This window comes from Undibacterium sp. TC4M20W (assembly GCF_049340245.1).
In the GTDB taxonomy this organism is placed as follows: Bacteria; Pseudomonadota; Gammaproteobacteria; order Burkholderiales; family Burkholderiaceae_D; genus Undibacterium.
The window spans coordinates 1-57,671 of record NZ_JBMPPI010000003.1 but is presented as its reverse complement, the minus strand read 5'-3'; the positions used below and the strand labels follow the sequence as shown (position 1 = coordinate 57,671).

The 57,671-nt window shown below is 50.0% G+C and carries 54 protein-coding genes (1 of these 54 running past the window's edge); 15 read left to right on the top strand and 39 right to left on the bottom strand.

The window, feature by feature from the left end:
* Both ACO0LL_RS04735 and ACO0LL_RS04730 read left to right on the top strand, forming a co-directional pair.
* Positions 1 to 112 carry the 3' end of a carboxymuconolactone decarboxylase family protein gene (locus ACO0LL_RS04735; protein ID WP_422949740.1) on the top strand. 440 nt of this gene lie to the left of the window's left edge, so 112 of the gene's 552 nt are visible here — the last part of the coding sequence; its start codon lies beyond the left edge, outside the window; it ends in the stop codon at positions 110 to 112.
* Between the two features lie 74 nt (positions 113 to 186).
* A complete protein-coding gene (locus tag ACO0LL_RS04730) occupies positions 187 to 738 on the top strand; it encodes a redoxin domain-containing protein (RefSeq protein WP_422949739.1) in 552 nt (183 codons plus the stop codon).
* Between the two features lie 31 nt (positions 739 to 769).
* On the opposite strand, the gene ACO0LL_RS04725 is transcribed toward ACO0LL_RS04730, so the two are convergent.
* The 5 genes from ACO0LL_RS04725 to ACO0LL_RS04705 all read right to left on the bottom strand — a co-directional run bounded on the left by ACO0LL_RS04725 (position 770) and on the right by ACO0LL_RS04705 (position 7,025).
* Positions 770 to 1,117, bottom strand: a complete 348-nt coding sequence (locus ACO0LL_RS04725; protein WP_422949738.1) for a hypothetical protein — start codon at positions 1,115 to 1,117, stop codon at positions 770 to 772.
* A 15-nt stretch (positions 1,118 to 1,132) separates the two neighbouring features.
* Entirely contained in the window at positions 1,133 to 1,648 is a 516-nt protein-coding gene (locus tag ACO0LL_RS04720) for a hypothetical protein (protein ID WP_422949737.1), read from the bottom strand.
* Between the two features lie 124 nt (positions 1,649 to 1,772).
* Complete coding sequence (locus ACO0LL_RS04715; protein ID WP_422949736.1) at positions 1,773 to 2,249, bottom strand: hypothetical protein; 477 nt, start codon at positions 2,247 to 2,249, stop codon at positions 1,773 to 1,775.
* 59 nt (positions 2,250 to 2,308) lie between these two features.
* Positions 2,309 to 3,502, bottom strand: coding sequence for an aromatic amino acid transaminase (locus ACO0LL_RS04710; RefSeq protein WP_422949735.1), 1,194 nt, complete (start codon positions 3,500 to 3,502; stop codon positions 2,309 to 2,311).
* 250 nt (positions 3,503 to 3,752) lie between these two features.
* Positions 3,753 to 7,025: an amidohydrolase family protein gene (locus tag ACO0LL_RS04705; protein ID WP_422949734.1), complete on the bottom strand. Its 3,273-nt coding sequence runs from the start codon at positions 7,023 to 7,025 to the stop codon at positions 3,753 to 3,755.
* Between the two features lie 286 nt (positions 7,026 to 7,311).
* Here ACO0LL_RS04705 and ACO0LL_RS04700 point away from each other — a divergent pair, with 286 nt between their 5' ends.
* Positions 7,312 to 11,208 (top strand): ATP-binding protein, encoded by a 3,897-nt coding sequence (locus tag ACO0LL_RS04700; protein WP_422949733.1) that lies wholly within the window; start codon positions 7,312 to 7,314, stop codon positions 11,206 to 11,208.
* Positions 11,209 to 11,213: 5 nt separating this feature from the next.
* Here ACO0LL_RS04700 and ACO0LL_RS04695 read toward each other — a convergent pair whose 3' ends face one another.
* Together ACO0LL_RS04695 and ACO0LL_RS04690 are read right to left on the bottom strand one after the other, a co-directional pair.
* Positions 11,214 to 12,365 carry a CaiB/BaiF CoA transferase family protein gene (locus ACO0LL_RS04695; protein WP_422949732.1) on the bottom strand — a complete coding sequence of 384 codons (1,152 nt, stop codon included), beginning with the start codon at positions 12,363 to 12,365 and terminating at the stop codon, positions 11,214 to 11,216.
* Between the two features lie 24 nt (positions 12,366 to 12,389).
* Positions 12,390 to 13,532 (bottom strand): acyl-CoA dehydrogenase family protein, encoded by a 1,143-nt coding sequence (locus tag ACO0LL_RS04690; protein WP_422949731.1) that lies wholly within the window; start codon positions 13,530 to 13,532, stop codon positions 12,390 to 12,392.
* A 142-nt stretch (positions 13,533 to 13,674) separates the two neighbouring features.
* Between ACO0LL_RS04690 and ACO0LL_RS04685 the strand changes: the two genes are divergently transcribed.
* On the top strand, positions 13,675 to 14,331 hold the full coding sequence (locus ACO0LL_RS04685) for a TetR/AcrR family transcriptional regulator (protein WP_422949730.1): 657 nt from the start codon (positions 13,675 to 13,677) through the stop codon (positions 14,329 to 14,331).
* Between the two features lie 24 nt (positions 14,332 to 14,355).
* On the opposite strand, the gene ACO0LL_RS04680 is transcribed toward ACO0LL_RS04685, so the two are convergent.
* The 14 genes from ACO0LL_RS04680 to ACO0LL_RS04615 form a co-directional block, all read right to left on the bottom strand.
* Positions 14,356 to 15,270 (bottom strand): hypothetical protein, encoded by a 915-nt coding sequence (locus ACO0LL_RS04680; RefSeq protein WP_422949729.1) that lies wholly within the window; start codon positions 15,268 to 15,270, stop codon positions 14,356 to 14,358.
* A gap of 116 nt (positions 15,271 to 15,386) precedes the next feature.
* Complete coding sequence (locus ACO0LL_RS04675; protein WP_422949728.1) at positions 15,387 to 15,752, bottom strand: hypothetical protein; 366 nt, start codon at positions 15,750 to 15,752, stop codon at positions 15,387 to 15,389.
* A 235-nt stretch (positions 15,753 to 15,987) separates the two neighbouring features.
* Positions 15,988 to 17,418 (bottom strand): aldehyde dehydrogenase family protein, encoded by a 1,431-nt coding sequence (locus tag ACO0LL_RS04670; protein ID WP_422949727.1) that lies wholly within the window; start codon positions 17,416 to 17,418, stop codon positions 15,988 to 15,990.
* A gap of 64 nt (positions 17,419 to 17,482) precedes the next feature.
* Positions 17,483 to 18,775 carry an FAD-dependent oxidoreductase gene (locus ACO0LL_RS04665; RefSeq protein WP_422949726.1) on the bottom strand — a complete coding sequence of 431 codons (1,293 nt, stop codon included), beginning with the start codon at positions 18,773 to 18,775 and terminating at the stop codon, positions 17,483 to 17,485.
* Between the two features lie 2 nt (positions 18,776 to 18,777).
* Positions 18,778 to 19,059, bottom strand: a complete 282-nt coding sequence (locus ACO0LL_RS04660) for a 2Fe-2S iron-sulfur cluster-binding protein (RefSeq protein WP_422949725.1) — start codon at positions 19,057 to 19,059, stop codon at positions 18,778 to 18,780.
* Positions 19,052 to 20,179 (bottom strand): NAD(P)/FAD-dependent oxidoreductase, encoded by a 1,128-nt coding sequence (locus ACO0LL_RS04655; protein ID WP_422949724.1) that lies wholly within the window; start codon positions 20,177 to 20,179, stop codon positions 19,052 to 19,054. The genes ACO0LL_RS04660 and ACO0LL_RS04655 overlap by 8 nt, the downstream gene beginning before the upstream one ends.
* Before the next feature lie 38 nt (positions 20,180 to 20,217).
* Positions 20,218 to 21,114 (bottom strand): dihydrodipicolinate synthase family protein, encoded by an 897-nt coding sequence (locus ACO0LL_RS04650; protein WP_422949723.1) that lies wholly within the window; start codon positions 21,112 to 21,114, stop codon positions 20,218 to 20,220.
* Between the two features lie 326 nt (positions 21,115 to 21,440).
* Positions 21,441 to 22,043: a HupE/UreJ family protein gene (locus tag ACO0LL_RS04645; RefSeq protein WP_422949722.1), complete on the bottom strand. Its 603-nt coding sequence runs from the start codon at positions 22,041 to 22,043 to the stop codon at positions 21,441 to 21,443.
* 26 nt (positions 22,044 to 22,069) lie between these two features.
* Positions 22,070 to 22,714, bottom strand: a complete 645-nt coding sequence (gene ureG / locus ACO0LL_RS04640) for an urease accessory protein UreG (protein WP_422949721.1) — start codon at positions 22,712 to 22,714, stop codon at positions 22,070 to 22,072.
* A 24-nt stretch (positions 22,715 to 22,738) separates the two neighbouring features.
* Positions 22,739 to 23,419 (bottom strand): urease accessory protein UreF, encoded by a 681-nt coding sequence (locus tag ACO0LL_RS04635; RefSeq protein WP_422949720.1) that lies wholly within the window; start codon positions 23,417 to 23,419, stop codon positions 22,739 to 22,741.
* A 2-nt stretch (positions 23,420 to 23,421) separates the two neighbouring features.
* Positions 23,422 to 23,940 carry an urease accessory protein UreE gene (gene ureE / locus ACO0LL_RS04630; RefSeq protein ID WP_422949719.1) on the bottom strand — a complete coding sequence of 173 codons (519 nt, stop codon included), beginning with the start codon at positions 23,938 to 23,940 and terminating at the stop codon, positions 23,422 to 23,424.
* Positions 23,941 to 23,943: 3 nt separating this feature from the next.
* The gene (gene ureC / locus ACO0LL_RS04625; RefSeq protein WP_422949718.1) at positions 23,944 to 25,641 is read right to left on the bottom strand and encodes an urease subunit alpha; all 1,698 of its coding nucleotides are present in this window, start codon (positions 25,639 to 25,641) and stop codon (positions 23,944 to 23,946) included.
* Positions 25,638 to 25,943, bottom strand: coding sequence for an urease subunit beta (locus ACO0LL_RS04620; protein WP_305260214.1), 306 nt, complete (start codon positions 25,941 to 25,943; stop codon positions 25,638 to 25,640). The genes ureC and ACO0LL_RS04620 overlap by 4 nt, the downstream gene beginning before the upstream one ends.
* A gap of 9 nt (positions 25,944 to 25,952) precedes the next feature.
* Positions 25,953 to 26,255, bottom strand: a complete 303-nt coding sequence (locus tag ACO0LL_RS04615) for an urease subunit gamma (RefSeq protein WP_110253278.1) — start codon at positions 26,253 to 26,255, stop codon at positions 25,953 to 25,955.
* Positions 26,256 to 26,544: 289 nt separating this feature from the next.
* Here ACO0LL_RS04615 and ACO0LL_RS04610 point away from each other — a divergent pair, with 289 nt between their 5' ends.
* The 5 genes from ACO0LL_RS04610 to ACO0LL_RS04590 all read left to right on the top strand — a co-directional run bounded on the left by ACO0LL_RS04610 (position 26,545) and on the right by ACO0LL_RS04590 (position 31,617).
* Positions 26,545 to 27,147, top strand: a complete 603-nt coding sequence (locus ACO0LL_RS04610) for an RNA polymerase sigma factor (RefSeq protein ID WP_422949717.1) — start codon at positions 26,545 to 26,547, stop codon at positions 27,145 to 27,147.
* Complete coding sequence (locus ACO0LL_RS04605) at positions 27,144 to 27,653, top strand: hypothetical protein (RefSeq protein ID WP_422949716.1); 510 nt, start codon at positions 27,144 to 27,146, stop codon at positions 27,651 to 27,653. Before ACO0LL_RS04610 ends, ACO0LL_RS04605 begins: the two co-directional genes overlap by 4 nt.
* Positions 27,654 to 27,738: 85 nt before the next feature.
* Positions 27,739 to 28,992 (top strand): hypothetical protein, encoded by a 1,254-nt coding sequence (locus ACO0LL_RS04600; protein WP_422949715.1) that lies wholly within the window; start codon positions 27,739 to 27,741, stop codon positions 28,990 to 28,992.
* Between the two features lie 418 nt (positions 28,993 to 29,410).
* The gene (locus tag ACO0LL_RS04595; RefSeq protein WP_422949714.1) at positions 29,411 to 30,484 is read left to right on the top strand and encodes a threonine ammonia-lyase; all 1,074 of its coding nucleotides are present in this window, start codon (positions 29,411 to 29,413) and stop codon (positions 30,482 to 30,484) included.
* Positions 30,485 to 30,672: 188 nt separating this feature from the next.
* Entirely contained in the window at positions 30,673 to 31,617 is a 945-nt protein-coding gene (locus ACO0LL_RS04590) for a VTT domain-containing protein (protein ID WP_422949713.1), read from the top strand.
* Between the two features lie 5 nt (positions 31,618 to 31,622).
* Here ACO0LL_RS04590 and ACO0LL_RS04585 read toward each other — a convergent pair whose 3' ends face one another.
* A complete protein-coding gene (locus ACO0LL_RS04585) occupies positions 31,623 to 32,519 on the bottom strand; it encodes a LysR family transcriptional regulator (RefSeq protein ID WP_422949712.1) in 897 nt (298 codons plus the stop codon).
* A gap of 97 nt (positions 32,520 to 32,616) precedes the next feature.
* Between ACO0LL_RS04585 and ACO0LL_RS04580 the strand changes: the two genes are divergently transcribed.
* A complete protein-coding gene (locus ACO0LL_RS04580) occupies positions 32,617 to 33,684 on the top strand; it encodes an NAD(P)H-binding protein (protein WP_422949711.1) in 1,068 nt (355 codons plus the stop codon).
* Here ACO0LL_RS04580 and ACO0LL_RS04575 read toward each other — a convergent pair.
* The 10 genes from ACO0LL_RS04575 to ACO0LL_RS04530 form a co-directional block, all read right to left on the bottom strand.
* Complete coding sequence (locus tag ACO0LL_RS04575) at positions 33,628 to 34,506, bottom strand: urease accessory protein UreD (RefSeq protein WP_422949710.1); 879 nt, start codon at positions 34,504 to 34,506, stop codon at positions 33,628 to 33,630. The genes ACO0LL_RS04580 and ACO0LL_RS04575 overlap by 57 nt on opposite strands.
* 28 nt (positions 34,507 to 34,534) lie before the next feature.
* On the bottom strand, positions 34,535 to 35,233 hold the full coding sequence (urtE, locus tag ACO0LL_RS04570) for an urea ABC transporter ATP-binding subunit UrtE (RefSeq protein WP_422949708.1): 699 nt from the start codon (positions 35,231 to 35,233) through the stop codon (positions 34,535 to 34,537).
* 12 nt (positions 35,234 to 35,245) lie between these two features.
* Positions 35,246 to 36,088: an urea ABC transporter ATP-binding protein UrtD gene (gene urtD, locus ACO0LL_RS04565; RefSeq protein WP_422950011.1), complete on the bottom strand. Its 843-nt coding sequence runs from the start codon at positions 36,086 to 36,088 to the stop codon at positions 35,246 to 35,248.
* Positions 36,089 to 36,099: 11 nt separating this feature from the next.
* On the bottom strand, positions 36,100 to 37,209 hold the full coding sequence (gene urtC / locus ACO0LL_RS04560; protein ID WP_422949707.1) for an urea ABC transporter permease subunit UrtC: 1,110 nt from the start codon (positions 37,207 to 37,209) through the stop codon (positions 36,100 to 36,102).
* An 8-nt stretch (positions 37,210 to 37,217) separates the two neighbouring features.
* Entirely contained in the window at positions 37,218 to 38,813 is a 1,596-nt protein-coding gene (urtB, locus tag ACO0LL_RS04555) for an urea ABC transporter permease subunit UrtB (protein WP_422949706.1), read from the bottom strand.
* 97 nt (positions 38,814 to 38,910) lie between these two features.
* A complete protein-coding gene (gene urtA / locus ACO0LL_RS04550) occupies positions 38,911 to 40,164 on the bottom strand; it encodes an urea ABC transporter substrate-binding protein (RefSeq protein WP_422949705.1) in 1,254 nt (417 codons plus the stop codon).
* Positions 40,165 to 40,568: 404 nt separating this feature from the next.
* Positions 40,569 to 41,096 (bottom strand): alpha/beta fold hydrolase, encoded by a 528-nt coding sequence (locus ACO0LL_RS04545; RefSeq protein ID WP_422949704.1) that lies wholly within the window; start codon positions 41,094 to 41,096, stop codon positions 40,569 to 40,571.
* A gap of 38 nt (positions 41,097 to 41,134) precedes the next feature.
* Positions 41,135 to 42,697: an FGGY-family carbohydrate kinase gene (locus ACO0LL_RS04540; protein WP_422949703.1), complete on the bottom strand. Its 1,563-nt coding sequence runs from the start codon at positions 42,695 to 42,697 to the stop codon at positions 41,135 to 41,137.
* Between the two features lie 5 nt (positions 42,698 to 42,702).
* Positions 42,703 to 44,331 carry a glycerol-3-phosphate dehydrogenase/oxidase gene (locus tag ACO0LL_RS04535; protein ID WP_422949702.1) on the bottom strand — a complete coding sequence of 543 codons (1,629 nt, stop codon included), beginning with the start codon at positions 44,329 to 44,331 and terminating at the stop codon, positions 42,703 to 42,705.
* The gene (locus ACO0LL_RS04530; protein WP_422949701.1) at positions 44,328 to 45,938 is read right to left on the bottom strand and encodes an FAD-binding oxidoreductase; all 1,611 of its coding nucleotides are present in this window, start codon (positions 45,936 to 45,938) and stop codon (positions 44,328 to 44,330) included. Before ACO0LL_RS04530 ends, ACO0LL_RS04535 begins: the two co-directional genes overlap by 4 nt.
* A 112-nt stretch (positions 45,939 to 46,050) precedes the next feature.
* Here ACO0LL_RS04530 and ACO0LL_RS04525 point away from each other — a divergent pair, with 112 nt between their 5' ends.
* Entirely contained in the window at positions 46,051 to 47,106 is a 1,056-nt protein-coding gene (locus tag ACO0LL_RS04525) for an AraC family transcriptional regulator (protein ID WP_422949700.1), read from the top strand.
* Between the two features lie 217 nt (positions 47,107 to 47,323).
* Here ACO0LL_RS04525 and ACO0LL_RS04520 read toward each other — a convergent pair whose 3' ends face one another.
* Positions 47,324 to 47,629 (bottom strand): helix-turn-helix domain-containing protein, encoded by a 306-nt coding sequence (locus ACO0LL_RS04520; RefSeq protein ID WP_422949699.1) that lies wholly within the window; start codon positions 47,627 to 47,629, stop codon positions 47,324 to 47,326.
* A gap of 821 nt (positions 47,630 to 48,450) precedes the next feature.
* Between ACO0LL_RS04520 and ACO0LL_RS04515 the strand changes: the two genes are divergently transcribed.
* Positions 48,451 to 48,684, top strand: a complete 234-nt coding sequence (locus tag ACO0LL_RS04515; RefSeq protein ID WP_232063347.1) for a hypothetical protein — start codon at positions 48,451 to 48,453, stop codon at positions 48,682 to 48,684.
* Positions 48,685 to 48,773: 89 nt separating this feature from the next.
* On the opposite strand, the gene ACO0LL_RS04510 is transcribed toward ACO0LL_RS04515, so the two are convergent.
* A complete protein-coding gene (locus ACO0LL_RS04510) occupies positions 48,774 to 50,507 on the bottom strand; it encodes a patatin-like phospholipase family protein (RefSeq protein ID WP_422949698.1) in 1,734 nt (577 codons plus the stop codon).
* 354 nt (positions 50,508 to 50,861) lie between these two features.
* Between ACO0LL_RS04510 and ACO0LL_RS04505 the strand changes: the two genes are divergently transcribed.
* Positions 50,862 to 51,848 (top strand): lipase family protein, encoded by a 987-nt coding sequence (locus ACO0LL_RS04505; protein ID WP_422949697.1) that lies wholly within the window; start codon positions 50,862 to 50,864, stop codon positions 51,846 to 51,848.
* Positions 51,849 to 51,942: 94 nt separating this feature from the next.
* On the opposite strand, the gene ACO0LL_RS04500 is transcribed toward ACO0LL_RS04505, so the two are convergent.
* Both ACO0LL_RS04500 and dksA read right to left on the bottom strand, forming a co-directional pair.
* Positions 51,943 to 52,209 carry a GlsB/YeaQ/YmgE family stress response membrane protein gene (locus ACO0LL_RS04500; RefSeq protein WP_422949696.1) on the bottom strand — a complete coding sequence of 89 codons (267 nt, stop codon included), beginning with the start codon at positions 52,207 to 52,209 and terminating at the stop codon, positions 51,943 to 51,945.
* Positions 52,210 to 52,270: 61 nt separating this feature from the next.
* The gene (gene dksA, locus ACO0LL_RS04495) at positions 52,271 to 52,738 is read right to left on the bottom strand and encodes an RNA polymerase-binding protein DksA (protein ID WP_422950010.1); all 468 of its coding nucleotides are present in this window, start codon (positions 52,736 to 52,738) and stop codon (positions 52,271 to 52,273) included.
* Between the two features lie 635 nt (positions 52,739 to 53,373).
* On the opposite strand from dksA, the gene ACO0LL_RS04490 reads away from it, so the two are divergent.
* Positions 53,374 to 53,781, top strand: coding sequence for a hypothetical protein (locus tag ACO0LL_RS04490; protein ID WP_422949695.1), 408 nt, complete (start codon positions 53,374 to 53,376; stop codon positions 53,779 to 53,781).
* 129 nt (positions 53,782 to 53,910) lie between these two features.
* On the top strand, positions 53,911 to 54,468 hold the full coding sequence (locus tag ACO0LL_RS04485) for a DUF2243 domain-containing protein (RefSeq protein WP_422949694.1): 558 nt from the start codon (positions 53,911 to 53,913) through the stop codon (positions 54,466 to 54,468).
* Positions 54,469 to 54,776: 308 nt separating this feature from the next.
* Here the strand turns inward: ACO0LL_RS04485 and ACO0LL_RS04480 are convergent, their stop codons facing one another.
* The 3 genes from ACO0LL_RS04480 to ACO0LL_RS04470 form a co-directional block, all read right to left on the bottom strand.
* Entirely contained in the window at positions 54,777 to 55,331 is a 555-nt protein-coding gene (locus ACO0LL_RS04480; RefSeq protein WP_422949693.1) for an SMI1/KNR4 family protein, read from the bottom strand.
* Positions 55,332 to 56,286: 955 nt separating this feature from the next.
* Complete coding sequence (locus tag ACO0LL_RS04475) at positions 56,287 to 56,985, bottom strand: hypothetical protein (protein WP_422949692.1); 699 nt, start codon at positions 56,983 to 56,985, stop codon at positions 56,287 to 56,289.
* A 292-nt stretch (positions 56,986 to 57,277) separates the two neighbouring features.
* Entirely contained in the window at positions 57,278 to 57,538 is a 261-nt protein-coding gene (locus ACO0LL_RS04470; RefSeq protein ID WP_422949691.1) for a hypothetical protein, read from the bottom strand.
* Positions 57,539 to 57,671: the final 133 nt, after the last annotated feature.

The following is a 57,671-nucleotide window of genomic DNA, read 5'->3' as shown; positions in this document are numbered from 1 at the left end:
TGAAATCATGGCGCACGTTGCTCTCAATCTTTACACCAATTATATCAATGTGGCTCTGGATGTCCCGGTTGATTTTCCCAGAATCAAGTTGAACGCAACCAGCAAAAATTAATCAATTTTTCAAGGTGCGGATAACTCCGCACCCTGCTCAAATAAATTCAAATAAAAAGGAAATTGGAGATGTCCATGATCAATAACATCGCACCTGAACTCATTACTTCGGATTGGCTCAACACTGATACAACTATCAGCTTGCAGTCTTTACGCGGCAAGGTAATATTTCTGCATAGTTTTCAAATGCTATGTCCTGCCTGCGTCACACATGGCTTGCCACAGGCAAGCGCAGTAAAGAATGCATTTTCGCAGCAAGAACTTGTAGTGATAGGATTGCACACAGTGTTTGAGCATCACCATGCGATGGGCAAAGAAGCCTTAAAAGCCTTTATCCAGGAATACCGTTTACGCTTCCCGATTGCCATTGACATGCCAGATCCTATCAGTGGAATACCTTTGAGCATGCAGAAATATGGCTTGCGCGGCACACCAAGCATCTTGCTCCTAGACCGGCAGGGGCGCATCAGATTTCATCACTTTGGTCACATTGATGATCTTAAACTGGGCAGCATGCTAGGCCAGTTGGTGGCAGCGACAGATACTACAGAAGAGCTTGTCAGCGCGAATGAAGGCAAACCCAAGCAGGCCATGGGATGCAATGAAGACTCGTGCAGTTTGTCTTAGAAAAATCGGCTTTGGAATGTGCCAAGAAGCATCAAGAATTCATGACAGGTACAGGCAATACCAGATTGGTCGCCTTGGAAATTGCAGACCAGAGTACGCCTACAACTGCATTCCAGACTTTTTCTATGGTGACCATCAGCAAACCCCGCAAGGTTTTGGCGAAGCTTAAGGCCATGTCCTCCAGCCCATCCAGGAAAAACTGCTGGGTCTCAGGCGTAATCTGCTTGGTCAATATGCCAGTACTGACCAGTCCTGCCTGCTGAGCTATGGCTTTTACCTGCTGCTGCGTGAATCCGCGCAAGGTCGTCACATCAGCCTGCAAAACACCAGAAGCTGCGGCTTGCATATCAGCCACGAGTTGATCGATATCAAGTGCCATATTTATGCCCCCAGATTAACGCTGCAAGAAATTTTCATAAGTGATTGCCTGATCGAGATAGATCACGACCTGCCCCTTGAATGCCCGCGCCTCATAAGCAGTCACGCCTTGCAAACGATCAACATCACGCATTTTACTCAGGGTTTCCGATATTTTTTTGATGGCATAGGCGCTAGGTGGTGTGCTGTCATCACCAGACATGGCTGGGCTGCCACGTTTATCAAGTAATTGATTAATGGTATCAGTCACCTTGTTTTTTGGCATGGGCCGGGCACCGGCCTGCAAACTCAGTGCGTCCAGACGTCCAATCAATGAATTGTAATTATCAACGCGGGAGGGGAAGCTGTTTTTATCGCTGCCGTTAGACACGCTGGCGAGCAAAATCATGGTGTCAGTATTGACGGCGGCCAAGCCCTCAACCACTGTTTTGTCATAAGCGGGTGCAAGTTGGGTTGCGCACCCTGAGAGCGCAATACAAAGCCCCAGCAGGTATACACGCATCCACCACAATAATTGCACTGCTGGCTTCATGACTACTCCACATGGAATGAAAATGACAGAGATGCCATATTAACATTGGGAGTTGAATTTATCATCGCAAGAATTATCTTTTTTGATATTTTTTTTGATGATTTTTTATTTCAAGATAGAAAGATCAGGGCTTAAAAGAGTTGGCGATGAGCCTGGTTGCCTCATCATATTTTTCTTTGTTACTGACAGCGTAATTCCATTGGAAGAAAGTACACCAATTACCAGTAGTCAGTAATTTATCGTAATAAATCTGCTTGCCCTTGGTGCCGGTGACAACGGCAAAACCTTTTCCTTTGGCGCGATAAGAAATGACCCTGCCTTCTTTTACTTTTTCTGTTTCAGCTTTTTTAAGGAATTCTGCCGGAGTCGTATCCCATTCTTCTATGCAGGCTCTGGCATAAACGCGCAACTCAGCTTCTCCATCTTTTGATAAAAACACCTGACCATCGCCATTGGCAGCTTCGCCTTGAGGAATAAGGTAATCTGGGTAATCTATCGAAAAACCATATCGACTATTCACATAGGTTTTATAAACCAGTTCAGCAGAAGAAGCATTTGCGGTCAAAAACACCAGCAAAGACAACAGGTAACTATTTTTCATATAAAGCCACAACGATGAAAGTCCCTGCCCGCAAGATGTGCGGACAGGGTCAATGACAATCAGCCTAAAACAGCCGCGATTGCATTCGCAGTCGCTTCAACATTACCAGTATTCAAACCGGCAATACACATACGGCCAGAACGGACCAGGTAAACACCGAACTCTTCTTTCAGGCGATCACACTGCTCAGCCGTCAAGCCTGTGTAGCTGAACATACCGCGTTGAGTCAGGAAGTAACTGAAATCACGGCCCGGCAATTTTGCTGTCAGCACATCATGCAATTTACGGCGCATGAGCTGGATACGGTCACGCATGGCGACGACTTCTGCTTCCCACATAGGGCGCAGCTCAGGGTCGCTCAATACGCGGGCTACCAGTTGGCCACCATGCAGAGGTGGGTTGGAGTAGTTGCGGCGTATCGTTGCCTTCATCTGGCCCAGTACATTCACTGCCTGTGCCGCATCCGGGCAAACTACACTCAGGGCACCGCAACGCTCGCCATACAGGCTCATGCTCTTGGAGAAGGAATTCGCAACGAAGAAGCTCAAGCCCTGGTCAGCCAGCAAGCGCACGGCATAGGCATCTTCGACGATACCGTCGCCATAACCCTGGTAAGCCAGGTCAAGGAAAGCGATCAGTTCACGCTCTTTCAATACCGGCACCAGTTGTTGCCACTGCTCTTGCGTCAGATCTACACCGGTAGGGTTGTGGCAGCAGGCATGCAGCAGGACGATGCTTTTCTTTTCTGCGGCTTTCAAGGCTTCTATCATGGCATCAAAACGCAAGCCACCAGTTGCAGCATCATAATAAGGATAGGTTTTGACAGTCAGACCACAACCTTCAAATACTGCCTTGTGATTATCCCAGGTAGGATCGCTGACCAGCATGGTCGATGTCGGGAAATAACGTTTGATGAAATCACCGCCCACCTTCAGGCCACCGCTGGAACCCACCGCCTGGATAGTGACGACACGGCCAGCTTTGACTGCCGCACTATCTGCACCAAACAAGAGTTCCTGCACAGCCGTGCGGAAATTTGCTGCGCCTTCCATAGGCAGATAAGGACGGGCACCAGCATCTGCCACGACCTTGTGTTCTGCTGCACGTACGGATGGCAGCATGGGAATCTTGCCAGCATCGTCAAAATAAATACCGATAGACAAATTGATCTTGTTGGTGCGAGGGTCTTTACCAAAGGCCTCGTTCAAGGACAAGATAGGATCGCCAGGATAGGCTTCGACGTGCTGAAACATGATAGAACTCCAGATGGTTGGACATAGAATCAAGGCTGCAAAGCCGGCAACTTAATATCATTAAAGCAATATAAAATACACCAGACTAATGCGTCAAGCCTCTATTGTGACACATGCCACCAGCAACTTAGGATACAGGCCGCTTTAATCGTTATAAGAAACTGTATATCTTGACTGTGAGAAGATGTAAAAAATGCAGCTATTTTTCAATAGCTGCATTCTTCATTACACTGAGTAGCTTATTCAGGCATTAGTGGCCGTGCGCATGCTCATCGGCCTCGATTGGCATTTCACCGCCGCTCTTGCCTTCAAAAAAGAAAGCTTTACGCACTTTTTTGGTTTTACCCACTTCATTCAAGGTAGCAGATTCATACAAACGTCCATTCAGCATGACATGGCTGAGTTTGTCTGATTGTTGTATGTCCTTGAGGACATCGCCATCAATAATCATCAAGTCTGCAAGTTTGCCGACTTCCAGAGAGCCTATGTCCTTATCCATGCCCAGATAACGTGCGCCATTGATGGTACCGCTGCGTATCGCCTCCATCGGTGTCATGCCGCCTTTAACCAGGGTCCACAATTCCCAGTGCGCTGCCAGGCCTTCACGCTGACCATGTGCACCCAGATTGACGGGAACACCTGCGCGTTGCAATGCGGTTGCAGTCTGCGCCACCTTGATGACATTGAAGTCTTCTTCCGGTGCAGTCTCACGTCTTACGCTACGTGGTTCCAGCACTGAACGCGGCACATATTTACTCAGCAGAGGATGTTTCCAGACATCGGTGTGTGCATACCAGTAGTGCTCGCCATCGAGGCCACCGTAGGCGACTCCCAGGGTCGGGGTATAGCCTACCTGAGTTTGCGACCACAGTTGCTTGACATCGTCATAGACTTTCTCAACTGGCAAGGCATGTTCAACACCAGTATGGCCATCGACTACCATGCTCATATTAGTCTGGAACAACGAACCACCTTCCGGCACGACCATCATTTGTGTCAGGCGTGCAGCCTCCAGCACTTGCTGGCGTTGCTCACGCCTTGGCTGGTTGTAGCTCTTGACTGAAATCGCGCCTGCTGCCTTGAGGCGTTTCAAATGCGTCAAAGCATCATCAAGATTATTGACGATGGCGGCAAAATTACCCTTGGCACCGTAGAGGATAGTGCCGGTAGAGTAAATACGTGGCCCCAGTACTTGTCCGGCTCTTTGTAATTCACTTTGCGTGAAGATTTCTCCAGTGTCGTTCGATGGATCATGGATGGTCGTTACACCAAAAGCCAGCGAAGCATAATTCACCCAGCTTTGCTGCGGAATAATGCCGCCCTCACCCATGCTGCCATGCCAATGCACATCGACCAGGCCCGGCAAAATGGTTTTGCCCTTGGCATCAATCTGAGTTGCACCTGCAGGTATCGCCACATCAGCAGATTTGCCGACACTGACGATGCGGTTATCCTTGACGACAATACGGCCATCTTCTATGACCTCCTCGCCTTTCATTGTGACGATTCTGGCGCCGGATATAACTGTGTAACCACTAGGTTTGTCAGCAGCCTGGCGGAAGCCTATCTTTTGCCCCTGCTCTACCGGTTTAGGCAATTCAGCAGGTGCGCCCGGCACGAAAGCAAAAGCGTCTTTCAATTCACGGCTGAATAATTCATCGCCGAGTGAGAAGTTGATACGCTTGCTATCGCCAGACCAGTGCAGGTATTGACCGGCATTGACGTCCAGCTGTTTGACAGGCAGCGCATCCATTTTCTGCCCTATAGTGATGGCCTTGCCAGCCAGCGGCAATGGCGTCACATAAGCATGGTAGCGTTCGCCAAAAGCCAGCCATTCACCATCTGGCGAAATCGCAAATTCACCGGCAAATTCACTTTTTGCAACTGGCTGCTCGGGCTTGCCATCCAGAGGTACGCGTACCAGTGAAGTAGTCCAATCGACTTCACCAGTATATTGTGTACGGGTGACATACACTGCCTGCCCATCTTTGCCAAATTGCGGTGCACCACCCTCTTCCGTCAACAGGCGCGGCTCGGTTTTACCGTCTGCATTCGCCAGGAATACGCCGGTTTCCATGCCATACCAGGGCGTAGTCAGGTAACCACCCTTGGCTTTGACATAGGCAACTTGCTTGCCATCAGGTGAAAAACGCGCCTGCAGGTATTTACCCGGGGCCTTGGTCACTATGGTTTCCTTGCCGCTGGCAAGCTCCACAGTTCTGACTGCGCCGAGCTTTTCATCATTCCAGCTACTGAATACGACCGACTTTCCATCGCGTGAAAAGCTGGGGAAGAATTCAAAATGTGTGTTTTGCGTGGTCAGGCGGCGTGGCGTGCCATTTGGCAGGTCCTTGACATAGATATGCCCCAGCGCCGAGTAAACAACTTTATCCCCCTGCGGTGCGACATTTACCCAGCGCAGCTGATGAACATCGAACTGATCAGGCGCGACCTCTTGCGGGAAGCGCAAGGCACTGCGCACTTCCCGGGTATCTTTCACATGAAAAGGAATTTCGACTGCCTTGTGGCTGAACGGATCAAGACGCCAGAGCTTACCCTTGGCCCAGACCACAATTTCTTTGCTACCTGGCATCCAGGCAAAGGCTGGATACACACCTTGAATAGCCCAGGCTTCTTGCATATCACGCTCCAGCTCTGGCCAGGCTGCTGTTTCTTCGCCCGTCTGTAGATTTTTCAGGAACAAAGCCGACTGGTTGCGAATGCGGCGCACAAAGGCCAGGTACTTGCCATCCGGCGAAGGCACCGGGCGGACTGCACCACCGGGGCCACTGACGAGCGCCTTGACCTTACCATCTTGCAGGTCGCGGCGGAAAATCTGGTAAATCTGCCCATTGGAATTTTTATTGTATTCAAAGGACGTACCCGGCGTTGTGTCTTGCGAATAATAGACATAACGGCCATCTGGCGAAAACGCCGGCTCTCCCAGGTCTTTTTGCCAGTTTGGCTTTTCATTCAATTGCACGCCCGTGCCACCACTTTGATGATACAGCCAGATTTCACCAGAACCCAGTGAACGGGTACCGGTATAGTGCTTGCGTGCGGCGATGTACTGACCATTCGGGTGCCAGACGGGATTATTCAAGAGGCGGAAGTCTTCCTTGCTGACTGCATGCGCATTGCTGCCATCGACATTCATAACCCAGACATTGTCGCCACCACCCGCATCAGACATATAGGCAATCTGTTTGCCATCCGGTGAAAAGCGCGCCTGCATTTCCCAGGCAATCGAGTGCGTCAAGGCCTTGGCTTCACCGCCAGCGATGGGTAGCGTATATAAATCGCCGAGCAGGTCAAATACGAGTTGTTTGCCATCCGGGCTAACGTCTACGCTCATCCAGGTACCAGTGCGAGTGTCAATATTGACTGTTTTGCTTTCACCTGGTGGATGATTGACATCCCATTTCTTTTTTTCTGCATCTGGCTTGGTGGCTGGCTCGGCGGCCAGCGCAGGCAAGCACAGCACGACAGCCCAAGCCAGCGGCAACAGTTTTGACACACGCATAAATTTTCCCTTTGGTTTATTATTTAATTTGTCAGATTTCAGACTTAGCCTGGATTTATCTGCATCCTCTCGCATTCATCAATATCGATGTGATTGCGATAATATATCAATAGAATATCAAGCTAGTGGAATCAGATTCATAGACCGCTGAAAAGTTCCTGTTTTGTAGCTGGCTAAACAGCGTCTCTGTTTAGTCCCTGTCGAGTTTGCAACAAAGAGCGCTTCTTAATCCGTCAAGCAGCTTGTCATAAGGTATTATTTGATCAATTCTATATCGCCTGCGACCATGAATCTATTTGCCACTGAAGAGGAAGTGACTCAGCTTGCCAACGGGCTGGCTTCAGCGCAAGGTTTGGAAAAATTGATCAGTCAACTGACGTTAGCCTGGTATCTGCGGCAAAGGGATAGTCAAAGCGCAAGCGAGTTGGTGATCGCAGTCAAAGCCGATCTTGCAGACGCAAATATCTCCGATAAACTCAAAAATCAATTTCATGCACGGCTTTGCCTGATTGAAGCTGAAATCGCAGCATTATTTTGTGACCTGACCGTTGCCGAGCAATTGCTGGCACAAGCCATCACCATATTCAATGAACTCGGCGATACCATCGGGCTGGGTGATGCCAGCCTGACCAGCGCCAGCCTCGCATTGGAACAAGGTGACGCAGGCAGAGAATCCCGCTCATGCGCAGCAGCAAAGACATGGTATTTCAAGGCAAATGACACGCTCAGGGTAGCAATTGCTGAATCCTGGGTTATCTATGAACTGGCATTTTATGATCCGCTGGCAGCCTCGCGCCGCCATGCCGATTTTGACGAACAATATCTGCACCGCGATCATCCTGCAGTTGCGGCCCATATGGCAGCAGCCTATGGGGTGATTCATGGCCGTCGTGAACCGGCCAGGGCATCGGTTTATTATCTGCAGTCCAGCGAACTGGCCCGGCAGACTGGCATGGTCAGGCTGGCGATTGTCTCTGCCGGCAACTCTGGTGAATCCATGCAGACTGTCGGTGACCTGGAAGGCGCAGCCGGCGTCTTCGACTGGGCTGTGGAGCGTGCCCGTAAAACAGAATGGCCTGCATTGATAGGCAATGCCATGGCGCATTTGGGTAGTTTGCTAAGACAACTGGGTCAATACGAACGTAGTCAGAAAATACTTGAAGAGGCCTTGAATAGCTTCTCAAAAACGCCCGGCGGAATTAACAAGGCCATAGCCCATGCGGAATTAGCAGAATGTCTGCTCATTCAGGGCGAAACCAATAGAGCCCTGGCTTGTTTTAACGAGGCAATCCTGCTATTCCGGGCGGCTCAATCCATGGACGATTTACCGCAAGCCTTGATACGCTATGCCCGGGCATTGTCCGCCTCAAACCAGGCTGATGCTGCATTAGCCACCATCGCCGAGGCAAAATCCTTCATAGTCCAGCACCAGTTCACCGCCCTGGGCGTCACTCTTAATCAGACCCTCGCTGAAATACATGCCCGTCACGTTATTAGCAGCCCAGAAACAATGGATGCTCCGAATGCCATCATCCACTATCTTGAAGAATCTTTGCGGGCGGGTGAATTGACAGAGGGCTGGCAAGCCAGCACAGAATTACTGATGGCCTTGAGCGATGCATGGGCTGATGCAGGAGACAGCAACAAAGCTTTACTTTATGCACGGTTGGCCATAGCCGCAGAACAGCGGGAAAGCAAAAAACAGGCAAATAACCGTACTGCCATGGCGCAGGTCAGGCATGAAACTGAATTGATCAGGGCAGAAGCAGAACAACAAAGATTGATTGCTGTTTCTGAAGCCCGTCGCGCTGCCACCTTGCAGGAAGCGGGAACCACGCTTGAACGACTGGGCAGAATAGGTCAGGAAATCACATCCAACCTTGATCCCGAAGCAGTATTTGAAGCCATACATTATCATCTTAAGGATTTGCTGGACGCGACAACCTTCATTATCTACATGCTGTCAGCAGATGGGCAGACGCTGACACAGGCATTTGGCATAGAAGAAAATATGCCCCACCCTTACCATGAAGTCGCATTGACAGATACACGTGCGTCAAGTGCACGCTGTGTGCGTGAGAGACGGGAAGTCAAGCTTGAACTGCTGCCAGACAATGATTTTCCCGTGGTGCCAAATACGCTGGGAACATTGAGTCTGCTATTTGCACCGCTGAGCATAGGTGAACGCATATTGGGTGTGATGAGCATACAAACACCGCGTGAATATGCCTATGGTGAAAGAGAATGCCTGATCTTTCGTAGCCTGTGTTCTTATGGCGCGATTGCGCTGGATAATGCCAATGCCTATCGCGAATTGCGTCAGACTCAGCAACAACTCGAAGAGGCAAGTATCACAGAAAGACAGGCACGCAAAAAAGCAGAAGATGCCACCAAATTGAAAAGTGAGTTCCTGGCCAATATGAGCCATGAAATCCGCACGCCGATGAATGCAGTCATAGGCCTGGCGCATCTTGCCCTGCAAACCAGGCTCACCCCCAAACAATATGACTATGTCAGCAAGATCCATCATGCCGGCGAATCGTTGTTGGGCATCATCAATGACATACTGGATTTTTCCAAGATAGAAGCGGGTATGCTGGATGTGGAGAAAATTCCATTTTCCATCAAGGATGTGCTCAATAGCGTATCGACCCTGACCAGCCAGAAAGCCATAGAAAAACAGATCGCCTATATTGTGCGAATTTCTGAAGAAGTACCTTCACGTTTGCGCGGCGACCCGCTGAGGCTGGGCCAGATACTGACCAATCTGGTCAATAATGCTGTCAAATTCACTCCCAGCGGCGGCGAAATTGAAGTCAGTGTCAAAAGATTGCCCACCCCTTCTGAAACAACTGATCTGACATTTTCAGTAAGAGATACGGGCATAGGCATGTCCGCCGAGCAGCAACAAAGCCTGTTCCAGCCATTTACCCAGGCAGATGGCTCGACTACCCGCAAATATGGGGGAACGGGCCTGGGCTTATCCATATCACGTCGTCTGGTGGAATTAATGGGGGGGCAGATTGCTGTCTACAGTCAGGAAAATCATGGATCGACATTTGCCTTCACCTTGCCGCTGGAAATAGACTTCAGCCTGAATGGTGAATCAGACTCCCATGCAGAATCACGTGTGACCCATAGCGCCAATATTGCAGCACAAAACCATGCGGGCCGTCGTGTCTTGCTGGCGGAAGATAACCCCGTCAATCAGCAAATTGCCATCGAATTGCTGAGCATGGTAGGCATTACCGCTGATGTTGCCGACAATGGTGAAGAGGCAGTACGCCTCATCATGGCAAACGAACCGGCGTATTACGCCATGATATTCATGGATCTGCAAATGCCCATCATGGATGGTCATGAAGCTGCTGCAAAAATCAGATTAGATGCCCGTCTGGATGACACGCCCATCATCGCCCTGACTGCGCATGCAGTCGGTGACATTCGCGAGCGCTGCATGCGTGAAGGCATGCAGGATTATCTGACCAAGCCTATACAACCGGACGCCTTGTTCAGCATAGTCTCACACTGGATGGATACCGAACATGAACTACCGGTGCCCGGCAGCCTGATCACCAGCACCGTGTTTGATGATGAAGATGCGGGATTCCCGCAATTCAATGAACTCGATACCAGCCTCGGCCTGCATTACATGGGTGGGCGTCACGAGTTTTATATCAATATGTTGCATAGATTTGAACAAAGCCAGGCAGATACTCTGCATGATTTAAACAGGTTCATACAAATTGGTGAGTACGGTAATGCAGAAAGGCTCAGCCATACCCTCAAAGGCCTGGCAGGCAGTATAGGCGCGACGAAACTGCAAAAAATAGCGGCAGAACTGGAATACAAACTCAGCAAGGAAGAAGACAGGGAGTTTATATTGAATACCCTGGAGCCACTTACCCAGTCGCTCAATGCGGTGCTGGATGAGTTGAAAATAGTATTGCCAGGAATTTTGCCTCAGCATGAAGAAGTCATCGTCGATGAAGCCGAGGCAAAGAATATTGTGGATGAACTACGCGCACTGCTCGCAGCCTCGGATGCGGATGCACAAAGTCTGTTTGAAGAAAACGAAACTGCCATTGCCACTCAGTTCAACCAGGATGCCATGATACAACTCAGGCATTTCATGCATCAGTTTGAATTTGAAGCTGCAGCAAAACTCATAGAGCAACAGTAGCAGCCTCAAATTACCTTATTTTCTTTTAAAGCAGCGATACGCTCTTCACTCATCCCCCAGTCGTGCAAAATCTCAGCACTATGCTGGCCTGGTGCTGCCGGCGGCATGCTGATTTCTGGCGCAGTCCTGCTGAAACGTGGCGCAGGTGCTGGTTGGACTATGCCTTCAATATCAGTAAAATTGGCCCTGGCCTGATTGTGCGGATGTTCAGGCGCTTCTGCCATATCGAGTACCGGGGCGAAACAGATATCTGTTCCTTCCATTAATTCACACCATTGCTGGCGGGTTTTAGTTTTGAACAGCGCTGTACATTTTTCTTTCAGTTCTGGCCATTTCTGGCTATCCATTTGCGCAGTGAATGCAGGGTCAGTGATAGCTGCACGTTCCAGCAACAAAGCATAAAACTGCGGCTCTATTGCGCCTATGGAAATGAATTTACCGTCGGCGCAGGTATAGGTATCATAAAAATGCGCGCCTCCATCCAGCATATTTGCTTCACGCTGGTCTGACCATGCACCAAAAGCACGGAAGCCATAAATCATCGCGCCCAACAAGGCTGAACCATCGACCATGGCTGCATCCACCACCTGTCCCTTGCCAGAGCTGCGTGCTTCCAGCGCCGCACAGACCACACCAAAAGCCAGCATCATTGCACCGCCGCCAAAGTCGCCGACCAGATTCAAGGGCGGTGCAGGTGGGGTATCTGCCCGCCCCATGGCATGCAACATGCCGCTGAGGGCGATGTAATTCAGGTCATGCCCTGCCGCCTGTGCCAGCGGACCATCCTGGCCCCAGCCAGTAATACGGCCATATACCAGACGTGGATTGCGTTGCAGGCAGACTTCCGGCCCCAGGCCCAGTCTTTCCATAACACCTGGCCGGAAACCCTCCAGCAGGATATCGGCACTCGCTACCAGATCCAGCAAGACGGCTTTGGCCTCCGTTTGCTTCAAGTCCAGCGCCAGCGAGCGCCGCCCTCTGGCCATGACATCATATTTGGTGCCCAGCATGGGGAAAGGATTATTCGCACCCGGAGCCAGCTTGCGGTCTATGCGTATGACTTCTGCCCCCATGTCAGCCAGCATCATTGCGGCAAAAGGGCATGGGCCTAAGCCCACCATTTCTATGACACGTATGCCTTGTAAAGGTCCAGCCATGTTTCGCTCTCCGCTTTTTCTCGTTTATAAATTACGGGAAATGATTTCTTTCATGATTTCATTGGCACCACCATAAATGCGCTGTACCCGCGCATCGACATACATTTGCGCTATAGGATATTCCAGCATATAGCCATAACCGCCAAATAATTGCAGACACTGATCGATGACCTTGCACTGCAAATCAGATATCCAGTATTTGGCCATTGATGCCAGCTCGGTATCCATGCGCCCTTCCATCATATCGACTATACAGCGGTCGATGAAGGTACGGGCAATTGTTGCCTCGGTCTTGATCTCCGCCAATACAAAGCGGGTATTTTGCATCTCTATCAGGGCCTGGCCAAAGGCCTTGCGCTCACGTGTATGCGTGATCGTCAGATCCAGTGCGCGCTCTATAGCCGCGACGCCAGAGACGCCGAGTATGGTGCGTTCATAAGGCAGCTCAGTCATCAACTGGGTAAAACCCTTGCCTTCGACACCACCAAGTACTCTGTCCAACGGCACACGCACATCGTCAAAGAACAATTCACAAGTATCCTGGCCTTTTTGCCCTATTTTTTCCAGTATGCGCCCTACCCGGTAACCGCGGCAGTCTCTGGTTTCTACCATGATCAGTGATACTCCCTTGGCACCAGCCTCGGGGTCAGTCTTGGTCACGACCACTACCAGGTCGGCCATATAGCCATTGGAGATAAAAGTCTTGGAACCATTAATGACATAGCTGTCACCATCACGCCTCGCTGTGGTGCGTATGCCTTTGAGGTCAGACCCGGCACCAGGTTCAGACATGGCGATAGCAGCGATCATTTCACCAGAGGCCAGCTTGGGCAGGTATTTTTGCTTTTGCTCTTCTGTCCCCTGATTCAAGATATAGTGCGCGACAATAGCATGCACATGGATGCCAAAGGCCATGTCACCGGCATAAGTCAGTTCTTCAAAAACAATGGATTGATGGGCAAAACTGCCACCAGAGCCACCATATTCTTCTGGTATGTCAGCCAGCAAGATGCCCATGGCACCGCCCTTGTCCCAGACATCACGATCTACATGTTGCTGTTTTTTCCAATGCTCCTGATGCGGGGTTACTTCGGCAGCGACAAAGCGGCGTACTGCATCGCGAAAAGTTTCCAGCTCAGGTGTCATCCAGCGTGGTTTGATTTGCATACTGTGTCTCCTATGTAATGAACTCAGGCTTTTGTGCCTGATTTTTATTGGCCTGATTGATGGCAGCTTTATTTAAGGTTACCATCAAGAGCTATCAGAAAAGCACGCCATCCCATTTTTTAGAAGACTATCCCCAATAGCAATGCCCAAAGAAATCATTACAGACACGACAGGGCGAGCATTGCCAGGGACACAAACTGCAAAGAAACGCGGTCGCCCAGTGCTGGATGGCTCAGAAAGCATACGCCAGGATTTGATCAGGAAATCAGCACAGCTGTTCAGGACAAAGGGTTACGACAACACCACTGTGCGTGATATTGCTGCTGCAGTGGGAATACAGTCTGGCAGTTGGTTTTATCACTTCAAGACCAAACAAGACATCCTGGTCGCCGTGATGGAACAAGGCATGCAAAAATCGCTGGAAGAAATAGAAAAGCTGGCTTTGGCAGATTTGCCGCCGCGGCTGGCGTTTCAGCATTTGGTCAAGGTTCATCTGAATACCTTGCTGGCTCCGGAGCATGATTTTATTGCAGTACTTCTGTATGAATGGCGCGCACTCGACAAACCGGCACGCGCACGTATCATTGCTCTTAAGGATAAGTATGAAGCTGCGTGGGAAAAAGTTATCACAGACTTGCATGCATCAGGAGATTGGGCCATGCCCACGCGCATAGACAAGTTGCTGATGTTTGGCACGCTGAACTGGACAGCACAATGGTATAGACGCGGTTCTGGTATCAGCATAGATGAGCTGGCTGAACAGGCGCTGCAGTTCATCTTGCGCACCAAATCTGAATGACAGGGTAAGGGGCAACACAAGGGCTTACTCTTCCAGAGCTATTTCCAGTTTACGGGTATCAATAATCAGCTTTTTACCCAGAAAAAGCTTATTCCCGACCATGCCTCCTGCGCCAAGACTGCTGATTGCAAGCTCCTGCAAGAAGCCCATATCCTGGACATAACTGATCTCTTTCACTGGCAGCTTGATGCCCCCTACTATTGCCTCTGCGCTGGTTTCTACCGTATGCGCAGTCAATATCTTGTCCCAGGGGCGAATAGCATAAACCACCGGCTTGGCATCCTGCTTTGCCAGTCGCTGGAAAGTTTTTTCATTACTAATCCAGGACAAAGCGCTGGAACCGCTGTCATACATCACCGTTTTCTCTTCACCGTCAAAAGTAACTGGCATGACTATCCTGCGGCCAGAAAAACTGAAGGGCTGGAATTTACTACTTGCCAAATGCAAGCCTTCACGTTCGCGGGAAAATTGGATTATATCTTTCTTGAAGTCCAGCACTACTACTCTGCCATCAATCAAATCTGCACCTATGGTGCCGATTACTTCTATACTGTCCTTGCTCCAGTCAAGACCTGCGCCTTCGCGCTGCATGATGGAAATATTTTTTGCAAGCACCTGCATATCACCGAGTTTAAAATTAACTGCGGCAAGCTTGTCGCCAGAATTCACGAACTGATATTTCTCGGCAATCGCCTTCCATTTATTGGAATAAAAAACAGTCGATGCGTGACCAAGATCAAGCTGCATGTAAAATATTTTTTCCTCGCTGCTGCCAAAGTGTACCGGTAGCAACAAGGCGGCATGATCCAGGGGTGGCAATGGTGCCGGGCGTGGTATGGCACTCCACAATATATTCACTTCACCGCCGTCACCTGACAATTCTACTTGCGCAGGTGTCAATCTAGTGCCTGTGGCACAGGCTGAGATGAGTAAGCTCAAGCCCAAAAGCAAAAAGGAAGTGAAACACTTCCTGAATTTGCCTGGCTTGACGGGATTAACAATGTCAAGCATGTACATTTATTGACTCCGTAATCTATGCATATCCAGAATTCGGTTCAAGCAGTTTTACGACGTGAAAACAGGGCAACCAGGCCGACCACCAGCAAGACAGGGAAAAGCAAGGGCAGCATTGCCAATGCCAGCGAACCCAGTACTACAGCGAAAATCACGCACAACAATATTGCCACGCCTGCCAGTACCATGCCCGTCAGGCCAAGCGCAAACACCACCGCCACTACAGTAATGCCGCAACCGAACAAGACGCCAAAGAATCCACCCACGCCATCGATGTCGTCGCCATCAATCTGCACATCGACGCCATGAGAGGACGACATGATTATCATGGCAAAAACCAGGATGGACAGGAGGACGATGGCGATACCTTTGTTTGAGGCAATGCGTGATGTGATATTAGATGTCATGATAGGCTCCCTTTAGCTCAAGTGTGAATTTGATGATTTCTTGTGTTCTGTGATTCGATGTAAGCATCTTATAAAAGAACACCTGGCGCTTCCATGGGCTTGCGACAGAATGCGCAAATCACGGCTTGAACAGTGATAGGGAGGGAGGAATGGGACAAAAACAGGCAAAAATAGACACGAAAAGCAAAAAAGCAGCCGTTAGCTGCTTTTTTGCCTGCTATAGAGCGATAAAAGATCAGCTACCGGTATAACTGGTCTTCATCGTAGTAAAGAATTCCACGGCAGCACTACCCTGTTCACGGGCACCATAGCTGGACGCCTTGCTGCCACCAAATGGAACATGGTAATCGACCCCAGCGGTAGGCAGGTTGACCATGACCATGCCTGCACGGGCATGACGCTTGAAATGAGTGGCGTATTTCAATGAAGTCGTGCAAATCCCTGCTGTCAGGCCAAATTCAGTATCGTTTGCCAGTTGCAGCGCATGCTCATAATTTTTGGCGGGAATGACGGATGCTACCGGGCCAAAAATCTCTTCCCTGGTATGTTGCATGGCAGGGTCGCAATCAACGAACAGGGCTGGATTAAGGAAGTAGCCATCGGTGTCGCGTGACAGGCGCTCACCACCAAAGGCCAGTTTGGCACCTTCATCTTTGGCGATCTGTATATAGCGCAAGTCCTGTTCCAGCTGAGACTTATCGACTACCGGGCCTATATCTATACCTGCCTGCAAGGCATGCCCTACTTTCAGGCTCTTCAATTTATCGATCATCGCGGCGACAAATGCCGGGTAGATTTTCTCTTCGACGATGAGGCGTGATGAAGCTGTGCAGCGCTGACCAGTAGAAAAATAAGAGCCCTGAATTGCAGCATTGACAGCCACATCGAGGTCAGCATCTGCCAATATCACCAGCGGGTTCTTGCCACCCATTTCCAGTTGTACCTTGGCGCGGCGTGCGGCGCAAGCAGCCAGCACCCGGCTGCCGGTGCCAACGGAACCGGTAAAGCTGATGGCATCCACCCTGCTGTCTTTGCTTAAAGCTTCACCAACAATACGGCCAGGGCCGGACAAGAGATTGAATACGCCTGCAGGCAAACCGGAACGGCTGATGATCTCGGCCATGGCCCAGGAGCAGCCTGGCACCAGCTCCGCCGGTTTCAAGATCACGGTATTGCCATAGGCCAGCGCCGGTGCAGCTTTCCAGGCAGGAATAGCCATAGGAAAATTCCAGGGCGCGATAATGCCGACGACGCCTACCGGTTCGCGGGTGACATCAACATCCACGCCCGGGCGTACTGAAGCCAGTTTGTCGCCGCGTATGCGCAAGGCTTCCTGTGCAAAGAATTTAAAGATGGCTGCTGCACGACCAACCTCGCCTATCGCTTCTGGCAGGGTCTTGCCTTCTTCGCGTGCCAGCAAACTGCCGAGTTCAGCTTTGCGTTCATTGATTTCTGTGCCTATCTTATCAAGCGCATCTGCCCTTTGCTGCACGCCAGAATTACGCCAGCCTTCTGCAGCATCACGCGCAGCGGCAATTGCCAGTTCTACCTGTTCATTACCTGCACTGGCGTATTCGCCCACGACTTCACTCAAATCAGAGGGGCTGTGTGTGACAGTCACGTTTGCGCCATCATGCCAGCTACCATTGATATACAGTTGTTTCATTTTTATTCTTCCTTATTTTTCAATCTTGTTGTTCAGTCTTGCTTTTCAAGCTTTTTGTTCAACCTTATTCTTCAACATTCCCCGCTACACCACCCAGAGCGGCAAGAGTTGATGTTTTTGTAGGGAAAACCGGTTGTCTCAGTCCCGGCGCCTCCCAACCAAACATGAACTGGCAGGCCGCACCACAAATACGACCCTGGCATGCGCCCATACCTGCCCTGGTCATCAGCTTTGCAGTGCGCCAGTCGTCATGTTCACGCAATTGCCTTGCACTGACATCTTCGCAGCGGCACACCAAGGTATCTGACTTGCATAACTTGCGCAGGCTGTCGTCTGTTGCAAAACTCTGCTTGAGTAAATCAGCAAATTGCCTTGCATGAGTGCGGCGAGCAAGATCATCTTGCTCAGCGGCCTGCCCAATTGCAGCCAGACCGGCAATGTGCCCTTCTGCCAAAGCCTTGTCAACACCGCCTATACCGCAAGCCTCGCCTGCCACCCATACATCGGCACGCGTACTGGCCTGATTAGCATCGACAACGATGCTGCCATCCCTGATCTGGCACCCCAACAGGGTACCGATTTCCAGATTGGGTAACAAACCAAGACCACAGGCCAGTAAATCACAGCTCAAGTCAATTTTTTTGTCACCATGTTGCAGGCTGATGCCCAGCAGGCGCTGCTCGCCATGTGCCTTGACCACTCTGGCATCATGCCGGTAATGCACAAACTTAAGTTGCCAGAACAATTTCAGTGCCTGCAATAACTTGCCGCGGTGCGACTTGAGCAAGGCCCAGAAAAATTGACGTAAATTTTTGCTGCTTTTTGTTTCTATGATACTGACGACCTGACCGCCAGCACGTATGACTGTCTCAGCTACTGCCAGCAGCAAGGGGCCACTACCTGCAACGGCTACGCGCTTGCCTTCCACTGGCATGCCGCCCTTGATCAAGGCTTGCAAACCACCAGCACCAGTGACACCTGGCAAAGTCCAGCCGGGGAAAGGCAAGAGCAACTCGCGGGCACCGCTACAGATAATCAGCTTGTTCCAGCTTAATTTTTGTGCGCCGCCTGCTGTTTCCAGCAGAAATTCTTTTTCAGCAGGGGCGGCAACTATACGCACGCCATACACCATGCGTACATTCAGGCAATTTGCCAGCGCCTGCCACAAGTCATGCGCCCGCTGGTCGCGCCATGTTGCTGGACCACCGCGCCAGATTTGCCCGCCAGGAGCGGGATTTTCATCGATCACAGTGACGGTGGATGACAATTCAGCTGCGGCCAGCGCCGCTGCCAGGCCCGCAGGGCCTGCACCTATGATAAGTATGTCCGTCGAAAACGGGAGAATCGCTGATACCATCGTCACACTCCCAGACCAGTGGTTCCGGTATTGATCACCATGCCCGAGCGACAGTATTCCTGGCAAGCCAGTTTATGCGGCTGACCATTAATGCGTACCCTGCATTCCTGGCATACGCCCATGCCACAAACGGCAAAACGCGGCTGACCAGAAATCGACTGGCGTGTCTGCATATTGTCATACCGCATCAGGGCAGCAGCTACACTCATCTCTGTTGTCGCCTCAAAGGGAGAGCCGTTAATCCAGATTGCGATTATTTTTGTGTCTGGGGCGTGCTCACGCATATTTCAACTCCTGCACAGGAAAAAAACGTTCAGGCGAATAATGCGGATAATCGATCTCTCCTGCTCGCCCGGCAATCTGGTCTGCCAGCATTTTTGCTGTCGCCATGGCCGTCGTCACCCCCAGGCCTTCATGCCCTGCTGCCAGCCAGACGCCTGGCAATTCTGGATGAGGCCCGATAATCGGATGACCGTCGGGTGATGCCGGACGCATGCCTGCCCAGGCGCGTATGATTTGCATGTCGGCCAGGCAAGGTAATAGCGTCATGGCGGACTGCAAGACTGCTCCCAGCGCCTTGGGGTCCAGGCTGTTGTTGGTTTGCCCATCCTGTCTACAAGAACCGATCAACCATTGCCCGTTACTGCGTGGTTGCACATTGGCCGCCACGGCAAGTGCATCTGCAGACATCGCCGCCTGGCCATAATTCATGCTGACAATCTGATGTGAAAGACGACCGGGATAGCGGTCAGTAATCGCCAAATGGCCTTTACGGCCAAACACGGCAATTTCAGGCAATAGCCTGGCTACTTCCAGCCCGGCAGCGACGATGATGATATCTGCAGTCAGCTTGCTGCCATCAGCAAAAATCAACTGGTTTGCTGCTAGCTGTGCAACACTGTTACCCAGAATCAGATTACCACCACGCTTGACCAAAAGCTGAGCCATGAAATGTGCGAGTTTGGGCGGGTACACCACGCTATCGCCAAACACCCTGACGCCACCAGCAAGACCGGGACGCAAAGCAGGTTCCAGTTTTTGCACCTGCTCACCAGTCAAGGCTTCGGCACGCCATAGCCGCGCATTCATTGCTTGCGCACGATGATGTGCCTCCGAAAGCTGGTCTTCGTTTTCTGCCACCCACAAGGTGCCGCATTGACTGACTTCACCGGCACCTGGAAATTCAGTGAAGAAGTCTTTCCACATACGCAAAGACAGCAGGCACAAGTCCAGCTCTTGCTCAGTTTCGTCCAAAGCGACCAGGTGTCCCATACCTACTGCAGTTACTCCACAGCCAGGGGATGCCGCATCAATCAAACTGACCTGATAGCCTTCTTCCTGCATTTTCAAGGCACAGGTGGTGCCGACTATGCCGGCACCAATGACACATACTGTCGTTTTCATTGATATGTTTCCTGTGCCATCACATCAACTTAAAAATATCAGTTAAATGTTGGCAAAACCGGACGATTGGCGAGAGAAGCGCTGACCACTTGCTCTACACGGGTACGCAGAGCACCTTCCAGTGGCAGACGCGGTGCACGCACGCGGTCATTGGAATCAATGGCTAATGCTTCTACCAGTTTGATGTTTTGTACCAGGTAAGTAGAGACATCCAGGTCCAGCAAAGGACGGAACCAGCGGTAGATATCCAGCGCTTCGTTATAGCGGCCAGCCTTGATGAGGCGGTAAATGGCGACTGTTTCATGCGGGAAAGCCACAACCAGACCAGCTACCCAGCCAGTGGCACCAGCAGTCAATGCCTCAAAAGCCAGGTTATCTACGCCAGTGAACAAGTCATAACGACTACCCAGACGATTGATGATTTCTGTAGTGCGACGGATATCATCAGAAGATTCTTTTACTGCCACAAAACGTGCGTCATCAGCCAGCTCTTCCAGCATGTCTGTTGTCACATCAACGCGATAAGCCAGGCGATTAGAATAAATCATGACAGGCAAATCACCGGCAGCGGCAATGCTGCGCAGGGTTGCTACGGTTTCACGGTGATTAGTGTGATAGATGGTGCTAGGCACAACCATCAAGCCATCGGCACCAGCTTTGGCGGCTTTTTCAGCCAGGGCACAGGCATCACGTGTTGCTGCCTCGGCGACGGTCAAAATGGCAGGCTTGTTGCCTGCCACTTCTTTCGTCAATTTCAGCACATCAATACGCTCGGCATGGGATAACAAAGGGCCTTCGCCCAGAGAACCGCAAGCGATCAGACCATCACAACCGGCATCCATCAAATAACGGAAACAGCGCTCCATTTCCTTGAAGTCCAGCGTATCGTCCTGGTTGAATTTTGTTGTAACTGCGGGAATGACGCCTTGCCACATGATATTTGCCTTGTCTCCGGATAAAACCGGTCAATTTTTGAAAATCAATCAAAGAACCTGATGCTGACAAATCGCGAAGAAATCGATCACAGTAAATATAAGCTATTTGCAAACTTATTTCACGCGCTGCCAGATTCGAACATGACAAAGTGTAAGCCCGCAAAGAGGCCCAGTCTTGATGTTTGTATGCATTTTGAAAGACGAAATCGGCACAGTCGATTATTACTGCGCGACAAGGGTAAGCCGGGACCAGCAAGGTGCAGCAGGCAAGGAGAAACTACCTCTCCTTGCCTGGCAGATGAAATTTAATTAACTACTATTGGGTATCAAGCAAGTGCTGAAAGGAAAAAAGCACCTACCAAAGTAATCATCACTCCTGCATACCGTGGCAATGTACTGGTCAGCATCTTTTGAGCCGCATTGCTGGCAAACCAGCCAGCGGCATGAATAAGTACCGTCGCCAGCACAAAACCGGCACCATACAACACGGCAGATTCATACACTGGCATTTCCTGCCCATGTGCATAGCCATGCGCCATGGCAAATACAGATACCAAAGCCACTCCTGCACTAACAGGCAACCTGACTGCAAAACTGATCAACAAACCAAGAACAAGCACTGAAGTTGCAATACTGTGTTCTACACCAGGCAAAGCTATGCCAGCAAGAGCTAATGCCCCGCCAACGACCATCATCAAGGGGAAACTGGCTGGTATCAACCAGGCACGCCCATGTTTTTGTTGCGCCGCCCAGATACCTATTGCCAGCATGGCCAGCAAATGGTCGAACCCGGTAAATGGATGGAGAAAACCATCCTGCAGGGCATTCATGGAATGCAGCACACTGTCATGCGCCATAGCTGGCAATGAAATCATGGCACTGTCCAAGGCTGCGACCACATACAGGCAACGCAATTTATTAAGTTTCATATTTAACTCCAAATCCAGATTGAAAATTAGTTTTTAACTTCGTCCAGCATGCCTTGCTGACGAATGAAGCTGACCACTGCCTCCAGCCCATCACCGGTACGCAGATTGGTAAATACAAAGGGGCGTTCGCCACGCATGCGCTTGGCGTCTTGTGCCATGATGTCGAGATTGGCACCTACATGTGGTGCCAGGTCGGTTTTATTGATGATCAGCAGATCAGAGCGGGTAATGCCTGGCCCGCCCTTGCGCGGGATTTTTTCGCCACCGGCTACATCGATGACATAGATGGTCAGGTCTGAGAGTTCAGGGCTGAAGGTGGCTGCCAAATTGTCACCGCCAGATTCCACCAGGATCAAATCAAGGTCAGGAAAATCTGCGCTCATGCGGGCTATGGCTTCCAGGTTGATGGAGGCATCTTCACGTATGGCGGTGTGCGGGCAACCGCCTGTTTCCACACCCATCAAACGCTCGGCAGGCAAGGCATCTGCACGCAGCAGGATTTCCATGTCTTCCTTGGTGTAGATGTCATTGGTGATAACGGCCATTTCATAATGATCTCGCATGCTTTTGCATAGCATTTCACAGAGTGCAGTTTTACCGGAGCCGACCGGGCCGCCTATGCCTACGCGTAAGGGATTTGGTTCTGGTGAGCTTAAATTCTGGGTGTTCATTTTTTCTTTTCCTGTTTTTAATTTTTATGACCGGTACAAGCGGCTGTACTGCACTTCATGCTGCATGGACAGCAAAGACAAACCTGGGGCCCAGTTCGATAATTGATTATCTTCCAGCTCTTGCGCCAGCCTTGCAGCTTTTTCCAATTCTGGCCGTAGCGACAGCAATAAGCGTTGTCCTGACACCTGACCAAGGGGAATGGATTTCACCCCTACCAGCACCTGATTCTCTGCCCATGAGAACAACATGCCAAGCAAAACCGATTCTGGCGGCACCTGCAAGGCAACTGCTGCGGCTGCCATGGCCGTTGGCAAAGGCAATTCATGCTGTGCCAGCAATATCGCCAGTAGCTCAGCATCGGCAATCTTCAGGTCGCTCACCAGTTTGCCCAGCGAGTAACCCATCTGTATGCTCTCTGCCCTAAACTCTGCCGTATCCCTGGCGGCAATGAACAAACTGGTCCAGTGCGATACGGCGGCCAAATCCCTGCCCACAAAAGCCTGCAACAAGCGCCACAGTACCGGTGCTTCAAAGCGGGCCACCACTTCATGCAGGCAATTGATGATCCATTCCCTGGCTGTGGCTTCGTTGCGTACCAGGCCCTTTTCTATAGCCGCTTCCATCCCTTGCGAATAGCTATAGGCACCGATGGGCAAAGATGGGCTGGCCAGTTGCAAGAGGTGAAGTAAGGCCGCAGATTGCATGCTCAAGCCTTGTTGTCTGAAGGACGGTGTATGCGCTGGCGCAAAGGTATCGGTGCCAAGGGATTATGCGGATGCCCATCATCGCCACCATGATGATGTCCACCACCATATGCTCCAGATTCCGGCTCAAAACTGGCCTGCTCTTCAGTGACGACTGCGCCCAGACCTTGTAGCATTTCCTTTAGCACCGGGTCTTTGCGTATGCGCAAAAAACCGTCGCCGACCTGCGCCTGGGTATGCCGGTTACCCAAATGAAAAGCACAGCGCAATAAATTGAAGGCAGTATCACATTCCACTTTATAAGTAGGTTCAGCAGCGGCAATGACTTCAATCACGCGGCCATCATTACCCAGCATCAGATCGCCATGGCGCATGACTGTACCGCGCACGGTGAACACGGCCACATCTTCACCACTAGCCAGAGTAGCGCGCAAACGGCTTTTTTCGCGCAACTCATACGGCAAAACCAGTTGCCCGGCGATGCTGTCGGCAGTCTCTATCTTTGTTTGTAATGTCAGCATTGTTTAAAATAAGAAATAACGTTGGGCCATGGGCAGGATTTTTGCCGGTTCACATACCAGCAATTCGCCATTGGCACGGACTTCATAGGTTTCGGAATCGACTTCCATTTTCGGCGTCAGGCTATTGTGTATCATGTCCTTCTTGCGAACATGGCGCGTATTCTTGACAGCAATCAGGGTCTTGTTAAGCTTCAGTTGTTCTGCCAGCCCAGCATCCAACCCCGCTTGCGAGACAAAGGTGAACGACTTTTTCAATCCCCCGCCAAAGGCACCAAACATCATGCGGTAATGCACAGGTTGTGGTGTTGGTATCGATGCATTCGGGTCACCCATCTGGGCAGCGGCGATCATGCCACCCTTGATGATCATCGATGGTTTCACGCCAAAGAAAGCGGGCTTCCACAAGACGATGTCGGCAATCTTGCCCACTTCCAGTGAGCCTACTGCATGGGCAATGCCATGGGTCAGCGCCGGGTTGATCGTATATTTGGCGATATAGCGTTTGACACGGAAGTTATCGTGACGCGCATTATCTTCTGCCAGCGAACCACGCTGTTGCTTCATCTTGTCTGCCGTTTGCCAGGTACGCATGATGACCTCTCCAACACGGCCCATGGCCTGGGAATCGGAAGACATCATCGAGATGGCACCGATATCATGCAAAATATCTTCAGCCGCTATAGTTTCGCGCCGTATGCGTGATTCAGCAAAGGCAATGTCTTCTGCAATTGCCGGATCCAGGTGGTGACAGACCATGAGCATGTCGAGATGCTCATCCAGGGTATTGACGGTGTATGGGCGGGTAGGATTGGTGGATGATGGCAGTACATTCGCCTCACCCACCGCAGCAATAATATCCGGCGCATGGCCACCGCCCGCACCTTCGGTATGGAAGGTGTGGATAGTCCTATCCTTGAATGCCGCCAGGGTGTGCTCCAGAAAGCCGCCTTCGTTCAGCGTGTCACTGTGGATGGCAACCTGCACATCCATATTGTCAGCCACGGTCAGGCAATTATCGATGGCTTGTGGCGTCGTGCCCCAGTCTTCATGCAACTTCAAACCTATGGCGCCTGCCCTGATCTGCTCTTCCAGCGGTAAAGGCAGGCTGACATTGCCCTTACCCAGAAAACCCAGGTTCATGGGAAACGCATCTGCCGCCATCAGCATGGAATGCATATGCCAGGGGCCAGGCGTACAGGTGGTTGCTGCCGTGCCAGTTGCCGGGCCCGTACCACCACCCAACATGGTAGTGACGCCACTCATCAACGCTTCTTCTATCTGCTGCGGGCAAATGAAATGGATGTGTGAATCGATGCCACCAGCGGTCACGATCTTGCCTTCACCGGCAATGATCTCGGTTGCGCCACCAATTGCCATATCAACGCCAGACTGTATGTCTGGGTTACCCGCCTTGCCTATGCAGGCAATCAAGCCATTTTTTATGCCGATGTCGGCCTTGACGATACCCCAGTGATCAATGATGACAGCATTGGTGATGACGGTATCCATGACTTCAGCATGTGGCCTTTGCGACTGGCCCATGCCATCGCGTATCACCTTGCCACCACCAAACTTCACCTCTTCGCCATAGATGGCAAAGTCTTTCTCGATTTCTATGAATAGATTGGTATCTGCCAGACGGATGCGGTCACCCGTGGTTGGTCCAAACATTTCAGCATAAGCATGACGTGAAATTTTCATAGCGCCCCCATGACTTTACCGCTAAAGCCATAGACTTTTCTGTCACCCGCCAAAGCCACCAGCTCTATGCTGCGCTGCTGCCCCGGCTCAAAGCGGATGGCCGTGCCAGCGGCAATATTGAGGCGCATGCCATAGGCAAGTTGCCGTTCAAATTGCAGGGCAGGATTGGTTTCATAAAAATGGAAATGTGAGCCCACCTGTATCGGCCTGTCGCCACTATTTGCCACAGTAATGCTGACAACGGCACGGCCTACATTCAGTTCTATGTCCCCATCCTCTATCAGGGTTTCGCCTGGTATCATGGTTTTCTCCTAAGGAATGGGGTGATGAACGGTAACCAGCTTGCTACCGTCCGGAAAAGTCGCTTCGACCTGGATATCAGGAATCATTTCCGGCACGCCTTCCATGACATCGGCACGACTGAGAATTTGCGTACCTTCCGACATCAGTTCAGCCACCGTGCGGCCATCACGCGCACCTTCCATGATGGCGGCGGTGATCAGGGCGACTGCTTCCGGGTAATTCAGCTTCAGGCCACGCGCTTTGCGTCTCTCTGCCAGCAAGGCAGCAGTAAATATCAGCAACTTATCTTTTTCTCTGGGTGTCAGATCCATATCTTCTTTCGCTTATTGTCTGTGCTATCACCAAACTTATTATTTATCGCCCTTTGCAAAATAACAAGCAAGTCCACATAGGTGACAGACCAACGCTCTAAAAACATTATAAAAAGCAACACAGCAAGTTTCGAACCAAGGGCAAATAGCCTGGATTACCGGAATGCGCACCAAAAAAAGGCGTAAATTCACCAAGTTAGTGCATTTCAAATAAACGCAGATAGCGCGAAAATAATTGGAACTTTCAAAGCCTCTCAAGGTAATACCTTAAAACAACCTACAAATAAACGTGGATAACCAAGAGACAGATTCCAGCTTGCTGACACAAATGCGCGACGGTGATGTTGCCGCATTTCAACGCCTGTACCAACGCCATCAGGGACCCATCTATCGCTATGCCCTGATGCGTTGTGGCCAGGCAGCGCTGGCAGCTGACGTAGTTCAGGATGTTTTCATGGGTTTGCTGAGCAAGTCTTACCGTTATGACGCAGGCCTGGGCAGTTTGCAAAATTTTCTGTTTGGCATAGCAAGGAATTTATTGTTGAAACAGGATCAGGCAGAACGCCGCCACCAACCCTTGCCTGAATTTGGCGAAGAAGATGGAGAAGAAGTTTTGATGAGTGAAACGACAGAACCGGCGGACGTCATCTTCCATCAGCAAATGACTGAACATGTGCGGCAGGCAGTCTCGGTGCTGCGCCCTCACTACCGTGATGTGATTATTTTGTATGAATTGCAGGAACTGTCATATGCAGAGATAGCCGTGATTTGCGACATAGATATAGGGACAGTGCGTTCACGCCTGTCACGGGCGAGGGCCGCGATATTGCAATACAGCGAAAGACTGGGCTGGCGACCCGACGCAACAGCAAAAACTGGAACACAGAGATGAAAGACCATATGAATACCCCACAGGACGCCAGCAATGCAGATGCCTTGCTGGATCAGCAGTTCGGCCTTTTGCGCAAAGATTTGCAGGAGCTGAATACGCCCGCGGCTATAAAGCAGACTCTATTGCAAGCATTCGCCAAGCAACAGGTCAAGGATAAAAAACAGGCCCGCAGCAAACGCTTGCGCCCGTGGATGGCAGGTTTGCTGACGCTGAGTGGCAGCTTTGGTCTGGTCATGCTGACGGTCATATTCTCGGCATCGCAGCATCAATTAACGCCGGACAGCAGCGCAGTTTCAAACTCGGAACTGCCTCCCTTTGTCGCCCTGGTGCCGATGGAACGTCTGGAAGAAGGTACACCGCACATGATGGAAACTGAAGTGCCAGCTGCGTGGCTGGCCAGTTTGGGCATGCCTGTTAGTCCAGAAATTGCTGGGGAAACGGTGCGGGCACAGATGCTGGTGGATGAGGAAGGCTCACCTTTGGCCATGCGCCTGCTCAAAAATTAATGTGCATCTGATTAAGCAAAATTTTTAATTTCGACATTGTTTTTTTATTTCAACTACCTTTCACCATGAATAAGAGGGAAACATCATGACTATCAAACTTCCAATATTGGTCCTTTTGAGTTATTCATGGACTGTGGTACAAGCAAATGTCATCAACGACAGTCCGGCACCAGTTGCGCCAGAAGAAAAACAAACACGCCTGCAACTTGAAGTCCATCGCGTTACTCCGCTTGCCCCCATGCCACCTGCTCCACCGATGCCACCTTTAGCACCTATGCCTCCAATGCCTCCAATGCCTCCAATGCCTCCAATTCCTGTCATGCCAACCATGCCGGCAGTTGTAGCATTGGCCGACTTACCCGAGGCTGGCACCATTAACAAAACTATCTCAGATGCAATGAGTGCAGCAAGAAATGCTAGCGATGCCATGAACGCTGTTTTCTCAGGCATGCAGGACATGCATATCTCCAACACGATTAAAAATGCGGCATACAGCGCAGAAATCATTACCGAAAAAACACAGACTTTAGCTGACGGCAATCAGATCAGCAATAAAACTTCCAGTTCGGTCTATAGAGACAACGCTGGCCGCACTCGCTATGAAGTACGCGACAGCAAAGGGAACTTATCGCAAATTCTCATCACTGATCCGGTGGAGAACTCACGGTACATCGTCATCCCTGAAAGAAAGACCGTCACCAAAGTGATGCTGGCCAAAACACCAGACGGGAAAGTCATCGCCCCAAAAGAGAAACAGGAAGGAAATACAGGCCGGATTTATCTACAAACGAATGATGATGAAATCATTATCAAGACATTGAAAAAGAAAACTGATGATAAATCTGAAGGCAACAAAGAAGCACGAGAAGAAATCAAGGTCATTAATGCAAAATCTGCCAGCTATGTACCAGGACCTCATACTGCTTACATTAGTGCAACCGACAATCTGATTAACATCATAAAAACCTCGCCCCTCCCGACTGCGTTCATGGACACTCGCTGGAGTAACAAAACAAGCACTAAAGATATGGGCACAAAAGAATTCGATGGCGTTCGTGCAGAAGGGAAAATGCGTTCTTATCAAATCCCTGCCGGAGAGATCGGCAATAAAAATCCGATTACTGTCAGTTCTGAAGCCTGGTACTCCCCCGACTTGCAATTAACCGTTCTTATCAAGCAAAGTGATCCTCGCACCGGTGAATGGAGCTATCGTCTGAACAACCTGAAACGTACGGAGCCAGCCGCCAATCTGTTTACTGTTCCGGAAGGATACACCGTAAGAAACGTCAACCTGGCACAAAAAATCGTTATTGAAAAACGCGAAGAAAAGAAACCCTGATCCCTCTGGCCAGCCGGGCCGTTTTGCAGGGCTTGTGAGTGGACAGGGCCAGGATTCCCGACCTGCCCTGCCACTCTTTTTTAAAGTTGCTTGCCAATATTACCGGGATTGGTTATAGTTTTTCCATGCACGCAATTCCCCATCCCCTGCTGAGCAAGAACTTATGCGCAATTAATGCCGCATCTGCTGTCGTGCGCACGATTGCGCTGCCTGCTGCTTCCATCTGCGACATTTCCATTATTCGAATTATTCCGGGTCGTTAAGCTACGGCGTATGCCGGTGCCTGGCGGCCCTTCAGCTCATCCTATTTTGATGTCTTGAGCGCTATTGCTGTCGCTTATTATTGTCACTTATTGTTGTGACCATCGCGCTCACGCCTTCTCCGATTTTTTCTGCTGATTTCTATTCTGGAGTTTTTATGTCCCATGTCGCCACAGACAGGCCTTTGCACGCCCCTGCGTCCTTATCATCCGCCTTATTGAGGCCAGGTTTTCCTTATCCTTCGCTGGCAGATATCCGCAAGACTGCTGCCAGTTTATCCCAACAGGTTTTGCATACCCCTGTCTGGCACTGGCAAACCGGGTCTGCCCTGGACAAGCTGGAGCCTGATACTGAAGTCTGGCTAAAGCTGGAGTTATTCCAAAAAACCGGGACTTTCAAATTGCGTGGGGCGTTGAATTGCATATCTGCGCTGGATGCAGATGCGCGTGAGCGTGGCGTGGTCGCTGTCAGCGCAGGCAATCATGCGATGGCGGTTGCCTATGCAGCCAAGCTGGCGGGCGTGTCTTGCAAAGTGGTGTTGCCACGGCATGCCAGCCCTACCCGCATCAAGGCTTGTCGGCAGGATGGTGCAGAAGTAATACTGGAAGCGGACATGCATAAGGCTTTCGCGCTCGGACAGCGTATTATGGAAGAAGAGCAGCGCACCATGATCCATCCTTATGATGGACCGTTGACTGCACTTGGCACTGCAACAGTGGGGCTGGAACTGATGCAGCAGGTGGTGCAACTCGATGCTGTGATCGTGCCTATCGGTGGTGGCGGTCTATGTGGCGGCATTGCTTCTGCAGTCAAACAACTGGCACCACATTGCGCCGTCTATGGCGTTGAACCCTATGGCGCAGATGCCATGTACCGCAGTTTCCAGTCTGGCCAGCCTGAGAAGTTAAAGGAGGTCGACAGCATAGCTGACAGCCTGTGCGCACCGTATGCTATGGATTACAGTTTCAGGGTATGCCAGCGTTTTGTAGATGAGATTGTCAGGGTCAGCGATGATGAAATCTGTACAGCGATGTCGGATTTATATCATGACGTCAAACTGGTGGCTGAACCTGCGGCAGCGGTTGCCACGGCAGGCTTGTTTGGCCCTTTACGTCAAAGGCTTGCTGGCAAACGGGTGGCTGTGATTGTTTGCGGCTCCAATGTCGATCCTGCCAGATATGCAGAATTGCTTGCCAGGGCCGGATCATCAGCGCATGGGCTGGCTGCCTGATCTGAGAATCTGGACTACAGTTGGAAAGTAACTGCTCAGTTTGCAACAGGCATCACATGCCTGATATGCAAAGCCTTGCAATGCCCTACAATAGGGGTTCACTCGGGCATAAACATATATGGATTTTACTTTTACCGTTCCATGCCTGTTCACTGCATGATTACTCATGATTACTAACGGAATTGCATATGCAACAAGGCTGGCTGACAGATTTTTTTCGTCAAAACGATAGTTTGATGGTGTTTGTCAACGTCTTGCTGCAGCAACTGGGCTTGCCTGTGCCTGCAGTGCCGACCATGATGTTCAATGCCAGCCAGGCCACGCAGTCCGGGCAATTGCTGGTGTTGTTGATGGCAGCGGTAGGCGCTTCGTTGATTGCTGACCTGATCTGGTACCAGGCAGGCAAGAAGTTCGGCTACAGCGTACTGAAGTTTTTATGCAAGATGTCGATCAACCCAGGGTCATGCGTGAACCAGACAGAAGCACGTTTCCTGCGCTGGGGCGTATGGTCGCTGGTGGTGGGTAAATTTATTCCCGGCTTTTCTACCGTGGCACCACCGGTAGCCGGTGCTTTGGGTATGCCCCGTACTTCTTTCATGCTGGCTTCTGCCGCAGGTGCAGCTTTATGGGCAGGCTTGGCTTTGCTGGCAGGCTTTGCCTTGCAAGCGCAAATTGAAGCTGGCCTGGTATTTTTGTCGGCCCAGGGCATACGTATTGCTGTCATTTTCATTGCCCTGGTATTGAGCTGGCTGGTCTGGAAATTCTGGCAGAAGAAACGCTTTGAAAAGCTGGCGTCCATACCCCATTTCAGTGCGACTGAAATGTCAGATACATTGAAAACCAGCGCCCTGCCCCATATCATCGATTTGCGTAGCCCGGCGCTGATAGCAGAAACCGGTACCATACCGCATGCCATGGTCAGCGAAGTCAAGCAGGTTGGCGATGCGGCCAAACACTGGTCACAAAATGAAATGATCATCACCATCTGCGCATGCCCTGGTGATGCAGGTGCAGTACATGCAGCGCATACCCTGAGGCAGTTGGGCTTTAAGGATGTCAGGCCATTTTCAGGTGGTTTTGATGCCTGGCAAGAATTGTCTGCCCAGCACCCGCACTTGCTGGTCAAAGCCTGAGCAAATCATGCCTTTTGCAGCAATGCTTGCAGTTCCTTGACCAGATGATCAAAGGTAGTCCGGTAACGCTGGCTGGACCGTAAATCTTCATGCATGACTACCCAGACCGGAAAGTCGATTTGAAACTCATCTTCCAATACGCGTTGCAGGTAGGTGTGCTGCCTGGCTAAGCCAAGCTGGCAAATGCCTATGCCATAACCCTGGCGTATGGCGGAAAACTGCACCAGATCGCTATCAGCACGCAAGGCAAAGGCTGCACGCTGTATCTGCGGATAACGTTTTTGCAAAGCCCTGATATAGGGAAACTCCCGGTCAAAACCTATCAGACTATGGTTTTTCAACGCGTCCATGTCGGCTGGCATGCCGTGACGTGTCAGATAATCTGCATGGGCAAAAAATCCCAGACTGATCATGCCCGCACGGCGTGCGATCAATGCATCCTGCAAGGGTTCGGTATTGCGTATGGCAATGTCTGCATCACGCTTGAGCAAATCCTGAGTGTGGTTGGATATCTGTAATTCTATGCTCAGTTCAGGATAGTCTTGCCGCAAGCCTGCCAACATGCCTGGCAATATCTCTACCCCCATCACTTCTGATGCGGTAACGCGTACTGTACCCCTTACCTCATTTGCCTCCGCTGACACGCTGCGCAGCAAGGCACTTTCAGTTGCCCGCAAGCTTTCTGCATAAGGTTTCATGGCCAGCGCGGCAATGGTGGGCGACAGGCCAGATTGATTGCGCACAAACAGACTCGTACCCAGAGCCTGTTCCAGTGCCTCGATATGCCGCCCTACCGTAGGCTGCGTCAAGCCCAGTGCACGGGCAGCGCCTGATAGCGAACCCTCTTCCAGCACCGCGAGGGCAGTACGGTAGTAGTCCCAGTGGATATTCTTATCATCCATACAGAAATGTATATCACCTATGCAGTTTTAGAGAATTGTATATAGCTTAGCAAAGATACACAATGGCTACATCAACCAAACATTAAGGAGTAGCAAAATGAACCAGCAAACTTCCAGCAACATCCAAAACAACACTCAAGCTAATAAGCAGGCCCTGGTATTGGGTGCAACTGGTGGCGTAGGTGGTGAAGTCGCACGCTTGCTGATGCAACGCGGCTGGCAGGTCACTACCCTGCACCGCAATCCAGATCAGGTGAAGGACAAAACGGCAGCGCATATCTGGATGAAAGGTGATGTCATGGTGCAAGATGATGTAGTGCAGGCTGTGGCCGGGAAATCTGTCATCGTCCACGCTGTCAATCCGCCTGGCTATCGTGACTGGGAAAAACTGGTACTGCCTATGATAGACAATACGATCGCAGCAGCCCAGGCCAGCGGCGCACGCATACTGCTGCCTGGCACGGTTTATAACTACGGCCCCGATGCCTTCCCGCTGATTGCAGAAAACGCGTCGCAATTCCCCATCACCAAGAAAGGGAAAATCCGGGTAGAGCTGGAACACCGTCTGCGTCTGGCAGCCAGCAAGGGTGTCAAATCCCTCATCGTCAGGGCCGGAGATTTCTTTGGTCCCAAGGCAGCCAACAACTGGTTTTCACAAGGTTTGGTGACACCGGGCAAGCCAGTGAGTGTAGTACGTTACCCTGGCAGTGCTAGCGTTGGTCATCAATGGGCATACTTGCCTGACGTGGCGGAAACCATGGTGCGCTTGCTGGAACGCGAAAAAGAACTCGGTAATTTTGCCCGCTTCCATATGGAAGGCCATTGGGATCATGACGGCAAGCAAATGGTCGCAGCAATTGGCCGTGTCACTGCTCAGCCAACATTGAAGGCAAGCTGGTTCCCATGGCCTGTCTTCGCTCTTCTGGCACCTTTCCAACAGACTTTGAAGGAAATGCTGGAAATGCGTTACCTTTGGCGTACAGAAGTCAAAATGTCGAACCAGGCTTTGGTAGACTTTTTGGGTGAGGAGCCACGTACACCGCTGGATGTGGCAGTTCGATCCAGCCTGGCAGGTCTGGGTTGCATCAAGCGTAATGCAGGTTACGAATCAAGTGTTCCAGATGCGCGGAATTTTGGCATCACGCCCAATCACGACAGGGCGTAAATGCAGCCACACCAGCTGTAACCAAAGCCGGGCAACTTCGCTGGAGTTGCCCAAGTAGCGTGCAACAATGACAGATTTCATTTGCGTGACACCACACATGGCATCCGCTTCACGCTCAGACAACAAGGCCGATGTTTGTTCACGCAATGCCTGCAATTGATCCCCAGACACCATGGCCCCAGAAGCCAGCACCATCGCCGACACGGATTTGCCATTCAAACCCAGTGGGCTTTGCATGGCAGCGCTGCCACCTTGCAAACTGCCCTGTTCATGCCAGATCATTTTGTCTTCACGATAAATGCTGCAATGCTGCTTTATTCTGCCGCTGTTATAGGTTTCGCCAGAGGCAGTGCGGCCAAAGCAAAAAATATCAGCCGCAATCAGCCTCGCATCTGCCGCAAGGTGTATGGTCTGGTGCAAATCGACACAGGCATCGTCAAAAAAGATGGTTTCTTGCGGCAGCCATTCCAGCCTGGCACCCGCATCAAGTTTTAGATTGATATGTTGTGCGGATATATAGCCATTACTGCGATACCATTTCGCCGCGCCTGGTGTCGTTATCAGTGCATGCGTGTCAGCAGCCAACTTCACATCGACCTTTAACTGGTCGCCACCGACTACCCCACCTGGAGGGTGAATGATGATGGCATGGCACACCTCATCCCCTTCAGGATACAAAGGCTTTTGCACACGCAGGGGGCCATTGTGCTTACGTTCTGTCAGGCGCGTGACATCACCATCCTTGCTAAAGCCCAGTTGCAGGCTGGCTTGCCAGTGTGATTTTGTGGCACTTGAAGGTAATGCCGGACTGCAGACATCCATATTCAGCTAGCGATAGGTAAAGACTGCACTATACCGCCAGATGCCGCTTGACGTCATCACCATCCATCAACTCCTGACCACCATAGGCAACCACTTCACCGCGCGACAGCACGACAAAATGATCTGCCAGTTCACGGGCGAAATCGAAATACTGCTCGCACAGCAGGATACCAATATCACCTCGTTCACGCAGCAGGCGAATCACACGGCCTATATCCTTGATGATGGATGGTTGTATTCCCTCAGTAGGTTCATCAAGGATGATGAGTTTGGGCTCAGCCAGCAAGGCGCGGGCAATGGCAAGCTGTTGCTGCTGTCCCCCGGACAAATCACCGCCGCGCCTGTGCAGCATTTCTTTCAGTACAGGAAAAAGTTGATATACCTCATCCTTGATCTTGCCCGCCTTGCGTGCCGGCAGATTGGCCATGCCCATGAGCAGGTTTTCTTCTACGGTCAGGCGCGCAAAAATCTCACGGCCTTGCGGCACATAGGCAATCCCTGCCCGGGCTCTGTCATGCGGCGACAGTTTATTGATGTCGCGGCCTTCAAAAGTGACGGCGCCTTCGGTAACAGGTAATACACCCATCAGGCATTTCAGCAGGCTGGTTTTACCAACGCCATTACGACCAAGCAGGGCCATACATTCCCCTTTTTTAAGCGAGAGTGAAATGCCACGCAAGGTATGACTGGAACCATAGTGCTGATGTAATTGTTTGACTTCAAGCATGCTCAACTTTCATTAGCGTCCCAAATAGACTTCGATGACACGCTCATCTGCCTGTACCTGTGACATGGTGCCCTCGGCAAGTACAGACCCCTCATGCAATACCGTTACCTTGCCCTGCTGGGCAATTTCAGTAACGAAACCCATATCATGTTCGACTACCATGATGGAATGCTTGCCACGCAATTCATTGAGCAATTCGGCGGTACGCGCAGTTTCTGCATCTGACATACCAGCCACCGGTTCGTCGAGCAAGATCAGTTGTGGTTCCTGTATCAGTAGCATGCCTATCTCCAGCCACTGCTTTTGACCGTGTGATAGCAGACCAGCCTGCCTTTGCTCTTGCCCATCCAAGCGTATCAATTGCAGGATGGCGGCGATTTTGTCTTTTTGTTCGCTGTTCAAGCGGGCAAACAGGGTGGTCTTGACGCGTTTGTCCATTTTCATGGCCAGCTCAAGATTTTCAAATACGCTGTGTTGTTCAAACACTGTCGGTCGCTGGAACTTGCGGCCTATGCCGGCATGGGCGATATCCACTTCGCTCATGCGTGTCAGGTCCATGGTCTGGCCAAAGAATGCAGTGCCAGATGTGGGCCGGGTTTTGCCGGTGATCACATCCATCATCGTAGTTTTGCCAGCACCATTGGGGCCGATGATGCAGCGCAGTTCACCCACCGAGATATCCAGGTTCAGATTATTAATAGCCTTGAAGCCATCAAATGAGACAACGATGTCTTCCAGATAGAGGATGGCACCATGGGTGGTATCTACTCCCTCCGATTTGATACGGCCATAAGACACGCCTTGGTCACCGGTAGCACCCTCGTACTGCTGCCCTGGTCGCAACACGCCGCTCATCATATAAGAAGTCATGCAGGCTCCCGCTGTTTTTTGAATTTGCTCACCAGGCCCAATACGCCTTGTTGCATGAACAAGGTCACCAATATGAACAGCAAGCCCAGGGCATACAGCCACAGGTCAGGGAAAGCCGTAGTGAACCAGCTTTTGAGGCCATTGACAGTAAATGCACCGATGATAGGGCCCAGCAAAGTACCGCGCCCGCCGACTGCGGCCCAGATCACCATTTCTATGGAATTGGCTGGTGACATTTCAGACGGGTTGATGATGCCCACCTGTGGCACATACAGGGCACCAGCAATACCGCAGAGTATGGCGGACAAGGTCCAGACAAACAGCTTGAACCACAAGGGGTTGTAGCCGATGAACATCAGTCGCGATTCAGAATCACGCACAGCCTGCAGCACGCGGCCTAACTTGGAAGTGACTATCCAGCGGCACAGGAACAAAGATGACAACAAGATCAGCAAGGTGATCAGATACAGCGCTGCCTTGGTGCCAGGTGCTGTGATGGTAAAACCCAGAATACGCTTGAAGTCGGTAAAGCCGTTATTGCCGCCAAAGCCCGTGTTATTACGGAAAAACAGCAGCATGAAGGCAAACGTCATGGCCTGGGTGATGATGGAGAAATACACACCCTTGATGCGGGAACGGAAGGCAAAGAAACCAAAGATAAAGGCCAGCACCCCAGGCACCAGCACCACCAGTGCCATGCAATACCAGAAGCTGTCGGTCATCGCCCAATACCAGGGGTAAGTTTTCCAGTCCAGGAAGACCATGAAGTCAGGCAGATTGCTTTGATAGACACCATCACGGCCAATCGCACGCATCAGGTACATGCCATGCGCATAGGCACCCAGTGCAAAGAATACCCCGTGTCCCAAAGACAGAATCCCGGTATAACCCCAGACCAGATCCAGCGCCAGCGCAGCCAAGGCATAACACATGAACTTGCCAACCAGAGCTATCGTATAACTGGAAATATGCAAGGCATGACCAGCAGGAAAACTCAGATTAAGAATGGGTAGCAATACAGCTATCACCGCACACACCAATATGCCAGTCCATGCAGGCCTGGAAAACAGCCCCTTTGCTGTAGCAAACGTTGCAGTTGTAGTCATAGTCGCACTCATTCCACACTCCTGCCTTTGAGCGCAAACAAGCCTTGCGGTCTGCGTTGTATGAAAATGATGATGAATACCAGGATGACGATCTTGGCCATGACGGCACCCGCCACTGGCTCCAGAAATTTATTCACTTCGCCCAGGCCAAAAGCCGCAATCACGGTACCCGCCAACTGCCCTACCCCACCCAGCACCACGACCATGAAAGAATCGACGATATAGTTTTGCCCCAGGTCAGGACCGACATTACCTAGTTGCGACAAGGCCACACCACCCAGACCTGCAATGCCCGAGCCCAGTCCAAAAGTCAGCATGTCTATCTTGCCAGTTGCCACACCTACGCAATCAGCCATGCGGCGATTCTGTGTCACAGCACGCACGAACAAACCTAGACGTGTCTTGTTCAGGATCAGCCAGACAGCCAGCACGACGAACAAGGCAAAGAAGATAATGATGATGCGGTTATAAGACAACACCAGCGAACCCAGCACAGTTATACCGCCTGACATCCAGGAAGGATTGGCGACCTCGACATTTTGCGCACCAAAAATCGAGCGTACTGTCTGCATCAGTATCAGGCTGATACCCCAGGTGCATAACAGGGTCTCCAGTGGGCGACCATATAACCAGCGTATGACCGTTCTTTCCAGCAAAATACCCACGGTGGCAGAGACCAGAAAGGCGGCAGGCAGCGCCATCAATAAATAGGCATCCACAGCACCCGGCATGAATTTACGGAACAGCATCTGGCAGACATAGGTGGTGTATGCGCCTATCATCAGCAATTCGCCATGCGCCATATTGATGATGCCCATCAAGCCAAAGGTGATTGCGAGACCCAGTGCAGCAAGCAGCAGCACGCTACCCAGCGATACTCCATAGAACAGATTGCCTACAAATTCCATGCGTGCCAGGCGGCCATCGATGGCATTCAATGTATTGGCGGCCTCCAGGCGTATGCTGGCATCGGCTTCGTTGTAACTGCCATCGGGATTTTGTGCCAGCATCTTTTGCAGCACAGGTTTTAAATTGGGATTGGGGCTGTCCAGCAAAGCCTTGACTGCCGCCTTGCGCACCACCGGATCACTGGCCTGCAAATTGGCGGTGGCAATCAGCATTTGCAGACGGGACTTGATTTCGCTATCGTTTTCTTTCAGATAGGCTTTGTTCAGCAAGGGCAATTGTTCTGGCGTTGCTTCTTTTTCCAGCGCAGTGGCGGCGACGAGGCGGGTATTCTTGTCCGGTGAAAATAATCTCAGGCCTGACAGCGCACTATCCAGCGCGGCACGCAGGCGATTATTGATGGTGATCGCCTCGGCATCATCCGGCAGTTTTTGTATCTTCCCTGTACTAAGGTCTTTTGCCTGTTCACCATCGACCAGATAGACGACGTCCCTGACAAACAATTGTTCATTTTTGAGTGCAGTCAATATTTCCACAGCCTCTTCATTACCCAAGGCTGCAATGGCATTGACGGCGGCAATACGTGCATCAGAATCTTCACCCGCCAGCGCCTGCAAAAGCTTGCCATCGATAGCCGCATGCGCTGTCAGACTGAACACGAACAAGACTATGCTCGCGCAGATTTTACGAAATATCATAAGCAACCAGGTCAGGGATGGGAAATCCGGAACAGCACTCAGGGCAATTGATGTGAAAGCCCTGAGTGTCTGCATCAATCCTTAAACACTTCTTGAATTACAGTTTCTGCTTGCCTTCATTGCCCGGGATGAAAGGGCTCCATGGTTGCGCACGGATAGGTGTCTTGGTTTTGTAGACCACGCTGAACTGACCATCAGCCTTGATCTCGCCTATCATGACTGGCTTGTGCAAGTGATGATTGGTTTTATCCATCGTCAATTCAAAACCAGATGGCGCCTTGAAAGTCTGCCCGCCCATGGCAGCAATGACTTTGTCGGTATCGGTAGATTTGGCTTTTTCAACGGCCTGCTTCCACATGTACATGCCTACATAAGTCGCCTCCATAGGGTCATTGGTGACCACTGTTGCGGCATTAGGCAGTTTTTTGGCGGCTGCATAGTCTTTCCATTTCTTGATGAACTCAGTATTCACCGGGTTTTTCACAGACTGGAAGTAATTCCAGGCAGCCAGATGACCCACCAATGGCTTGGTATCTACACCGCGCAATTCTTCTTCACCGACTGAGAATGCGACGACAGGCACATCTGTTGCCTTCAGGCCAGCGTTACCGAGTTCTTTATAGAACGGTACGTTGGAGTCACCATTGATAGTGGAGATGACCGCAGTCTTGCCACCCGCAGCAAATTTCTTGATATTGGCAACGATGGTCTGGTAATCAGAGTGCCCAAATGGGGTATACACTTCATCGATGTCGGTATCCTTGACACCCTTGCTATGCAAGAAGGCGCGCAGGATTTTGTTGGTGGTGCGTGGATACACATAATCTGTGCCCAGCAAGACAAAACGCTTGGCACCGCCACCCTCTTTCGACATCAGGTATTCAGTGGCTGGAATAGCTTGCTGGTTAGGCGCCGCGCCTGTGTAGAAAACATTTTTCTCCAGCTCTTCACCTTCATACTGTACCGGGTAAAACAGCAAGCTATTAAGTTCCTTGAAAACGGGCAATACTGATTTGCGTGATACCGAAGTCCAGCAGCCAAACACCACGGATACCTTGTCTTGCGACACCAGTTGGCGGGCCTTCTCTGCAAACAGCGGCCAGTTGGAGGCCGGATCTACGATCACCGCTTCCAGCTTTTTACCCATGACACCGCCCTTGGCATTGATTTCATCTATCGTCATCAGGGCCACATCTTTGAGAGATGTCTCAGAGATTGCCATAGTGCCAGACAGGGAATGCAGAATGCCGACCTTGATGGTATCGGCGGCCTGTGCCTGCGTGAGCCAGCCAGAAGCGGCCAGGGTCATTGCGGCGACAGCAGTTGCTTTCAAAACAGTACGACGTGACATGTTTTCTCCTGATAGTGGTGAGGTCATGGAAAGAAAAACCGAACTTCCATCAGGATAGATAGCAGATAACGTGCCAACTACCGCATTGCAACAAAACCAGAATAAAACCCAATTTGGTGAAAATTACGAGACAGCAGATTCTCCCTGCAATAAAATCCACATTCCAGTGCATGCTTGCTCTTAATTTGTGCAGAAAGAAAGACTAAAAGCAAATGACCTTATTCATGGTTGTGCAAATTTAGCCGTTTCAAAGTTGGTAACAAGTCCCTAATAAGGGCTGCTACTTCTGTAGCCTTCGTCTGTAATAAAAAATGCGGCGCATCAAACTCATGCAGTAGTGTCGCAGGCAGATAGTCGCGAATATCGGTATAAGCAGAAAGTGGGACCAGCCTGTCTCGCCTGGCCTACAGATAATGCCCAGGCACTTTGATACTGGCAAGCTTGTGCCTGTTATCGATCAACAGCACACAACGCATTCTCGCTTTCAGCACCTTTGGTAAAACTGTTGCCAGCGCCTTGACTAATAACTCACGTAGCTCCAGAGTTGAGAATTTACCCAAAAGAAAATAATTGAGTGCTGCCATTGGAGCCGCTGCCAATGGCAGGAAAGGCAGCAAATACCTGAAATCCGCAAGCCAAGGTTTTGGATTAGAGGCAAAGCTGGCACAAAGAATCAAACCGAGTAAGCCTTGAGGACGGCTGGCTGCAATGGAAATGGCGATGGGGCCAGAAAAGGATTCGCCCAGCAAGATGTAGTCTTCATCTAAAGGAAGGTAAAAACGCGCCACTGTTTCCAGAGTTGCGTAATCCAGTACCTGATCAACAGGATAACTGGCAACGATCAGTTTGCAATACCCACCCAAGGCCTTACGCAATGGCTCATAAAGAGTGCCTGTGCCATCCATGCCAGGCAAAAGAACGATGGTCATCATGCTGGCAATCATAGCAGCCCAGGAACCACCATGCAGCATCAGTGCATTTTGGGGTATCCGGTAATTTGCTGTATCTCTTTATATAAGGGCTGGAGACGGGCGTACATTTTTTGATAGACGCGGTGATACAGCTCATTGTAGATCTGATGATGGTGGGCAATAGGCTCGAAGGTTTTGCCTATACGTGTCATCTCTTTGATAGCAACATCAAAGCTGGGGTGCAAGCCCAACCCCACTGCCGCATCAATGGCGGCACCCAAGCCGGATGTCTCGTAGATATGCGGGCGTGAAGTAGGCAAGCCAAAGATATCAGCCGTCAATTGCATGGCAGCGTCACTTTGCGAACCACCGCCAGAAATACGCAATTCAGTGATTGCTACACCGCTACGCTTTTCTATGCGTTCTTTGCCTTCTCGCAAGGCATAAGCCAGTCCCTCTAGGATAGCGCGATACATGTGTGCACGCGTGTGCACGTCACCAAAACCGATGATGGCCCCTTTGGCTTCAGCACCTGGAACCTTGATACCAGGCGTCCAGTAAGGTTGCAGCATCAGGCCCATGGAGCCTGGTGGTACAGCATTCACCAGTTCATCAAACAAGGCCTCTGGCAAGACACCCTGCTCTGCCGCCTGCAGTTTTTCATGATGACCAAATTGTTCCTTGAACCAGTTGACCATCCAGTAACCACGGAATATCTGTACCTCGGTACTATATGAATTGGGTATTGCCGCCGGATATGGCGGTATGAAGGGTGTCACTTCAAGATATTTTTTGCTGGTGGTATTGATGGTGGCCGTCGTGCCATAACTGAGGCAACCGATATTAGGCTGCTGGCAGCCAGCGCCTATCACTTCACAAGCCTTGTCCGCTGCGGCAGCCAGCAAAGGTGTTCCAGCGAGTATGCCGGTTGCTGCCTCAGCCGCCTGACTGATGTGTCCCATGACCGTGCCGGGCGGCACCAGCTCAGGCAAGCTTTCAGCCTTTACCGCTAATGCCTGCCATTTCCAATCCAGCTTGCCTGCCCATTTCAAACCCTTGTAGTCAAATGGCAGATAACCGACTTGCGAACCTATGGAATCAATGAAATTGCCGCACAAGCGATAATTCAGGTAGCCAGACAGCATCAGGTATTTATCCGTCTTGTCCCAGATATCAGGCTGATGCGCCTTGATCCAGTTGGCTTCTGCTTCACCGCGAAAGAAATTGATGGTGCTGGCAACGCCTGCCAGTTTGAAGGCTGTCATCCACAAGGGGTTAACAGATGGGACTATATCCGTGCGCCTTTGATCCAGCCAGGTAATTGCAGGCCGTAGGGGCTGACCCTGTTTATCCAGATTGATCATGGTGCCGCGCTGGGTGGTCACGGCGACACCGTGTACACTCGATGGAGAAATTCCAAGCTCATTCCACAAACGCTGACAGGCTGTGCACACTGCCTGCCAATAATCTTCAGGATGATGCTCGGCCCAGCCAGGTTGATCTGAAAAATAAGCTTCGAGATGTACCTGGGACTTGGCGATAATATTGCCACGCAAATCAAACAGGATAGCCCTGACGCTTTGGGTGCCATTGTCTATGGAGAGGATATATTGTTTGGACATGATTTTTAATCTGATCTAGGCTGCCGCTGATTTCGCCATTCAGGGATACTACTCCTGTCTGGCAAAGCATAATACTTGTTCCACAGTTGCAGATAGGCAGACTGTTCATTTTCCCATCGCTCGTCATCCCATGCCAATTCAGGCTGACAAATTGCCCTGATGCGCGGCAACAATGCCAGGCCACCCTGGCGTACCAATAAGCCCAGCCTTGTCCTGCGCAACATCAGGTCTTGCAAGTGCTCTACCGCTTCATGCCGTGCCGCCCAGCGCAATTCTACCCACATGGTTAATGTGCCTGGTATGTAATCCAGTTCACCATCTTGAGCAACCTCTACAATCTCAGCAGCGGATTCACCATAATGGCCTTGTAACCGTGATTTTTGTGTATGGCTTAATTTTTTTTCATTCGATAAATCTGATGAGCGTGTAAATAAATTGCTCACCTTTTGATCAGACTCATGACCAGGAAATAAATGAGCAATATGCTTTAGCGCATCTTGCGCAATCAGCCTAAAAGTCGTCAACTTGCCGCCAGTGACTGTCAATAAACCCTTTTCAAGCCAGATCGCATGATCACGTCCCTCCTTGGATGGGTCCGCCTTGCCAGTATCAATCACAGGTCGTATGCCTGCATAGCTGGCGATGATGTCATCGAGCTTGAGTTGCAATTGCGGGAACTGGAAGTCCATCGCTTCCATCAGGTAAGCGACTTCGTCTGCAGTAATGGCAGTTTCTTGTTGCATGTCAGAGCTATGATCCACATCTGTCGTCCCCACCAGACTGACGCCTTCCCAGGGATAAACAAAAACAGGGCGGCCATCACGGGGGTGCATCAGGCTTACTGCCTGCGCCACCGGCAAGCGCCAGGCAGGTAATAGCAAATGACTGCCGCGCAGAGGGCGCAATCTTGCACTTGCCCCTTGCTGCTGACGCAGGCCGTCAGCCCAGGCTCCGGTTGCATTGATGATGACTTTGGCCTTGACCTGATATTCTTGCATGCTCACTTCTTCTCGCAAGACCACTCCAGTGGCCTGCTCGTTTTCATACGTGACACTTTTTACAGCAAGGTAATTCAATGCCGTGGCTCCGGCAGCGCGTGCCTCCTGCAAAACCCTGAGCACCAGACGGGCATCATCAGTCTTAGCATCCAGATAGCAGGAGCCGCCCTTCAAATCGACCACAGGTATGTGCGGTGCCAGCATCTGGAAGTCCTGCGCTGAGAAATAGTGCTTGCCACGCAAACCAGCCAGAAAGTCATAGATGACCAAACCCATCGCAAACATCCAGCGCCCCGGCTTGCGACCCTGATAGTCGGCAAAGGCAAAACTCTGAGGCTCTACCAGGCCAGCCGCAGCTTGCATCAATTGCTGCCTTTCGCGTACAGAATCCCGTGTCAGGAGAAATTTACCTTCTTTGATATAACGCAGCCCACCATGCACGAGTTTGGATGAACGGCTGGATGTACCCCATGCGAAATCTTTTTGCTCGACCAGCAAAACCCTTAAGCCACGTCTTGCAGCTTCCAGCAATATACCTGCACCAGTGATTCCACCGCCGATGACGATGATGTCCCAGACTTGCTCATGGCTGGCAATCGTCTTAAGCAAGTCGGCACGTGATTTGGCTGTTTTCATTGCTTTACATCTTCGGCAGGCAATAACTTACCCGGATTCATGATGCCTTGCGGATCGAAGTGTTTGAACAGATGGCGCATGCCGGATATTCCCAGGCTGCCTTTTTCAGCTTCCAGGTAAGGCGCATGGTCACTGCCCACGCCATGCTGGTGACTTATGGTGCCGCCATTAGCGACGATAGCTGCAGAGACTGCAGATTTTAGCCTGCGCCAGCGTGCATAATCATGTTCATAATCACCAGTCAGGCGATAGACAAAGGTTGAGTAGACGCTGGCTCCTTGGCCATACAAATGCGACAAATGCGTATAAGCATGCACCTGTTCATTTTCTGTTGCCATGGCATCCCGCCCGGCTTGTTCCATGCTCAGCATCATGGTCTTCACTTTGGGCCAGTCGCAAGCTGTCTCTACGGTATCTATCGCATAACCCTGCTGCCAGGCACTGTTGCGCAGATAGACATTCCTGAAACGCCCCTGCTTCCATTTTTCACCCATGGTTTTACCTACATGCACACCTTTATGCTGGCCCGTCATCTTCAATGCAGATTTGATGGCATGGCGCACTTGAGATTTTTCGCCGCTGGCACCGATGAGCAAAACGCATTTACCTTCATCACAGCCACGCAAGCGCAGATAAGATTCCAGCAAGCCTATCAACTTCTTGTGGCCTGCCAGTGTCAGGCTGGTCAGGGTTTCAGTTGCATTTGACAGCCGTAACATTGATAAACCGGGCTTGCCCTGGGTGATAGACCTCACAGCAGTTTGCGCTGCATCCCAATCAGGAAAGAACACGGCATGAAATTCTTCACATGCAGGTAAAGGCGTGATGCGTACGGTCACTTCAGTCACTATGCCCATGCGCCCTTCTGAGCCCAGCAGCATTTCCCGCAAGTCAAGCCCGGCAGCGGATGCCGGAAAGGTCTGGATATCCAGCCTCCCCGCAGGGGTCTCTACCCTGGCACCAGCCAGTAATTGTTCTATACGCCCATAGCGCAATGATTGCTGACCAGATGAACGGGTAACCACCCAGCCGCCCAGCGTTGAATATTCAAAAGACTGAGGGAAATGTCCCAGCGTATAGCCGTGGGCGCGCAATTGCGCTTCCAGGTCCGGGCCAAAGACACCTGCACCAAAAGTCGCCAGTTGTGCTTCCTTGTCCAGATTCAGCAATTGCGACATGCGTGACATATCCACCGACAAAACAGGCTGCATGCTCTCTGTGACGGCGAGATGCCCCACTACGCTGGTGCCACCACCATAAGGTATCAGGGCGATATTATGCAATGTGGCGTAATCCAGCAAACTGCGCACATCTCCGGCACTTTCTGGGTAAGCCACACCATCAGGGAAATGGCTGATCTTGCCAAAGCGCATTTTGAGCCAGTCTGGCAGGCTTTGCCCCAGGCTATGCCTGACACGGCCCAGCGCATCTGTATCTACCAAAGGATGAGCCAGCAAACGGCTCTCTGGCACTTGCTGGCATACCTGATCCAGTTCTGCATCTGTCTGCGGCACGCCCTGGCCTATGCGTGCCTGCAAAAAACTCAGGGCATCTGCATTGATCGCATAATGAATACTGTCATCACCCCAACCATTCCAACGTCGCATTTTTTCTATCCCTGAATTAAGCCTGAGCTTGGTATACTCAATAATTAACTTGTAGCTTAATCAAGTGTCACCTTCAGGTATTGCGCTTTCATGACAAGGTTCTTGTTTTAATATGCCAAATTCACATACAGGATCAGTCGCGAATAAGCTCAGCACTGGGCGGGTGGCTGCCGCCTACCTGCAACCTTTGCTTGAACTGGCGAATGAACGTAGTTTGAATTTGCGCATGCTGGCGACCATGGCTGGCATGGCTGAAGAGGCACTGAGCAGACTGCAGGAAAGCATAGCTGCTGCGGACTATATAAGCCTGCTTGATGCAGGTGCAGAACTAAGCAAAGACCCGCACTTTGGCTTGCATGTAGGCGAAAGAGTCAAGCTTGGCACCTACAATGTGTATGGCATGATACTTATGAGCTGCAAGGACTTTGAACAGGCCTTCCAGCAAACCATGCGCTATGAAGGCTTGGCGCATGACCTTGGCCGCTCGGCATTGGTCATTGATAATGCGATGACTGAATATCAGTGGCATAGCCATTTCCCACAAGCCAGCAGGCATCTGGCTGAAAGCGTATTCGCGGGCATACGCGTATTTGGCAACTGGTTTGCTGGCACTACACTGCCCGACGCCCCGGTTTATTTCAGGCATGCGGCTCCAGATGATTTGAGCGAACATCACCGCCTGTTTGGCATGGAAGTGCATTTCGATGCAACGCTCAACTGCGCCCGCTTTCCAACCGCTTTGCTGAGCTGGCCAGTACCCAATGCCGATGTCAGCATGTACCCGATATTGCAACATCATGCCGAAAAATTACTCAAACAAAAACAGCAGGCCCAGCAAGACGGCGGCATCGTCGCCCAGGTCAGGGCTGCTATCAGCAATACTTTGGCGCAAGACCAGGCCAGATTACCCCTGATCGCTCAAGAGCTACTGCTGAGCCAGCGAACGCTACAGCGCAAATTGAGTGAGGCTGGCATCAGCTTCCAGCAAATTCTGGATCAAACCCGGAAAGACATGGCCATCGATTATTTGCAGCAAACAGGTTTCAGCCTGGCTGATATCGCCTTCCTGCTAGGCTATCAGGAGCAAAGTGCTTTCAACCATGCCTTCAAGGAGTGGACTGGCGTGAGCCCGGGTGCGTACAGAGAAAAACACCAGCGCCGTAAATAAACTAAAAATAAATCGAAAATAAAAAAAGCGTGAGTCGCTTATACGACTGACGCTTTTTTTGAATTCTGGACGGTGGCTTGTCTGCTTGAACGCAAACCAAGCGCACCTCACTACCGTCATACATATCGGTTGTATGTACAGCAGCTAGACATACTATAGCGCAAAATTATGACGGCTGCATGAAACACTTTTTGTGCTGCATCAACCGCCTGCGATTTTATTCGCCAACACTGACACCCGAGTCTTTATCTTGCGCAAGCGCATCAGCAGAAGCCTCAGTGACGGCGAGTTTTTCAAAGCGGAACAAGTCTTGCACCGAACAATTAAAAAGCTCGGCAAAAGCTTCAATAAACTCTACCTTCCAGTGTTCTGCCTTGTTATCGACGATACGCAATAACTGGGAATGCGAGACGGTCACCCGTCTTGCGATTAGCAGGCGGTGCAAGGCAGAAACCGAACGAATCTTGTGCTCAACCATCAACTCACGGATTCTGAGCTCGGCTTTTATTTTGTGTCCGGACATGGGGAAAAGTATTGTTACTGGGTTTGTCATAAGCGTGATTGAACCTCAATCAACGGCTGCGATGATACAGGATATAAGCAATTTTTGCGGTCACCGCATAAAAACAACATGAAACATTCAATTTTCTCCACGCCATGCTGGATTTTTTCCAAAAGCTGTGGCAAGATCAATTCATCGAATTTGGCAAGACTTTTAAACATTTTTTCTTAAGGAACGATACGTGAAATCTACCTGGCTCCCACAACTGCAACAAGACATGTGCTTAACCGCACAAGGCTTGCTGTCAGCATTGTCGGCCAAGGCAGTGGCGGGATTGAATTATCGTGATGCACTTACAACTCTGGCGGCGTCTGGCACAACGTCCAAACGCGATGATAGCAACAACATTATTCGCACAGTCGCCAAGCATGTGAGTACCCGTAGCGAGCAGTCCAAGCCAGTTAATTTTACGTTTAATTCTAACCAGTATCACCGCATCCGAAGGCCAACCCTTCAGGTAGCAGGAGCAAATTAAAACCCGCTCCTCCTTACTTAAAGCTGAAAAGCCCGGATGCCTTTAAAAGCTCCGGGCTTTTTGTTTAATCATCTGCTGTTTTTTATCAAAAAAGCACAGACCCAGCAGTAAAACCCGCGCAAGCGGTCGTGGCCAGTAACTAGCAGTCGGGCCACGGAAACACCGGTACTGATAACAGTTCCGCAAGTAACAATATGCATTTAATCAAGCTTCTCCTTGCTTACTGAATCGCAAGGACAAGCCCGGGCTTAAAGGGGAAATCCCACCAGCTTGACGTTATTTTTATTTCTAAGGAAGGGAGGTAAACATGTTTGCTGTATTCTGGATAGAAATCCACAAGCAAATTAAGATGTCTCACTGCAGGGAATTTGATACCGGCGACATGATTGCCGCCCTCAAATTTGCTGACAATCTGAGACAAAGACAGGCCGCAGGAGAATATATACGCCACATCAGCATGTCGTCAGAAAATACCAATTCTGTCGGTGTGCCAAGTGCGGCAATAGATTATCACTGGGCCGACCACAAGATCGCGGCATGATACAAAAACATATCAACGCCACTATCAATATGACACCAGCAAATGCAAAGACCTGAGCTAGCTCAGGTCTTTTTTATTGGCAAGGCGAATTACTTAATGCAATTGATCCAGGACGCCAGCGGATGCGAAGAATTTGGCTCTTGCACTGAATAGCGTGGTACCTGCACTACCTCTTTTTGGTCCTGCATCGTTTTTGATGCCAGCACATCGACGATATTCTGCGACAGGTTTTCGCGGTGATTTTCTCTCAGCCATGTCACCAGCTTGGTGCTGGAATCAGTATCCGTGGTCATCAACACTCTTGCCGCTTCAAAAAGAGAATTTTGTATCGGCACCTCGTCGCAACGCCCGGGCCCGTTCAAGGCAAGCTTGTAATTTGTTTGTATGGAATTGACAAAACGGTCTAGTCTGATGAGCTGGTTATCCCGATAGGAATCATCTCTGTATTCATCAGCCGCAGCCTGCTGGAAAAATGCATTACGCTTGCGCGGATTACCCTTTTTAGTCAACTCCAGCAAACGATCCAGACCTATATGCCAGACCGCACAATTTGCATTATTGATAGAGCGGCCTGCGGATTCATTCAATGCCAAATGACGCCCGCGCTCAACAGTATTTCCTTTTCCAGAAAATGCATAATTCTTTAAAGGGATATTGACATTAGGGTTGAACCTGAATGACTGATCAGACGCCAACGGCACGCCCAGCATCTCCAGTTGCCATTCCCTGCGTTGCTCGAGCAAGGAATCGAAAGCGCGATAGATAGACGGGCTGATGACATAATCTATCATACTGCTCCTGGTATCTGCCAATGAACCACTCAAGTCTCCCCTGTCATTGACGTGCGCATCTACCAGTATCAGCAGGCAAGACAAATCCTGAGTGCCCACCAAAATTTCTGAATAGGCACGGACCAGGGCATCGACACCCAGGTTATCAGACGAACCGGCATCATATAGATGCAAAAATTTGGGGCTGGCCTGATGATAAATATCAGTGTCAGCATTAAAGTTTTTTAATGCCAGAGGCACGAACAAACCAGGATAGGCAGCAGATGCAGCCACTGCATCTGCCAAACGCAACTGATTTAAATCTGAACCAATTTCCTTGAATGCCGCATCAGTGAAAGTGAAGCCCTGCAGGCTCGCTTCTGAAGAATTAAGCCCCCTGGTCGTCAAGCTGTCTGCGCCGACAAAGCGGTGTGCATGCGAGCTGTTGATATACAGCGAAGGCTTGCCCGGCTTGCGTTCACCCAAATCACCATACACCGCGCCTTTGTATATCCCCGTGTCAAACACATCTGCCAGAATGCGGGTGGCATTCTTACCGGATGTCAGGGTGGGTACAAAATTGATAGGATTGGCCGAACGGTATACCCATGATGACAAATAGTCCCGGCGCAATTGGGACGCCATCACATCAAAATCTGCGTCACTGGTCAATGGCTTCAGGCTGACAGCAGCTGCCGCAAGTGAGCCACCAGAGACTGATGACACTGCCGTGACTTCATCAAACAAACCAAAATGACGCAACTGCGACATCACCCCCAGGCCAAAATTTGCCGCCCGCAATCCTCCTCCAGAAATCGCGACTCCCACAAACATGGGATGGGGGCAAGGATCAGTCTCAGCCGCAGTACTTGTTGCACATCCCAGCCTCGACGCGTAATGCGCCCGTGGAACGCTGGTGTCACCACCAGCAGCCTTGACATTTATATGAGGATTTCTTTCATCGAGGTGCAAAGAAGCACAACCTGACAAAAGCATCGTCGCCCAGATCGAAGAGCCGATAATGGCATTTTTTATCGGGGAAAGATTCAACAATTCAAACTCCATGACTCCCTTGAAACTTTGAATTCCCTGGTCAATATAAAAAGATTGACGACGAAAATTCAAATGCAAACTTGATAGGCTATTAATTATTGCATAGGTTCCAGAATATCTCACAGAGTCGCTGCAATCCAGTCCTGCCCTCCCTCGCAAGATACAGCAAATCACTAAAGCTGCACCGCACATATGACACGAGATCTCTAAAATGAACTTGTCTTTTTAACCATCATCAACTACATTGTCAAATCGGAATTTAAAACTGATTTGCCCGATGCGCATATTGACCCGGCCAGGACAAATCTGCCCCTCCCCCCCCGCATACCAACCCACATCTACGAGGAAAATAGTATGAGCACATCGATAGGCAATACATCCGCCCCCAATCCAGGATTAGCGATGACGCTGGCGGCAGTAGCATATTGCGCTGATCCAGCCTCAACATTAAACAGCATGGACAATGGCTGGAGCGCAGTCTGGGTAGCGCAAACTGACATCAACGGCAATATCGCCTTCGTTGCCTATAATGGCAGCTCACAATATGTGGTGGGGATACGCGGTTCACTGCTCAACTTTAGCTGGCAGGCTTTTGACAACTGGTTTGATCAGGATTTCAATGTGTTTGAACAAACTGCCTGGACATATCCAGGCAGCGACGCCAACCCCATGATCTCACAGGGCTCGTCAGATGGTCTCAGTGACCTGACGCAGCTGGTCGATGCGACTGGTCAAACGATATACCAGTACCTTACTGCAAATGCCATCGGCAGTGACATTTCTATCGGCGTGGTTGGACATAGCTTGGGCGGCAACCTGACGACAGTCTTTGCGCCCTGGCTGTTGTATCAACTCCAGCAAAACAATATAACCCCGCCCAAACTTTTCCCTGTGTTCACCTTTGCCGCACCCACCGCTGGCAACCAGGCATTTGCAGATGCCTACGACAAAAGCTTCTCCAATTCATGGCGCTACTATAACGAAATAGACCTCGTCCCCATGGCATCGGACAATTTACGTTCTGCCGGCTTACTTTACTCACCAGCACCAGAAGCCAGCGGCATAGAAACCACCTACGACAACATCACCGTCACGCTCAAAGAAGGCATAGGCCTCATTGCCGATGTAATCGACGCTTCCCAACTTGGTTACGGCTCGTATTACACCCAGACCAATCAGGCCAGCGGCAGTGTCATGCTGAACACCTCAAAATCATTGCACTCTGTCGATACCAGCAAGGCACTGATAGATCAATGGTTTGACCAGGTGGCCGCGCAGCATGAGCAAGCCAATTATTTATCTTTCTTTGGATTACCGCCGGTCAGTTGCACAACTTCGTAAATGCACGATACCTGCCAGAGCAGCAAGAACAAACAAGCCCTTGATCAACAAGGGCTTGTTTTATGATGAAAAGTCCTCAGGTGCGCTGCTGGCCTTAGCGCGAATTTCGCTGCATAAAAAGGCTGGCTACGCTCAGTATCGCCAGTGCGCCAACGATCAAACTGCCCAGCGCCTGAAAGTCAAAACCACTATTGTAGGGTGTATCAACATTTAAATATGAGGGCATCAGGCAACCTATGATCAGACCACCCGCAATACCAACGAGCACATTCAGATAAATATTCTGGTGATCCCCCGTCGAAGTCGTCAAAATAATCCAGCCGACGATACCACCGACAAAAATCCAAAAAATCAATTCCATATGCCCTCCGAGTTGGTTAGTTATCCTGCGCTGCTATTTACTAGATCGTCATCGTTAAAAATCAATGACCAAATAATTTTTGTCTTTGTTCATGGCGTTGCTGTGCTTCCAGAGACAGTGTTGCAGTAGGGCGAGCCAGCAAACGCTCAACACCAATAGGCTCGCCAGAATCTTCACACCAGCCATAATCCCCTTCATCTATACGCGCTATCGCAGCCCTGACCTTTTTGAGCAACTTGCTTTCACGGTCACGCGCACGCAATTCCAGCGCATGCTCTTCTTCTATCGTGGCACGGTCAAAAGGGTCTGCAATGATGTCGTTTTCCTGCAGATGCATCGTCGTCTCATTGGCATTCTGAACCAGAGTCAATTCGATTTCCTCCAGGCGAGATTTAAAAAACGCCAGTTGCGCATCATTCATGTACTCCATCTCCCCCATGCGCAGAATTTTTTCTTCTGTCAGCTTAGGCCTGGAAGCAAGTGCACTGGATTTGATTGCCGCTTTTTTAGATGCAGTATTGGTTTGCATGGTAGTCATCGTGATACTCCTGAATCAAGTAGTGAGTCGATTGTCCAATTAAATATTTCTCAAGAGAACTTTAGAAGAACCCAGCAGATCCACTGCATAGGTTTTTACTTCGCTGTTGCAGAAATATTTAAAACGTAAGGCAAGATACCAATCAATTCCCGCCACATCTACAAGACCAAGGCCACAAAACTTGTCAGTCAGTTCCTACGCTGACTCAAAAATCGAATAACATATCCATTCTGCCAATCATGAAGACGACCTTGCTATGCTGTAAGCATAGGCGCGCAACATGCAGAACACACCAGACCATGCTGGCAATCGCGTCATCGCTCACAAGCATGAAAATGCCTGAATGGTGGCCTGAGCACGCACCCGGCTCATTACGCTGCCCGCGCTGACGCTCGCTACAGTAAGTGAATGAATCAGGCGAACTACATAGTATGCCTCTCTAAAGACATACGTTTTGCCAGCCAGGCAAAGTCAAAAAACCGTGCGTTATAAGCCTTGTAAGTATCGATGCCCCACAGCACTGCGCGTTGTCTGACAAAACGCCTACATCTCCACTGACTGAAAGCAATAAAACATCTATTTAAGATGGCGCTACTGGTTATTTCAAACCACCGCGTCAAACCACCATGACAAATTGGCGACCTTGGGTCGAATCTATTGAGGAGAAAATAATGTCATCAAATTCCATCAGCAACAACCAAGCCTCTTCCAAACGCTTTGCGTCCATCATGAATACAACCATCAACGCTGTCATTCAAGATGCTGCCAACCAAAGGGCACAGTCATCGTTCAATGACGACCTCCAAAGAAACGGCATATTTGCTGATGAAGAACATGATTTTCTTGAGAGCTCCACAAAACTGACAGCCAGCCTCACTCGCCATACGGCAAACAAAGAAGTGAAAAAACCAAGAGAAGAATTTGATGATGACGACCTGTATGTCTTTATGGATGAGGACTATCAGGACGACCTGCGTTTATCCGACGCCATGATTTTTGATGATATGTCCAGATCATCCATGTCAGATTTCTAAAGCGCAGCTTTGGAAATAAAAGCGCGGCAATAAGTAGAGGAAAGTGGAGGAAGCGCAGAAAATTCCCCCTTCACACACCCTTGACTTTGCCGTCAATATCTCAATCTGAATTTTAAGAAAATCAAAAAAATGACTACGTCCAGAAATATTTTCACCAATAAAGAAAGCAGCTTCCCAACCGCATCAGGCATCTTCTATGGTTTGGGTCTTGGAGGCCTGGTGGACACAGTCATACTCCCCCGCATCTTCAACTGGCACAACACCCCAAGCAATGTGCACCCTATCACATCCATTAAAAACCTCCCCGTCAGCAACTTCACAGGCAGCATGACAGCTAGCCTTGCATACACCCTCACCTACGTCTTCTTCATCACTGCATTCATCCTGTTTTGGCAGGCCAGTAGAACATACAGCTTGCAAACGTCATCACCATTATTGAAAGGAAGCCTGCTCACTGGCTGGGGCATGTTTAATATGATAGAAGGCATCATCGGCCACTACCTCCTGAGCACACACCGTACCGAAGGATTAGCCGCTATCGCGCATTCAATTTATTGGGACATCTGCTTCCTGGTGACAGGCGTGATCATGCTGGCCGCAGGAATAAAATTGATACAGCAAAAAGACATGAAACAAATTACCTATCTGTTTGGCGTGAATACAGCACGAAAAAATCAAATTGCTTGAATTGGACGTTGAAGCTACCTAATACCGGGCTGGCCAGCTAATCTATCATATGCGTCCTCAACCGAACTGGCTTCCACTCTATCGACAATAGTATGATTCTGACGATCTATAGCTTTAAACTTAAATGCAAACATCAATTACTTCTTTCATAAAAATTGATATTTATCGTAATAGCTGACCATTTGACCAAGCGACAGATGTCAATTTGTGGCGAGAAATTTGCGTAGTGTACGCATGTACAATGATCGGTTGATTATTGGGTATGTATGGCAACAGCTATATTCTAAGAAATTCAAGATAACACGTTTTTACTCTTCAATCTCATCTGGTAAATTGTTTGCACATAAACGAAGGAACTCCAAATAATTCTTCGCAATCACTTTAATGGAATTACCTTCCCAATTGACAGAAATAACCTGCCCCATTTCTCCGCCAATGTCGGGGTCAAAGTCAAAGCAAGTTTGTGACCAATCAGTAACATGGAACGGAATCCAATAGTCAGACCACAAATTATTTTTTACAGGGCCAAAGCAAATTAGTGAATCCATGGAGTTATCGCCATCTCGAAGATTTGCATCATGAAGGTCTTTTGCAACACCCCTTACTTCATCCAACTCAAGTAGAATCGATTTAGCGTCAAGCAGAGTTCCCTCATAAAATTTAACAGTCCAGCTAACAGTTCCGTTATGTCGCCGCAAACTGTCCAAAAAATCGTCAGGTAGCTTATTTTCCAAGCGACTATTTAAATCATTTATAACATCGACTGTTGCGGGAGCATTGAGGTATGACCCAAGCGACTCGTTCAAATGAGTCAAATTCCAAAATTCAATTTCTTCCCATATTTTTTCTAGCTGCTTATTCATACTATCGCCTACCAAATTTTAACTTTTCTCTCGCGATTTATAGCAAACGACCTTACCCCTGGAATGCCAAGAGCGATAAACAGAGACTGTTTGCTATAGCCATCCCATGCAATTCTAGCAAATTCATTGCAGAAATGTCTCAACTGTACACCTTGAATTTTTTGCTCAATTGACAGAACCATTCTCAATGAAACATTATTATATTTATCGAAATTATCTTCTTCGGAAAAATAGGGTCAGGTCTTACATTACGACATATCCTTGAAAATGTGTGAATATAAAATCCTATTTTCTCAATTCAAGATTTCTGCTCGAATGCCCGCACTGCCCTGCTTACCGTCACATGCCAGTTCCAGTAGATGAGCTTCTTTTTGCACGAGGATGGCTTTATACCTACCCTGACACAAATGCCCTACCTGCTTGTGGCCGCGGTTGAAACGCTGGGTACATAACTCAAGCTTAGTACGATTTTTGAAATGTATGAATGTAAGACCTGACTCTATTTTTCTGCGGAATTTGCGACGTGGTACAACGTGATACGGCCGCATCAGCATTTATCTGGGATGACACCTGCTGAAGTATGGCGTGGAATTGATCCATATAAAACCGCACCGAAATCGGTGCAGTACTTTACGGCTTGGGATGGTTTGTTGCGAGGGTATTATTTGTGGCGTTAGCGACGCTCGCTCTGACCCAAAAGAGTCATCACATCAAGATACGGACAGCAAGACTGTTCGGGAAAATGTTCGTCCTTAGCAAAGGTTTTGCGCAAATTTTAAGCAAGCGAGCCAAAGATCTGGGCCATCTTGATTAAAAATTAATCAGCTCGACGTTCAATTGTGCCAAAACGTCTGTCGATTTCTGCAAAAAAATGCAGGTCAGACAGAATGTTTCTGGTCAATCGAACGCCGAACAGGGCAATCAACAAGGCAGCAAGCAGCAAGGTCACTCCCATTTAATCCAAATCCACAGGATATTTGGTACCACTTGTTACTAACACCGGGCCTACTAAAGGATCAGCTTTAAAGCCTTTGTAATAAATATTAAGGAAACTGAATCCCCCTAAGTTATGCAACTTAGCAAGTTCGTAAAATTTTTCTGTCGCATAGGAACAATCTGACACAACATAATCTAATGTACCTGGAAGCCTGAATATATAGAGATCATCCAAGATAGCCGATTGCTTGAACGCAGGCGCACGCAGCATTTTACGTCGATCCTTAGCTGAACTGTAAGGTTCATCAAATCGCGACAATTCTTGATCTAACTCACCGAAATAATATTGGGTCACATAAAGTGCCCAGTATTGGCAAGGAGCGCCGACAATATCCAAACTCAAAAATCGTACTTGCTCCTCTAAAATTGGCTCCAATATTTTACGAGCATGATCGCTAACAGCAATCTCACAACCAGGCACTACGAATCCTGGCCCGACTACATCCAGAAAATATGGTTTCGCTTTTTTATCGTGCTCACGCTTTGCAACGACTTGCAAACCTGGCCATTGGTCAGCAGCTACCTGCCGTGCTGTTGGCGCAGGGTTCGGGCCATCATCAGGATTCATGAACTTTAATTGTTCTCGAGTTTCGAGCGTAATTCCATGAATCCCTATTTTCGATGCTTTGCCAACACTACTAAGTTCGTACACTTTCATATCACCCTCAAATAAGATTCGCTAAGACACTACCATCTTCGAATAACTCATTACGGATTTTTTGTAGTTCCTCAAGCACACCCAAAAGCCCGCCGCGTGCGTCTGCCTCTTCGATACGCCTTGACACTATTCGCCCATAATCATCAAAATGACGTCCATTATGTACTGCGCCAGCCCACTCCTTTGGTGAATATTTTCCCGGCAACCATACACCATTTAGAGGCGGGAAAAATAGGGTCAGGTCTTACATTACGACATATCCTTGAAAATGTGAATATAAAATCCCACTTTTTCAACTCAAGATTTCTGCTCGAATGCCCGCACTGCCCTGCTGACTGTCACATAGTGGACTGCGAAAAAAAGCAGCGATTTCTGCCATGGTGTAATCGCCTGAGCGATATGCCTGGGCCATTGCTTCATTGCGGTCGGGGAATTTTCCTTGGTAAGCGTACAGTGGCTGGGCGATGGCGCGACGATGGGCGATGGAGATATCCCTGAGGTCTTCTGGATGTGGTTGATGCTGGTACTTTTCGACAAATTGCTCGTCGCCCAATAACAGTGAGGTATCCTGACTTTTTCGGACACTCTTGTTTGTTAAAATAAACGATCAGGAGAAATAATGAAACAGAAAAAGACATACACACCGGAATTGCGAGAAGAAGCCGTAAAGCTTGTTTTGGCGCAAG

Bases quoted from the DNA above. Each gene is read 5' to 3' on its own strand.
- ACO0LL_RS04730 (WP_422949739.1), top strand. From the start codon at position 187: ATGATCAATAACATCGCACCTGAACTCATTACTTCGGATTGGCTCAAC.
- urtE (WP_422949708.1), bottom strand. From the start codon at position 35,233: ATGCTTGAAGTCAAACAATTACATCAGCACTATGGTTCCAGTCATACC.
- ureC (WP_422949718.1), bottom strand. From the start codon at position 25,641: ATGAAAATTTCACGTCATGCTTATGCTGAAATGTTTGGACCAACCACG.
- ACO0LL_RS04500 (WP_422949696.1), bottom strand. From the start codon at position 52,209: ATGGAATTGATTTTTTGGATTTTTGTCGGTGGTATCGTCGGCTGGATT.
- ACO0LL_RS04575 (WP_422949710.1), bottom strand. From the start codon at position 34,506: ATGGATGTCTGCAGTCCGGCATTACCTTCAAGTGCCACAAAATCACAC.
- ACO0LL_RS04655 (WP_422949724.1), bottom strand. From the start codon at position 20,179: ATGAAAACGACAGTATGTGTCATTGGTGCCGGCATAGTCGGCACCACC.
- ACO0LL_RS04685 (WP_422949730.1), top strand. From the start codon at position 13,675: ATGCCCAAAGAAATCATTACAGACACGACAGGGCGAGCATTGCCAGGG.
- ACO0LL_RS04670 (WP_422949727.1), bottom strand. From the start codon at position 17,418: ATGAAACAACTGTATATCAATGGTAGCTGGCATGATGGCGCAAACGTG.
- ACO0LL_RS04695 (WP_422949732.1), bottom strand. From the start codon at position 12,365: ATGGCTGGACCTTTACAAGGCATACGTGTCATAGAAATGGTGGGCTTA.
- ACO0LL_RS04530 (WP_422949701.1), bottom strand. From the start codon at position 45,938: ATGCGACGTTGGAATGGTTGGGGTGATGACAGTATTCATTATGCGATC.
- ACO0LL_RS04665 (WP_422949726.1), bottom strand. From the start codon at position 18,775: ATGGTATCAGCGATTCTCCCGTTTTCGACGGACATACTTATCATAGGT.
- urtD (WP_422950011.1), bottom strand. From the start codon at position 36,088: ATGAGCGGCGTGTTGCGACCAGGGCAGCAGTACGAGGGTGCTACCGGT.
- ACO0LL_RS04720 (WP_422949737.1), bottom strand. From the start codon at position 1,648: ATGAAGCCAGCAGTGCAATTATTGTGGTGGATGCGTGTATACCTGCTG.
- urtB (WP_422949706.1), bottom strand. From the start codon at position 38,813: ATGATATTTCGTAAAATCTGCGCGAGCATAGTCTTGTTCGTGTTCAGT.
- ACO0LL_RS04480 (WP_422949693.1), bottom strand. From the start codon at position 55,331: ATGAATAAGCAGCTAGAAAAAATATGGGAAGAAATTGAATTTTGGAAT.
- ACO0LL_RS04605 (WP_422949716.1), top strand. From the start codon at position 27,144: ATGAAAGACCATATGAATACCCCACAGGACGCCAGCAATGCAGATGCC.
- ACO0LL_RS04490 (WP_422949695.1), top strand. From the start codon at position 53,374: ATGACAAATTGGCGACCTTGGGTCGAATCTATTGAGGAGAAAATAATG.
- ACO0LL_RS04650 (WP_422949723.1), bottom strand. From the start codon at position 21,114: ATGTGGCAAGGCGTCATTCCCGCAGTTACAACAAAATTCAACCAGGAC.
- ACO0LL_RS04540 (WP_422949703.1), bottom strand. From the start codon at position 42,697: ATGTCCAAACAATATATCCTCTCCATAGACAATGGCACCCAAAGCGTC.
- dksA (WP_422950010.1), bottom strand. From the start codon at position 52,738: ATGCAAACCAATACTGCATCTAAAAAAGCGGCAATCAAATCCAGTGCA.
- ACO0LL_RS04600 (WP_422949715.1), top strand. From the start codon at position 27,739: ATGACTATCAAACTTCCAATATTGGTCCTTTTGAGTTATTCATGGACT.
- ACO0LL_RS04705 (WP_422949734.1), bottom strand. From the start codon at position 7,025: ATGCGTGTGTCAAAACTGTTGCCGCTGGCTTGGGCTGTCGTGCTGTGC.
- ACO0LL_RS04595 (WP_422949714.1), top strand. From the start codon at position 29,411: ATGTCCCATGTCGCCACAGACAGGCCTTTGCACGCCCCTGCGTCCTTA.
- ureE (WP_422949719.1), bottom strand. From the start codon at position 23,940: ATGCTGACATTACAAACAAAGATAGAGACTGCCGACAGCATCGCCGGG.
- ACO0LL_RS04515 (WP_232063347.1), top strand. From the start codon at position 48,451: ATGTTTGCTGTATTCTGGATAGAAATCCACAAGCAAATTAAGATGTCT.
- ACO0LL_RS04725 (WP_422949738.1), bottom strand. From the start codon at position 1,117: ATGGCACTTGATATCGATCAACTCGTGGCTGATATGCAAGCCGCAGCT.
- ACO0LL_RS04585 (WP_422949712.1), bottom strand. From the start codon at position 32,519: ATGGATGATAAGAATATCCACTGGGACTACTACCGTACTGCCCTCGCG.
- urtA (WP_422949705.1), bottom strand. From the start codon at position 40,164: ATGTCACGTCGTACTGTTTTGAAAGCAACTGCTGTCGCCGCAATGACC.
- ACO0LL_RS04620 (WP_305260214.1), bottom strand. From the start codon at position 25,943: ATGATACCAGGCGAAACCCTGATAGAGGATGGGGACATAGAACTGAAT.
- ACO0LL_RS04590 (WP_422949713.1), top strand. From the start codon at position 30,673: ATGCAACAAGGCTGGCTGACAGATTTTTTTCGTCAAAACGATAGTTTG.
- ACO0LL_RS04505 (WP_422949697.1), top strand. From the start codon at position 50,862: ATGAGCACATCGATAGGCAATACATCCGCCCCCAATCCAGGATTAGCG.
- ACO0LL_RS04545 (WP_422949704.1), bottom strand. From the start codon at position 41,096: ATGATGACCATCGTTCTTTTGCCTGGCATGGATGGCACAGGCACTCTT.
- ACO0LL_RS04525 (WP_422949700.1), top strand. From the start codon at position 46,051: ATGCCAAATTCACATACAGGATCAGTCGCGAATAAGCTCAGCACTGGG.
- ACO0LL_RS04715 (WP_422949736.1), bottom strand. From the start codon at position 2,249: ATGAAAAATAGTTACCTGTTGTCTTTGCTGGTGTTTTTGACCGCAAAT.
- ACO0LL_RS04635 (WP_422949720.1), bottom strand. From the start codon at position 23,419: ATGCAATCTGCGGCCTTACTTCACCTCTTGCAACTGGCCAGCCCATCT.
- ACO0LL_RS04690 (WP_422949731.1), bottom strand. From the start codon at position 13,532: ATGCAAATCAAACCACGCTGGATGACACCTGAGCTGGAAACTTTTCGC.
- ACO0LL_RS04645 (WP_422949722.1), bottom strand. From the start codon at position 22,043: ATGAAACTTAATAAATTGCGTTGCCTGTATGTGGTCGCAGCCTTGGAC.
- ureG (WP_422949721.1), bottom strand. From the start codon at position 22,714: ATGAACACCCAGAATTTAAGCTCACCAGAACCAAATCCCTTACGCGTA.
- ACO0LL_RS04660 (WP_422949725.1), bottom strand. From the start codon at position 19,059: ATGCGTGAGCACGCCCCAGACACAAAAATAATCGCAATCTGGATTAAC.
- ACO0LL_RS04700 (WP_422949733.1), top strand. From the start codon at position 7,312: ATGAATCTATTTGCCACTGAAGAGGAAGTGACTCAGCTTGCCAACGGG.
- ACO0LL_RS04615 (WP_110253278.1), bottom strand. From the start codon at position 26,255: ATGGATCTGACACCCAGAGAAAAAGATAAGTTGCTGATATTTACTGCT.
- ACO0LL_RS04475 (WP_422949692.1), bottom strand. From the start codon at position 56,985: ATGAAAGTGTACGAACTTAGTAGTGTTGGCAAAGCATCGAAAATAGGG.
- ACO0LL_RS04485 (WP_422949694.1), top strand. From the start codon at position 53,911: ATGACTACGTCCAGAAATATTTTCACCAATAAAGAAAGCAGCTTCCCA.
- urtC (WP_422949707.1), bottom strand. From the start codon at position 37,209: ATGACTACAACTGCAACGTTTGCTACAGCAAAGGGGCTGTTTTCCAGG.
- ACO0LL_RS04710 (WP_422949735.1), bottom strand. From the start codon at position 3,502: ATGTTTCAGCACGTCGAAGCCTATCCTGGCGATCCTATCTTGTCCTTG.
- ACO0LL_RS04520 (WP_422949699.1), bottom strand. From the start codon at position 47,629: ATGTCCGGACACAAAATAAAAGCCGAGCTCAGAATCCGTGAGTTGATG.
- ACO0LL_RS04535 (WP_422949702.1), bottom strand. From the start codon at position 44,331: ATGAAAACAGCCAAATCACGTGCCGACTTGCTTAAGACGATTGCCAGC.
- ACO0LL_RS04580 (WP_422949711.1), top strand. From the start codon at position 32,617: ATGAACCAGCAAACTTCCAGCAACATCCAAAACAACACTCAAGCTAAT.
- ACO0LL_RS04675 (WP_422949728.1), bottom strand. From the start codon at position 15,752: ATGACATCTAATATCACATCACGCATTGCCTCAAACAAAGGTATCGCC.